This window comes from Nonomuraea monospora, assembly GCF_039531895.1.
Classification (GTDB): Bacteria; Actinomycetota; Actinomycetes; order Streptosporangiales; family Streptosporangiaceae; genus Nonomuraea; species Nonomuraea monospora.
This window is the reverse complement of the sequence record NZ_BAAAQX010000048.1, coordinates 56,224-104,011: the sequence shown is the minus strand read 5'-3', so window position 1 is coordinate 104,011 and position 47,788 is coordinate 56,224. Positions and strand designations below refer to the sequence as shown.

Sequence of the window (47,788 nt, the reverse complement as noted above, 5' to 3'; positions counted from 1 at the left end):
TCGGCGCCTGCACTCGGCGCTCGGCTACCGGCCGCCCCTGGAGGTTCTCAACGAGGCCCTTGCAATCCAGACGGCCGCATAGGCTGCACCCATAACACGGCTGTCCGGAATCATCGTGGCCCCTCACTCGGCGACCTGGATGAGTTCGCTGAGGTTGTCGCGTTCGAGCTGGCGGGCGACGACGGCAGAACGTGGTCTCGTGGGTCGCCGGCGGACGGGACGAGCAGAACGACGGGATCTGTGCGGTGCACGGCAGACTGGACCTGTGCGGCAGTCAGGCGACGATGGCGGGGCGATGGCCAGGGGGCATTGGGGCCTCCTGCGAGAGGCTGTGGAGCATCTTGCGTGGTCAGCCTCCGATCAGATCAAGTGGCTTGGGGCAATGATGCTCCCCGATGAGCTGGCCCTTGATTTCGACAACGTCTATAGGTCGTCCTGGCTGTCGCGGGAAGCTGGATGGATCACTGACGAACTGTCTGGATATCTCGACGAGATCGACCGGCTCCTCACCGACCTCACAGAGGAAGGCCCAGGGCCCTGGAGCGCCGAGGGGTTACAGGGGCACCCCGCTTGGGCGCGGTTGAGAATCCTCGCCCGCCGCGCTCTGGACCTCACGCCTCCAGCCCCTTGGACGGTCAGCTCCGAGACTTGAATCGCCAGCCGGTATCGTGCCATGGCTCTCGGTAACGAAGGGTTAAGCGCGTTTACTCACGACTGAGTTCGACCGCGGGACGATGGCAGACGGGATGATCGGGCAGGGTGTCCAAGGGGCTGCCATCCCCGATCTGGTCGGCCGTGTGGGCGCTGGTTGAGTAGTGAGTTGAGCCGGAAGGCGCATTGGCTGAGACGCGATAATCGGCATCCTTGCGCCGGAGGTCTCACGCTTGGCTCGGACCGCCAGGGGATTCGTCCCGTACACCGTCGAGAAGCGCAGTCCGATGGATGTAAGCAAGACCCGCCCGCCTGACGGCACGTTCTGGAGAGCGTGCTCTCGCACTTGCAGTTGGCCGCCGGAAACTCAGGCGTTCTCGAGTCGTCGGTGATGCACCGTCAGGGGCTCGATTTCAGTGATGTCGTCGTCGACGACGAGTTCGACGCGGAACCGAACCGCCATTGCCGCACCAAGGCGTAGCAGTGTCGCGATATCCGGAATGCCGCCGCCGCCCTCGATGCGAGACAGGGCGGGCTGGGACATCCCCGACCGCTCCGCCACAATCTTCTGCGACAAGCCTCGGCGCATACGGATCGCTCGCAGCTGGTCTCCGAGCTCAAGGTCACGGCCTGCCTGCTCGTATTCGGCGTGGGGCTGCGCATCCGCCTCCATCTCGCGCAGGCGCTTGGCCTTGTAGGTGTCCCACCGACTGTGACTCATCAGGCGCTCCTCTCGAACACGTGTGTGGTGGTCGGGTCGTGCTCTGCCTCACACCGCTTCTTGGCGGCGATCGCCTGGCCGATGTCGGCGGCCTGCGTGCCGTCCTGGGGGTAGAGAGGCGTTGACACCAGTCCTCGTCGGCACATGGGTGACGAGTTTCGAGGTAGCCGTAGATGTCGGTGCCCACGCCGGCAGGGTAAGGGGTGGGCGGATGCGCGGTCGATGTGCAGCCGGGAGGTGTCAGGCCTTCGCTGTATCGATCGCGTTCATCCATTCCCGGCGGCGGTGCACGACGAATCGGAGGCGTTCGTCGTTTCGCAGGGTCAGTTCCATGCCGTTCGGCACGATGGCGAGTGTGTTGACCGGGGCCGTCGAGATGATGTCCTTGAGCGGCCAAGCCCAGACGCCTGCCTGGTAATTCACGGAGTGAGCGTGGAAGACCAGCCAATTGCTGGTGAGCCAGAGCCGGCCGCCCACGGCCTCTTTGCCGCGCCACAGATTGGCGTTGCCTTTGCGGACGACTGCCTCGCCGGGTTCGGCGATGATGTCCGTGCCGTGGAACGCCTTGCCTAAGTCCTGTGCATCCATGCTGTGTTCTGCTCCTGGTCGTAGGGTATCGACGGTGGTAACCGCGACGGCATGCCCGCAGAGGTCAGAGGCGCGAGGAGCTGCAACGTGGGACCGCCACGCTGACACCGGAACCGCGCATGCCGGCCTGGCGCTAATTCTCGTCGAAGAGTTCGATGATCCGCTGCAGGGCGTCCGGGCGGGCGCTGACAGGTAGTGGGTCGACGAGGTGTAGCGGGCAGCCGAGTGCGGTGGCGCCGGTGTCGGCGTGGCGGTCGTCGCCGACCATGAGGACGCTGTCGGGCGGCAGCGTGAGCTTGTCGCAGGCGGCGCGGAAGATGCGGGGGTCGGGTTTCGTCACGCCGAGTTCGTAGGAGAGGACGAAGGCGTCGATGTACTGGGTGAGGTCGTGGAAGGCGAAGACGGTGCGCAGGTCCCAGCCGATGTTGCTGACGACCGCTGTGGGCACTCCGCGACGGTGCAGCTCCTGGAGGACGGGACGGGTGTCCGGGTAGAGCTGCCAGGCGATCGGCTGGAGGGCGCGTTCGTAGAGGGCGTCCGCGAGGGACGGGTGCGGGAGGCGGGCTTCGCGGGCCAGGGCGGTGTAGCAGGCGCGGTGGTGGTCGTCGGTAAGGTCGCGGTCGCGCCAGAGGTCGGCCAGGTGGTGGGGGAGTTCGCGGGGGGTGGGGCCGCCTGGTTGGGCGCCCATGAATTCCAGGCGGTTGGCGCAGGCGGTGATTTCGGGGTCGGTGAGGGGGTGCCGGCCGCCGGTGTCGTGGAGGACGGCTCGTAGCCATTGTTCCGTGGGTTCGATTCGTAGGAGCGTTCCGGAGAAGTCGAACATCACACCCTTGAGCAACGATCGCCCTCGTGCTTTCGCTCGTGTGTCAGTGATGGATCTGGTGGGGTTGCGGCGTTCAAACGGCTTGCCCGCTGCGGTACTGCCAGACGAACTCCAGCCACGGCGGGGCCACCCCCGTGAAGTGGGCCCAGCTGCCTGGCTCCGCGCCGGGGTAGTCGCCGCGTACCTCGGAGAGGTGGGTCAGCGTGAAGCCCTCGCCGATCAGGGTGTTGACGATTCGGCTCAGCGTCTGGCGGTATTCCCTGGGCTCGCGGATGCCGGGAGGGCCGGAGGGGGCGCGGGTATAGACCCAGTCCTGGTCGGGGTAGGAGGTGGCGGCCTCGTCCGTGTAGGGCTGGGTGAGGGTGTAGCCCTCGCCGTTCCAGGAGTGGTGGGTCAGGCCGGAGAAGAACGGGTTCGCGCACATCAGGTAGTAGTGGCCGCCGTTCGCGATGACCTGGGCGACCTCGTGGAAGACGACGCGGGAGTCGGGGACGAAGGTCAGCGAGTACGGGTGCCAGACCAGGTCGAAGGCGGTGTCGCCGAGGGGTGAGAGGTCGCGCATGTCGCCCTGGACGGTGCGGAGGGCGACGCCGTAGTGGTCGGCGGCCGAGCGGTCCCGTTCCAGTTGGCCGGAGGAGATGTCGAAGACCGTCACGTCGGCTCCGAGCAGGGCGAAGGCCGCGGACTGCTGGCCGCCTCCGCTCGCCAGGCAGAGCACCTTGCGGCCCGCGACGTCGCCGGGGACGCCCAGCCGTTCCAGGCCCAGGTAGGCGCGGGCCTTCTCCTCGTCCAGGTCGAGCATGGGACGGGTGAACAGCGCGTCCGCCTCCACCAGGGCTTCCCAGCGTTCCGCGTTGTAGCGGTAGATCTCGTCCTGCACAGCGAACACCCTAGCTTCGCTCAACGGGCGGAACGAGTTGATTTCGGGGCGGTCGGGAAGTCGCGGCTGCGGCGGAGCGGGCTGAGGAGGAGGACGGTGAGTGAGCTGAGCTGGATCGCGGCCATCAGCCACATCGTCTCCCTGACGCCGACCGACTCGCCCAGCAGGCCGCCGAGCAGCCCGCCGAGGGGGATCGCTCCGTAGTTCAGCGCCGAGGTGCTGGCGGTGATGCGGCCGAGGAGGGCGGGTGGGCAGTACTGCTGGCGGAAGGTGCTGGTCAGGATGTTCGAGGCGACGACGCCTGCGGCTGTGCAGAAGCCCGACGTGGTGAACAGGGCCATGCCCGGGTCGCCGCTGGTCGGGCCGAGCAGCATCATCGGGGCTGCGAAGGTCTCGCAGAGGAGGAAGGCGCGGGCTGTGCCGAAGTGGGTGGCGATGCGGGTGGCGAGGGTCGCGCCCAACAGGCCGCCTGCGCCGGACAGTGCCAGTAGGAGGCCGGTCTGGGCGGAGGTCGCGCCGAGGTGGTGAGTGAGGAAGACGATCTGGATCGAGTGGTAGCCCATCAGTGCGATGTTGGACAGTGCGCTGAAGAGGGTCAGGGGGCGGAGGTAGGGGTCGCGGAGGACGAAGCGGATGCCGTCGAGAATTTCCGTGAGCAGTCGCCGCCCGGACGAAGCGTGGGGGACGGGCTCGCGGGTGCGGATGGAGCGTAGGCACAGGGCCGAGATGCCGAAGCTGATCGCGTCGGCCAGCACGCCGCTGACCGCGCCGAACGTGTGCGCGAGGAGGCCGGCCAGGCCGGGGCGTGCGATCTGGGCTGCTGATTCGCTGCCCTGGAGTTTGGTGTTGGCCTCCAGCAGTCGCTCGCCCGCGACCAAGACGGGCAGGTACGCGCGGTAGGCGAGGGTGAAGAAGACCTTGGCCACGCCGCCCGCCACGGCGACCACGAGCAGGTGCGTCGTCGTGAGTGTGCCGAGCCACGCCGCGGCCGGCACGCTGGCGAACGCCGCCATCGAGGTGAGATCGCAGGTCAGCATGATCGGTCGTTTCGGCAGGCGGTCGACCCACGCGCCGGCGGGCAGGCCGATGAGCAGCCATGGCAGCCAGGCGGCTGCGGTGAGCAGTCCGACGGTGAAGGTGTCGGCGTGGAGTGTTGCGACGGCGATCAGTGGGAGGGCCACGCCGGCGATGGAGCTGCCGAGCATGCTGGTCGTCTCGCCGATCCACAGCAGCCGGAAGTCCCGCATCGTCAGCAGCCCGCCAGATGCGGCGCGTCCCGCGAGCGGAGGGGTGGGGTCGGGGTCACGGGCGGCCGGGGACGGCGCGGACGGTGAGGAAGACGAGCTCACGCTCCTGACCGTCATCCGGAACCTCCCGATCAGCCACCGAAGCCAGCAGATCCAGCACCCGCTCCTCCAACTCGGCAAGCTCCCCCACCGACAAGCGAGCCCAGTGATCGGCGGTGAACGCCGCCCGCCGCCACGGCTCCGGGTACCCGTCACGCTCGGCGATCCACTGCCGGACAAGCCCGGCCTGCCGATCGAGCAGCAGCGACTCGGCCGCCGCCGCGACCGGATCGTCGGGAAAGTCGGACGGCGACCAGCTCAGCACGTCAGGAGACCGGCGCCACCACCGCTCGCGACGATCACGGGCCAGCTCGGGAGCCTCCTCGACCAGCTCACAACCAGCGAGAACCTTCAGGTGGTGGCTGATGTTGCCGACGGCCTGACCGGTCGCGGCGGACAGGGCTGAGGCGGTGGCGGGCCCGTCCACCCGAAGCAGGTCGAGCAGGCGGCGCCGCAGCGGGTGGGACATGGCGGCGAGCACCTTGGAGTCACGGATCTCGCGCGTCGGACGGTCGGAGGACATGGAGACGAGCCTAGATACACAAGAGGTCTTGTACAACAGCTCTTGTGTAACTACCCGCGGAGCAAGGCGTTGAGGCGGGCGGCCTGGCGCGTGAGATGGTCGCGTTCGGGCAGGTTGGGGGCGGAGCGGGCGGCCTCGGCGTACAGGCGCGCCGCCGTAGCCAGGTCCCCGTCACGCTCACGCAGGTACGCCTCGGCCGCGGTGTAGCGGGGCAGGGACGGGTCGAGCTCCGCCAGGGCCGCCAGCCCGGCGCGCGGGCCGTCCGCCTCGCCGACGGCCACCGCCCTGTTGAGGCGGGCCACCGGGTTGTCGGTGAGAAGCAGCAGCTCGTCGTACCACTCGACGATCTGCACCCAGTCGGTCTCCCCGGCCGTGCGCGCGTCCGCGTGCAGCGCGGCGATGGCGGCCTGCGCCTGGAACTCGCCCAGCCGGTCGCGGGCGAGGGCGGCCTGGAGCACGTCCACGCCCTCGGCGATCAGGCGGGTGTCCCAGAGGCAGCGGTCCTGCTCGGCGAGGGGGATGAGCCGACCGTCCCGGCCCGTCCTGGCGGGGCGGCGGGCGTGGTGCAGCAGCATGAGCGCGAGCAGGCCCGCCACCTCCTCGTGCTTGGTCCTGGCCGCGAGCTGGCGGGTGAGCCGGATCGCCTCGGCGGCGAGGTCGACGTCCCCCGAGTAGCCCTCGTTGAAGACGAGGTAGAGGACGCGCAGCACCGTGGCGACGTCGCCGGGCTGGTTGAAGCGGACGGACGAGACGGTCCGCTTGGCCCGGCTGATGCGCTGGGCCATGGTCGCCTCCGGCACCAGGTAGGCCTGCGCGATCTGGCGCGTGGTCAGGCCGCCGACCGCGCGCAGCGTCAGCGCGACGGCCGAGGCCGGCGTCAGGGACGGGTGCGCGCACAGGAAGTAGAGCTGCAGCGTGTCGTCCACCGGGTCGCCCGGCTCCGGCGCGGGCTCGGCCTCGACGCGCACCTCGCGGTCGCGGCGGGAGGCGTCGGCGCGGGTGGCGTCCAGGAACTTGCGCCACGACACGGTGACCAGCCAGCCCTTCGGGTCGCGGGGCGGGTCGTCCGGCCACACGCGCACGGCCTCGATCAGGGCCTCCTGTACGGCGTCCTCGGCCGCCGCGAAGCCGGCTCCGCGGCGGACGAGCACGCCGATCACCGTGGGGGTGAGGGCCCGCAGCAGGGTCTCGTCCACCGTTCGTCACTCCGTGACGGTGGAGTGCGCGGACAGGAACGGGCGCACCTCCAGCCACTCGTGGATCGGCTTGCCGCCCGCGCCGGGAGCCGCGGACAGCTCGGCCGCCAGCTCCAGCGCCCGCTCGTACGTCTCGACGTCGATCACCATCCAGCCGGCGATCAGGTCCTTGGTCTCGGCGAACGGCCCGTCGGTGGCCGGCGGCCGGCCCTCGCCGTCGTAGCGGACGAACGTGCCCTCAGGGGAGAGCGCCTGACTGTCGACGAACTCGCCGGTGGCCTCCAGCCGGGCGGCGAAGTCCCGCATGTACTGCATGTGGGCGGAGACCTCCTCCGGCGTCCACTGGTCCATCGGCACGTCGTTGACCGGAGCGGGTGCGCCTCGGTAGTGCTTGAGAAGCAGGTACTTGGCCATCGTATTCTCCTGTCTGCGGTGTTCGTGGAAACGTTCAGGACTGCTGGCGTGCGGCTCGCTCGTGCATGAGCTCCTCGACGGCGCTCGGCAGCGTCGTCTCGAAGTCGATCAGTTTGACCCACGTCGGGGTGACGACGACCCGCACCATGCCGTCGTAGAGCGAGCGCACCTCCGCCTCCCACCCGACCCGCTGCTCGGGGGTCATCTGGTAGCTGCCGTTCATCTGGAGGTACTCGTCGGGGATGCCGTCGACGACGTCCAGCTCGGCCTGGCCGCGGATGAGCAGGATCTTGGGCGGGTGCACCTCGGTGTCGATCGTCAGGGCGACCGCGGGGTTCTCGCGCAGGTGGGCGAGCTTGGGGGCGTTCTTCGTGGTGCACATGACGATCTGCGAGCCGTTCCAGGTGAAACCGATCGGGACGTTGCGCGGGGTGCCGTCCTTGGCGACGTAGGCGAGGCGGGTCAGGTCGCGGGCCAGCAGTTCCTGGCTGTACGGGCGGTTCAGGATCTCGGTGATCTCGTGCTGCCGCATGACTGTTCCTCTTCCTCGTCGTCGCGGGCCCTCGTGGCCGCTTGTGCCCCTGGGACGGAGCCGGCGCGACGTTCTCGACATCCCTGCGGCCATTTATTTTTTGAGGTCGAGCCGGGCGGCGGTGGGGAGGTGGTCGCTGCCGGTGGAGGGGAGGGTCCAGGTGCTGGTGGCGGGCGCGTCGCGGGTCATGATGTGGTCGATGCGGGCGAGTGGGAACGCGGCGGGCCAGGTGAAGGCGAAGCCGTCCAGGGCTGGGGTCAGGCGGGAGGTGAGGGGGGAGAGGCCGCGGTCGTGGACGGTGCCGTTGAGGTCGCCCATCAGGACGATTCGGGCCAGCTTCTCCCCGGCGATCTCGGCGCCCAGGGCGGTGGCGCTCTCGTCGCGCCAGGCCGTGCCGAAGCCGTCCTGGGGGCGGATGCGGACCGAGGGGAGGTGGGCGACATATGCCGCTATGTCGCCTGTCGGGGTTTGTACGGTGGCGCGCAGGCCGCGGTTCCAGTCGGCGGTGATGTCCTTGGGCTTGATGTCGAGGGGGCGGCTGTGGGTGATGGGGTATCGGGACCAGAGGCCGATCGTGCCCACGAAGAGCCGGTGGGGGTGTTCCGGGGTGAGGGCCGCTTCGTAGACGGGCAGGGTCTGGGGGGTCAGTTCCTGGAGGGCGATGAGGTCGGCTCCGGCGCGGGCGAGGGTGTTCGCCGTGGTGGCGGGAGTCGCGTTGTCGTCGGCGACGTTGTGCTGGAGCACTGTGAGGGTGGACGTGCCCGGAGGCGAGGTGCGGGGGAACACCCAAGCGCCGAACATGACCGCCCAGACCAGCGCCGGCACGATCGCTGCCACGATCGCGGCGGGTGAGCGTCGTAACGAGGCCAGGGCAAGCAGGGCCACGGCAGGCAGGCCGAGCCAGGGCAGGAACGTCTCCAGCAGGCTGCCGAGGTTGCCCACGGCGTTGGGGACGGCCGAGTGGAGCGCCAGGAGCGCGGCGACCAGCACGGCGAGCGACCCCAGCACCCACGGCTTCCGACGCCGCGCACCCGCGCCCGGTCCGTCAACGCTTGGCCCGTCCGCGCTCGGTCCGTCAACGCTTGGCCCGTCCGCGCTCGGCCCGTCCAGGCTCAAGGGACCCAGCGGCGGGCCGGGACGGCCGTCTCCCGGCCCGTGCCGTCGCCGTCACGCTCGACGAACCACGCGTTCCTGTCGGGAAGCACGCTCAACGCCTCGTGCAGCCGGGTGCCCACGTAGTGCAGCGCGACACCGTCCTCCGTGGCGTACCCAGGCGGAAGCGTCCCGTCGCCGACCAGCCGCCGGTACGTGTCCCGCCGCGGCTGGTCGCCGAGGTCGTCGTGGACGCCGTTGCTGAACGGCAGGAAGCCGAGACAGTCGTGCACCGGGTCGAGCTGGTCGCCGAAGGAGTCGGTCACCCCGCCCAGGTGCCAGCACAGGCTGCCGGCGCTCTGCCCGGCCAGCACCACGCCCGCCTCCCAGCACTCCCGCAGGATCTCCTCCAGCCGGTGCGCCCGCCAGACCGCCAGCAGGTTCACCACGCTGCCCCCTGACACGAAGACGACGTCCTGGGAGAGCAGGTGCGCGCGCACGTCCTTGACGTTCGGCTGGGTGAAGAGCTGCAGGTGGGAGAGTTCGGCGTCGCCGAGTTTCGGGACGAGTCCGTACCAGCCGTCGATCTGCTCCCGCGCGTCTCCGGTCGCTGTGGCGATCAGGCAGACGCGCGGCCTGGGCACCTCGGCCAGTCGCATCGCCTGCCAGATCTGCACACCCACGTGGGTGAACCCCTCAGGCGGATAGAGCACTCCTGAGCAGGCGAGAATCTGTGGCTCTCGGGTCATGAGCATGATCCTTCACCGGCGGGCGCGCCGCCCGCAAGCCATGCTCGTCACCGTTCGAGGTGGTCGAAGAGCAGCCGCAGCACCGTCTCTGGCGCCTCGACGTGCGGGTCGTGCCCCGTGGGCAGGGACGCCTCCCGTACCAGCGGGCACTCCTCCACCACCGCGCCGAGCTGCCGCCGCGTCCACAGGCAGTACGCCTCCCACGCCGGCGCGAGCCGATCGGGGAAGACGGCGGCGAAGGCCGTCGCGTCGCCGCTGACCACCAGCAGCGGGCAGCGCGCGGCGCGGTACACCTTGAACAGGTCCAGGGCGTCGATCTCCCGCATGACCTGCAAGAACTCCTCCGGCAGCCCCTGGCCCAGCTCCGTCAGGAACGCGGTCATCTCGTCGCAGGCGGCCGACGCCGCGGCCTCGTCCAGGCCGGCGAACTGGCCGGGGCGGGTCGGGTTGCCGTGGCCGTCGAGGTTCACGGCGAGCGGGCAGTCCGGGTGCTCGGACGCCCACAGCGCGGCGACCATGCCGCCGAGTGAGTGGCCGACGACCACCGGCCGGTGCAGCCCGTACGTCTCGGCGACGGCGGCGACGTCGCCGAGTGCCGCCTGCCACGACCACGGCGCGGCCCCGGACTCGCCGTGGCCGCGCAGATCCATGGACACCGGCCGGAACCCGGCGGCCACGAGGAGCCCGGCGAAGACGTCCCAGTCGTGGCGGGTGCGACCGCCGCCGTGCAGGAGCAGGACGTCCTGGCCGGAGCCGCCGTGGTCGTGAGCGGCGATGGGCACGCCGCCGCTCACGACGGGCACGGTCATCGAGGTTCGGGGCATGGCTCAGAACAGGACGACGGGGTTGGTGAGGGCGGCCATGCGTCCGTCCGGGTGGCGGATCTCGGCGCGGACGAACGCCGACTCCGCCGCGCTCGTCCGCCACTCCACCAGGCCGGGCCCGTCCACGGGCAGAGGTTCGCGCAGTATCGTGCCGCGTTCGGTGTGCAGGGTGATGGAGCCGGAGGGGACGCCGCGCACCTCCAGCCGGACGGCGGCGGGCTCGCCGCCGGTGCGCAGGCGCTCGCCGACGCCCGCGCGGCCGTCGGCGGCGGTCGCCTCGAAGGCGACCTCGATCGCGGCCGACTCGGCGATCCAGCTCCGCCCGGCGCGGACGGCGGCGAGGAGGGCGGCGGCGTCGCGCCCCTCGGACAGGACGACGGTGTGCGGGGTGCCGAGCTGGCCCGTCAGGTGGGCGTCGCTGTTGCCCATCGCGGGCCGCCACGAGCCCCGGTGCAGGTCATGGGCCAGGCCGCGGCCCCACTCGGCCAGCGCGGCCTCGTTGTCCGCGTTCCACGGCAGGTCGGAGGCCCACAGGCCGTTCCACACCTCGACCGTGTCGAAGCCGTGGAACGGGTACGTGAACACGCCCGACGGGTACGGGGCGTGCGGGTGGGCCGCCACGCACAGGCCGCCGGAGCGGCGGACCTGGGCCAGGTGCCGGTCCACGGCGTCGTCCCGCACGCCGTAGCGCCACTCGACCACCTCGCCAGGGGAGACGCCGAGGGCCAGCCAGTGGCCGGTGTAGGTCGTCACCTCCTGGCCAGGGATGACCAGCAGGTCGTCGCCCGCGAGCGCGGCCCAGTCGTCCCAGGCAGAGGGGGTGTTGTGCTCGGTGACGGCGATGAAGTCGAGCCCGGCGGCGCGGGCCTCGGCCGCGAGCTGCGCAGGCGTCAGGTCCGCGCCCTTCGACAGGTACGAGTGCACGTGGCAGTCGCCCCGGTACCAGGCCCTGGCATGATCGATCGCCATCCCGGCAGGGTACTAGGCGGGCGGCGCGGCGTCGTCGGTGGTGATGCGGGTGCCGATGTCCTCGCCCTCGCAGATGGCCCGCATGACGCCCCTGGCGGCCACGTCGAAGACGTGCATGCGCAGGCCCTGCTCGTTGGCCAGCACGAACGCGCTCTCGTCCATGACCCGCACCTTGGCCTCCAGCGCCTCACGGTAGGTGAGGTTCGTGAAGCGCTTGGCGTCCGGGTTGAGGTTCGGGTCGCTGTCGTACACGCCGTCCACGCCGCGCTTGGCCACCAGCAGCGCGTCGGCGTCCAGCTCCAGGGCGCGCTGCACGGCGGGGTAGTCGGTGGTGACGTACGGCTGGCCGATGCCGCCGGCGAGCAGCACGATGAGGTCGCGGCGCAGGTGCCGGTCGGCGCGCAGCCTGATGAACGGCTCCGCCACGCTCTGCATGGGCATCGCCGTCATGACCCGGACGTCGGTGTCGGAGCGGGCGGTCAGCACGCCGCGCAGCATCAGCGCGTTCATGACGGTGCCCAGCATGCCGATGTTGTCGGCCTCGGCCCTGCCGATGCCCCAGCCGTCCGCCATGCGCCCGCGGAAGTAGTTGCCGCCGCCGATCACCACGGCGATCTGCACGCCGAGGTCGTGGACCGACAGGATCTCGTCCGCGAGCTGGGCCAGGCTCGCCGGGTCGGTGCCCCAGCCGGACTCTCCCGACAGGGCCTCGCCGCTGAGCTTGACCACGACTCGTGAGTAACGACGCATGCCCGCATCCCTTCGCGGTCGCGCGGTCGGCGACCCGACCAAGGATACGGCGCGCGCCGTCACCAGGCCGGGACGCCGGACGATCAGGGGGCTGGTGCGGGGCGAGTGCGGGGGCCAGTGCGGGGTCAGCGCGGGGGCCAGCGCGGGGGGTCAGTGCGGAGCCAGTGCGGGGTCAGCGCGGGGGCCAATGCGGGGGGCGGTCACGGGGCGAGCGCTGGGGTGTCGTGAGGGGGAGGGCGCGCGGGCGTGGCGGGGCGGCGGGCGCGCCTGTCACAGGGTCAGTACGCCGACCGTCTGATCGCCGCTGACCTCGCCCGTCAGCTCGAACCCGAGCCTGCGGTAGAACCCCTCGGGCCCGCCGTCCCCCGGATGCCAGGTGACGTACATCCGCGTGGCGCCGCGCCGCCTGAGCTCGGCGGCCACGGACGCGACGGCGAACCGCCCGACCCCGCGCCCCTGCGCGTCGGGCACCACGTTGAGCCGCCACAGCCCGGAGCGGAAGTCCACGCCCTTGCCGTCCCAGTCGATGTCGAGGAACGCCATGAGGAAGCCCACGGCGACGTTCCCGTCGAGGATGAGGCGCGGCCAGGCCGTGCGCGGATGGACGTAGGCCTCGGCCAGCGACTTCACCACCGACGAGACGAGGTGCTCCTGGTCGGGCCGGACCCGTACGGCGACGGCCGTCTCGAAGTTGGCCGGGGTGACGGGCGCGAGGCGCAGGCCGGGTGTCATCGGGCAGGTCCTTCCGCGAGGAGGCGGGCGACGACGGTCTCCTGGACGCCCGCCGGAGCGCGTACCGGATCGCGGACCACCGCCACCACCTCCGTCCGCGTGCGCAACCGGTCGATGACGAGGCGGCCGAGCGCGCCGGAGGCGGCCGAGACGGCGATCACTGTGAGCGGGCTCCTTCGGGAAACGGTCGCTCCAGTGGACCCCCGGCGACCGCTCCCGCGCCACTCATTTTCAGCGAGCCGGCCTTCACGACTTCTCCAGGGCGAGCTTCACGCCGAGGCCGACGAAGATGCCGCCCGTGGCGACGTCGATGCGGCGCCGCGCGGCCCGCCGGTGCCGCAGCCAGGCGCCGATGCGGCCCGCGAGCACGCCGACCGCCCCGTCCACGACGAACTCCAGCGCGATGAGGATCACCCCGAGGATCGCGAACTGGAGCCACACCTGACCCAGGCTCGGATTGATGAACTGCGGCAGGAAGGCGATGGTGAAGGTGACCATCTTCGGGTTGAGCAGGTTGGTCATCAGCCCGCTCAGGTACGCCTTGCGTCCCGGCATGCCGCCGCCGCCCATGGCCACGTCCATGGGGCTGTCGTCACGCTTGCGGATGGCCTGGACGCCGAGGTAGATCAGGTACGCGGCGCCGACGACCCGCACCACGGTGAACGCGACCGGCACCGCCTCGAACAGCGCCGCCAGGCCCGCCGCCGCCACGGCGACGTGGACGGCCTCGCTGGTGGCCACGCCGGCGGTGGCGAGCAGGCCGGCCTTCGGGCCGCCGCGCATCCCGCACCCCAGCACGAAAAGCATGTCCGGCCCCGGCGTGATCATTGCGATGATCGTGGTGACGGTGAAGAGGGCGAGAAGATGGGGGTCGATAGGCATGGCCGAATTATCCCATGCTGTCCATCCAGGGGGCGGGGATGACGTCCACTTGGGATGAGGCGTTCGCGCACCGGTACGGGGAGTGGTCGGCGCACATGGCGGCCGACGTCGCCTTCTACGCCGGCCTCGCCAGGGAGGCGGACGGGCCGCTGGTGGAGCTGGCAATCGGCAACGGGCGGGTCGCCGTCCCGGTCGCGCGGGCCACAGGCCGGCGCTGGTCTACTGCCCGTTCCGGTCGCTGCAGCACGTGCCGACGTGGGCCGACCGCCGCCGCGTCTTCGAGCGGGTGGCGGCGTCGCTGCGCCCCGGAGGGCGTTTCGCCTGGAACGCCCTCGCCTTCGACCACCACGTCGCCGCCCGCTTCGACGGGACGCGGCAGCAGGAGCCGGTGCCGCACACGACGCGCTTCGCCGTCGGCGACAACCGGATCGACATCGTGCTGGACGACGGGGCGACCAGCTCGTCCTGGTGGGCGACGAAGAACGAGTGGCTCGGGCTGATCGACGTCGCGGGGCTGGAGCTGGAGGCCCTGTACGGGGGGTTCGACGGGGAGCCCTTCACCGAGGACAGCCGCGAGTACGTGTTCGTGACCCGCAGGCCCGGCCCGTAGGGCTCACACCCAGTGCAGCCGGCCGCCGTGCAGCGCGGAGAACGCCACCGGCCGGCCGTCCAGGGACAGCACGTACATGAGAGGCCCGTCCGGGTGCGGCCGGGGGAGGCGCGCGGTGATCTGCGGCAGGATGCCCTCGGTCTCCTGCCCGATCCAGTGGCAGCCGAGCCGGGCGAGCTGGTCGGCGAAGGCGGCCCTGCCCTCGTCGTTGACGTAGTAGAGCACCGCCGTGTGGTAGACGACGAGCGTGGCGTGCGGTGGCGCCTGGGCCGCGACCTCGGTGAGCCGGTCGTTGAGGTCGCCGCGCACGACGGGCGGCGGGTTCTCGCGGGCCAGGCCGATCGCGGTCTCCAGGCGGTGCAGCCGCTCCTGCTGCTCCGGCCAGACCAGGGTGCGCAGCCAGCGCACGTCGTCGGGGTCGGTGACGTCGAGGGGGTTGAGGTCGATGCCCGCCCGCCAGGCGACGGTGATCGGGCCGGGGTGGGTGAGGTGCGGGGGCGGGGCGCCCTCGACGACGCAACGCAGCCGCAACGGGCTGTCCACCGCACCGAACAAGTGGCCGTCACGGGCGGGGCCGTTGTGGGTGGAGGAGTTGGGGGCGGGGCTGTCGTGGGTGGGGGTGTAGGTGTAGGCGTACCGGTCGGGCATCAGGCACAGCCCGGCCGACGCGCCCACCTCCAGCAACGCCAGCGGCTGAGGCAGCGAGGCGAGCAGCGGGTAGAGGGCGGCGCACCTGGCCGGCTCGTTGGTCTGGGTGCGGCGCGCGAGCATGGTCGCGACGACGGTGTCGCGGTGCTCGAAGAGGGCGTCGCGGAAGCCGTCGTACCCGGACGGGGTTCCGGTGACGTACCGGACGGCGGCGAAGAGCAGGTTCGGCTGCCGCTTGGCCGGGGGCAGCCCGTCCAGCAGGGCGAGCAGTTCGCGGTCGGAGGCCACGCCGGAGGCGAGCCGTTCGTAGAGCGGCGAGGCGCCGGGCGCCTCCAGGGTCGCGAAGCGCCGGTACATCGCCGCCGTCGTCCCCGTCTCGTCCGCCACGCATGACCTCCCGCGTCCGATCACCTCATACGTCGATCATGACTTCTCGGAGCAGCTTGAAGAAGGCGTCGCCCCGGACGATCTCGAACGGGTCACCGAGCAGCTCGCCCAGCGAGGCGATGTCGCTGGGCGCCCAGTTCCAGGCGTTGACCGCTCCGGCGATGAACAGCGGACGCCCGCCGTCCCACCCCTCGATGTGCCTGACCAGCGTGTCCCGGTACTCCTGCGTCCTGCCCTGCGGCGAGAAGTTGCCGATCACCGGCAGCCCGGCGGGGGCGGCCTGGAGGTCGCCGGTCTCCCACGACTGGATGACGCCGCGCAGCGGCGTGTTCTTCCGGTACGAGGCCGCGATCCGCTCGTCGAAGGCCACCCAGCCGTCGCCCGCCGCGTTGCGATGGTTGTAGGCGTAGACCAGGTCCAGGCCCGTGCGGCGCAGGAACCGCCCGGTCAGCGCGGTGTACGCGTCGAGGTCGCCCTGCGGCCACGACCCCGGGTAGGTGTAGCCCGCGCCGGACGGCCCCGCGATCAGCAGGTCGTTGTCGGTGGCGGTGCGCTGGTAGTAGGCCAGCAGGGCGGGCCCGATGTCGGCCAGCAGCGGGCTGACCGTCCAGTTGGTGGGCACCCGGCCGCGGGCGGGGTCGTCCCAGATCTGCCGCATCCTGCGCTGGCAGTACTGGATGTTGTCGCCCTCGCCGACGGTGAGCGTGAGGTAGACCCGGTTGCGCGGAGAAGTGCGCGGCACCGGGCGTACGCGGTCGGAGATTTTGGCCTGGACGCCCGCGTGCACGGTGGCGTTCATGTAGTAGTCGGCGGGCACCACCTCGACCGCGTGCTGCGAGGCCCGGTCCACGCCGCCCCACTCGCCTGCCACGTCGTTGGAGAACCAGCCCGCGTACGGCGTCGTCGGCTTCACCTCGCTCAGGATCTCGTCCAGCAGCGCGCCCGTCTCGCCGCTGGGCGGCAGCCAGAACACCATGGCCCGCGTCGCCACCGTGTAGTCGCGGAAGTACGGGAAGGGCTCCACCCGGGTGGGCGCCGTGGTGGTGGCGGTGACCAGGAACTGGTTCCACAGGTCCACCTCGACGAGCAACTGCCGGGTGCCGGCGGGGGCGGTGAAGCGGTAGACGAAGTAGTTGCCGCCGTCGGCGAAGCGGTTGGCGTCCCCTCCGAGGGCGGAGTTGAGGCCGTCGAAGAGGTACGGGGCCTCGGCGTCCGTGCCGGGCGTGAAGGAGGCGATCTGCGTGCCGTCGGCCCTGACCACGACCGAGCCGACGGAGGCGCCCCAGCCGTCGTCGCCCAGCGAGTCCTGGAAGCGCAGGTAGACGCCGTCCTGGCCGGACAGCTCCGGGCTGAGGTCGAACGTGCGGACCTGCCTGTTGGAGGAGTCCCTGATCCGCTCGCTCTCCCTGGCGACCTCGCGCCAGCGCACGTCGTCCACCTTGACGGTCCTGGTCGGTGGCAGGCCGCTGAGCAGGGCCTTGGTGCAGCGGGGGAACAGGTTGTCGAGCTGCCAGCGGTAGGTGGCGAGCACGTCGCCGGGGTCGAAGCGCCCGCGCAGGTCGGTGATGACCTTGAAGCCGTACGCGGCGGCCTGCTCGGCGGTGGCGGCGACGGCGTTCTCCAGGCCGGCCAGGGTGGTGGCGACGTTCACCGAGTCGGGGACGGCCGGGTCGTGCAGGATCGCGCCGCGGGCCTCGCCCCGGTAGCGGGTGATGAGGTCGTGCGGGCGGTCGTGGCGGGTGATCTTCGCGCCCGTGCTGTCGAGCCAGGCGGCGTCGTAGTTCTCGGCGTTGTAGTTGAAGTAGAGGCGGGGGCCGCGGCGGTTGACGACGCCCTGGAGGGTGGTCAGGAGTAACTGGTCGTCGCCGTGCAGGGTGCTGAGGTCGGCGTAGTCGAGGCGGGCCGGCCGGCCGAAGCCGGGCAGGAGGGGGGTCGCGGCGGTGGCGGCCTGGGCGGGGAGGGTGATGCCGAAGCCGGCGGCGGCGAGGACCGCGCCGTTCGCCCGCAGGAAGGTACGTCGGGACACCATCGATGTTCACTGCTCCTCGTCGGGGGGAAGACCAGGAATGACAGCGTTGTCATCTTCCGGGTCGAACGTAACAACGTGACGGAATGTTGTCCATGGTGTAAAACGCCCCTGGAGTTCATACTTTCGGCCGGTACTGCGCCCGCGCCCCGGCTCCTAGCGTGGAGGCATGCGGGAGCGGTGGGAGGCCGCCGGACTCGGCGTCGCGTGCGCGGTGGTGCTCGCCGTCTGGAGCCACCGGATCGTGGACAGCTGGGGCGGCGGCTACTGGGTGTTCGGCTGCGCGGCGGGCGCGGTGGTGTGCCTGCTCGCCTTGGTACGCCGCCGCGCCCCGCTGTGGACGGCCGTCGCCGGGATGGCGGTCGCGGCGGTGGCCATCGCGGTCGTCCGGCTGGCCGACCTGCCCGCCGAGCCGGGGCCTGGGCTGGCACTCGGGCTGTCCGTGCTGGTGGGCTCCGCACTCAGGAGGCTCCCGGTGCCGCAGGCCGCCGGTGCCGGGGCAGGCGGGCTCGCGGTCGCCCTCGGCAGCCAGCTCTCCGGCTCGCCGCACCTCGGCGTCCTGATACTGAACCTCGCCGCCTGGCTGGCCGCCGTCGCGGGCGGGCTGGGGCCCCGGCTGCTCGCCGCCCGCCGGGCCGCCGTCGCCGATCGCGTACGCCACGCCGAACGGCTGGAGCTGGCCAGGGAGCTGCACGACGTCGTCGCCCACCACGTCACCTGCGTCGTGCTCCAGGCGCAGGCCGCGCGGCTCGTCGCCCGCAAGGACCCCGAACGGGTCGCCGGGTCGCTCGCCGACATCGAGGCCGCCGGGTCCGACGCGCTGGCCGCCACCCGGCGGGTGGTCGGGCTGTTGCGTGAGCGCGGCAGGCCGGCGGCGTTCGGGCCCGCCGAGCGGCTGGGGGAGCTGGTCGGGCAGTTTAGCGGGCCTCCCGTGTCGTTGCGGCTGCCCGATGGGGAGCCGGCGTGGCCGTCCGAGGTGGCCGGGACCGTCTACCGGGTGGTCCAGGAGTCGCTGACCAACGTGTCCCGTCACGCGCCCGGCGCTGGGGAGATCGTCGTCAGCGTCACGCAGGGGGAAGGGCAGGTGGTCGTGGAGGTGACGGACGACGCGCCGCCGCCTCCGCACGGCGAGCGGAAGCTCTGGGCGCGGTCGGGGGGCGGCTTCGGGCTGGTCGGGATGTGGGAGCGGGCCGAGGCGCTCGGCGGCGCCCTGTCGGCGGGCCCGCGCGCCGGGGGCGGATGGACGGTGCGCGCCACGCTGCCCTTGCCCGAGCGAGCCGCCGCGCGGAGGACGCGGCCGGAGACGGGCGTCGCGCCGAGGACGCGGCCGGAGACGGGCGTCGCGCCGAGGACGCGGCCGGAGGCGGGCGGCGCGAGGGAGACGCCGCATGACGGCACCCTGGGCGGGCGGCGGTGAGCATCAGCGTGCTGCTGGCCGACGACCAGCCCATGATCCGGAGCTGCCTGCGCCTCATCCTGGAGGACCAGCCCGACATCCGGGTGATCGCCGAGGCCGCCGACGGCGCGGAGGCGGTCGCCGTGGCCCGCAGGCTGCGCCCCGACGTCTGCCTGGTGGACGTGCAGATGCCCCGCCTCGACGGCATCGAGGTCACCGCCGCCCTGGCCGGACCGGACGTCCGCGACCCGCTCCGGGTGATCGTGGTCACCACGTTCGACCTCGACGAGTACGTCTACGGCGCCCTCAGGGGCGGCGCGGCCGGCTTCGTACTGAAGGACGCGGGCCCCGAGCTGCTCGTCGAGGCGGTCAGGGCCGCGCACGCCGGCGACGCGCTGATCTCACCGTCGATCACACTCCGCCTCCTGCGCCACCTCACGGCCACCACGCGGCGAACCGCCCGCGCCCCCTCCCCGGCGCTGTCGGAGCGCGAGACCGAGGTCGTCCGGGCCGTCGCCAGGGGGCGCACCAATCAGGAGATCGCCGCGGAGCTGCGCATCTCGCTGAGCACGGTGAAGGGCCACGTGTCGGCCGTGATGACCAAGCTGGGGATCCGCAACCGGGTCGAGATCGTCGCCTGGGCCTGGGAGAGCCGCCTACTGCCCTAGACGAGAGGAAGCGCCTTCCGGGGATATCGGGGGACGCTTCCGCCGTTTCAGCGGCGATCACCCTGGGTAAGGGTCACGTTAATTCTGAGCTGCCTGATCTTCAGGAGCCCCGGATGTCCCGTATCACGCTCACTCCCGCGGCCCGTGAAGCCCTCCGCGACGGAGAAGTGGTCTTCTTCGACTGGCACGTCACCGGCCTCTGCTGCGCGGACGCGGGGGAGTTCTCGGTCAGGGCGTTGAGCCGAGCCAGGCTGCCCAGGCGGGCCCGCCCGCTGAGCCAGTCCGAGCCGGTGTACGCCCATCCCATCGCCTGGCTGCACCTCACCGGCCTCCCCGTGACGATCGACTGCCGCCCGCTGTGGCGCTGGCGGCGCTTCACCTCCGATCTGCCGCCGGACGCCGGTCTGCGCTGCTGCCTGGGGCGCCCTCTATATGGCCCTCTTCACAGGAGGTAACCGGTGAAGCTGCGTTCCATCATCATCTGGACGGCGGTGGCGCTCGTCGGCGCCGTGGGGTGGGCGGTGCTCGCCCTGTCCAGGGGCGAGAACGTCAACGCGGTGTGGCTGCTGTGCGCCGCGCTCGGCTCGTACGCCATCGCCTACCGGTTCTATGCCCGCTTCATCGTGCGCAAGGTGCTGCGTGCCGACGACCGCAGAGCCACCCCGGCGGAGCGGCTCGACAACGGCATCGACTACCAGCCGACCGACCGCCGAATTCTGTTCGGCCACCACTTCGCCGCGATCGCCGGGGCGGGGCCGCTGGTCGGGCCTGTGCTGGCGGCCCAGATGGGCTACCTGCCGGGCACCATCTGGATCATCGCCGGCGTGATCTTCGCCGGCGCGGTGCAGGACATGGTGATCCTGTTCTTCTCCATGCGCCGCAACGGCAGGAGCCTCGGGCAGATGGCCCGCGAGGAGATCGGCCCGGTCGGCGGGGCGGCGGCGCTCATCGCGGTCTTCGCCATTATGATCATCCTGCTGGCCGTGCTGGCGCTGGTCGTGGTGAACGCGCTGGCGCAGTCGCCGTGGGGCGTCTTCTCCATCGCGATGACGATCCCGATCGCCCTGTTCATGGGCTTCTACCTGCGGGTGCTGCGGCCCGGCCGGGTCGTCGAGGTCACGGTCATCGGGGTCGCGCTGCTGATCCTGTCGATCGTGGCGGGCGGCTGGGTGCAGGAGTCGAGCTGGGCGCCGTTCTTCACGCTGAGCCCGTCGGCGCTGGCGCTGTGGCTGATCGCGTACGGGTTCGTCGCGGCCGTGCTGCCCGTGTGGATGCTGCTCGCGCCGCGCGACTACCTGTCGACGTTCATGAAGATCGGCACCATCGTGCTGATCGCCATCGGCATCGCGATCACCGCGCCGCCGCTGCAGACCACGGCCTTCACCGAGTTCGCCTTCACCGGCAAGGGGCCGGTCTTCGCCGGGTCGCTGTTCCCGTTCGTGTTCATCATCATCGCCTGCGGGGCGCTGTCCGGGTTCCACTCGCTGATCTCGTCCGGCACGACGCCCAAGATGATCCAGAAGGAGACCCAGGTCCGCATGATCGGCTACGGCTCCATGCTGATGGAGTCGTTCGTGGCGGTCATGGCGATCACCGCGGCCTGCGTGCTGACCCCCGGGCTCTACTTCGCGATGAACTCCCCGGCGGGGGTGCTCGGCCCGACCGTCCAGACCGCCGCCGAGGCGGTCACCAACATGGGCTTCGTCATCACGCCGCAGGATCTGCAGGCCGCCGCGGCGGCCGTGCAGGAGGAGACGCTGATCGCCAGGACGGGCGGCGCGCCCACGCTGGCCGTGGGCATCTCGCAGATCTTCTCCGGCTTCCTCGGCGGCGCGGGGCTGCAGGCGTTCTGGTACCACTTCGCGATCATGTTCGAGGCGCTGTTCATCCTCACCACCGTGGACGCCGGCACGCGGGTGGGCCGGTTCATGCTCCAGGACACGCTGGGCAACCTGTGGAAGCCGATCTCGCGGGTGAGCTGGTGGCCAGGGCTGGTGGTGACCAGCGCCGTGGTCGTGGCCGCCTGGGGATACTTCCTCTACCAGGGCGTCAACGACCCGCTCGGCGGCATCAACCAGCTCTTCCCGCTGTTCGGCATCGCCAATCAGCTCCTGGCCGCCGTGGCGCTCACCGTGGCCACGACCCTGCTGATCAAGAGCGGGCGGCTCAAATGGGCCTGGGTGACGGGCGTGCCGCTGGCCTGGGACGCGGCTGTCACGCTGACCGCCAGCTACCAGAAGGTGTTCTCGCCCGACCCGACGCTCGGCTTCTTCGCCCAGCGCGACCGCTACCAGGCCGCGCTCGACCAGGGGCGGATCCTCCCTCCCGCCAAGTCGACCGGCGCGATGCAGCAGATCGTGGTCAACTCCACCGTGGACGGCATCCTGGCGGCGCTGTTCGCGGTCCTGATCATCGTGGTGATCCTCGACGCCGCCCGCGTCTGGTTCAAGGCGATCAGGGTGCGGGAGCCGCTGCCGAGCACGGAGGCGCCGTTCGAGGAGTCCAAGATCTACGCCCCGGCCGGGCTCATCGCCACCAAGGAGGAGAAGGAGGCGATGGCGAAGGCGTCCTCATCGAGCGGTTAGCCACCGCTCCGTCGGCCAGGTCTCGCGCCGCCACGCGCTGTCCCAGAACATCCACTCGTACGCCGCCGCCCGGCAGTACGCCCGCGCCATCGCCTCGCGGGTGTCCGGCCCCGCGGCGGCGGCGAGCCGGTCGGCGATGGCCTTGGCCTGCTCGACGGAGGCCGCGAAGCCGGGGTCGGCGTAGGTGGAGATCCACTTGCCGTACGGGTGGCCGCCGGTGTCGCCGGCCCGCTTCAGCAGGGCGGCGCCGACGTCCTGGTAGATCCAGAAGCACGGCAGCACCGCCGCCACGATCTCCGGGTAGGGCGCGCTCAGCGCGGTGGCCTGCAGATACGACGCGTACGCCAGGCAGGTCGGCGAGGTCGGCCCCGAGGCGTCGAGCTCCTCGATGTACCCGGCGTGCAGCAGGCGCTCGGCCGCCAGCGCCGTGTGCGCGCTCCGCGCCCAGAACGCCGCGTCGTCCGGGGCGGCGGCCCGCACCGAGGCGGTGGCCAGCACCTTGGCGAACGCCTCCAGGTAGCGGGCGTCCTGCACCATGTAGAACCCGAACCGGTCGCGGTCGAGGGTGCCGTCGCCGAGTGCGGTGATGAAGGGGTGCTCGTGGATGGCGCGCATCAGCTCGGCCGTGCGCTGCCAGACGTCGTCGCAGAACATGCCGCCCCTACCAGATCGCGTGGAAGTGGTGGACGGGGCCGTGGCCCGAGCCGACGTGCAGGCTGTCGGCCGCGCGCAGCGCCTCGGTCAGGTAGGTCTTGGCCGCCCGCACCGCGCCCGCCCAGTCGTCGTGCCGGGGGCGCAGCGCCGCGATGGCCGACGACAGCGTGCAGCCCGTGCCGTGCGTGTTCTTCGTGTTCACGCGGGGCGCGGCCAGCTCGATCGTGCCCTCCGGCGTCGCCAGCACGTCCACGCAGGTGTCGCCGTCGAGGTGGCCGCCCTTGAGCAGCACCTGCCGCGCGCCCAGCGCCCGCAGCCGCGCCGCCTGCCCGTGCATCGCGGCCAGGCTCCCGGCCGGCTCCTCGCCGAGCAGGTCGGCCGCCTCCGGCAGGTTGGGGGTGATCAGGTCGACGCGGGGCAGCAGCGTCTCGCGCAGCGCCGCCACCGCGTCGGCGGGCAGCAGCCGGTCGCCGCTCTTGGCCACCATGACCGGGTCGAGCACGACGTAGGCGGGCCGGTAGGTGTCGAGCGCCGCCGCCACCGCCTTGATCAGCGCCGCGTTGCCGAGCATGCCGATCTTCACGGCGTCGGCGGGCACGTCGGTCAGCAGGGTGTCGAGCTGCTCGGCCACGAACGCGGCCGGCACCTCGTGGATGCCGGTGACGCCGGTGGTGGTCTGCGCGACCAGCGCGGTGACGACGGTCATGCCGTACGCGCCGAGCGCCGAGAAGGTCTTCAGGTCAGCCTGGATCCCGGCGCCGCCGCTGGGATCGGTGCCCGCGATGGACAGGACTTTGGGAACAGCGCTCACGGCCGTGACGTCCCTTCGCTAGTCCGAACTAGATCAGGTTCGACGGGTGTGATCTCAGCCCGGCCCTCCGGGCACCCCGCGTCATCGGCCACAATAACAGGCGCTCAGACCTCGACGGCGTGGGCCTCCCGGGTGGTGGCGGCGCGGGTGGCCAGATAGGTGGCGACGATGGTGATCAGCCCGGCCGCGATCATGTAGGGCGGGATGCCGGCGATGGCGCTGCCCGCCGCCGCCTGCAGCGAGGTCAGGATCACCGGCGCGAAGCCGCCGCCGAGCATGCCGCCGATCTGGTAGCCGAGCGAGGCGCCGCTGTAGCGGACGCGGGCGCTGAACATGTCGGCGAACAGGGCGGCGAGCGGCCCGTACATGGCGGGGTGGATGACCGACAGGCCGAGGATCGTGGCCAGGCCCAGCACGAGCGGCGAGCCCGTGTCGATGAGCAGGAAGAACGGGTAGGCGTACAGGATGAAGGCGATGGTGCCGCCCAGGAACACCTTGCGGCGGCCGATCCGGTCCGACAGCGCCGCGAACGCCGGGATCGTGATCACCTCCAGGGCGGCGGCGATGGAGACGATGAGCAGCACCGTGCCGCGCTCCATCTTCAGCTCGGTGGTGGCGTAGGTGAGGATGTACGTGCCGAACAGGTAGAACTGCAGGAAGGGCGCGATGCAGGCGCCGAAGGCCAGCAGCAGGTTCTTCGGGTGGCGGCGGATGGCCTCGACGACCGGCAGCCGCGCCGGCCCGCCCGACTGCTTGACCTTCTCGAAGTCGGGCGTCTCCGCCAGCCGCAGCCGGATCACCAGGCCGACCAGCAGCAGCGCCACGCTGCACAGGAACGGCACCCGCCAGCCCCAGCTCAGGAAGTCGTCCTTGGGCAGCAGCGAGACCAGCGCGAACGCGGCCGAGGCGAGCACCAGCCCGGCGGGCGCGCCGGACTGCGGCCAGCTCCCGTGGTAGCCGCGCCGGTTCTCGGGCGAGTGCTCGACCGCCATCAGCACGGCCCCGCCCCACTCGCCGCCGACCGCGAAGCCCTGCAGCAGCCGCAGCACGACCAGCAGGACGGGCGCGAGCACGCCGAGTGAGTCGTAGGTGGGCAGCAGGCCGATCAGGAACGTGGCCGCGCCCATGATGAACAGGCTCAGGACCAGCATCGACTTGCGGCCGAGCCGGTCGCCGAAGTGGCCGAAGACGATCCCGCCCAGCGGGCGGACCACGAAGCCGGCGCCGAAGACCGCGAAGGCGGCGAGCGTGCCGGCGACGTCGGAGAACGTCGGGAAGAAGAGTTGGTTGAAGATCAGTGCGGCGGCCGTGCCGTAGATGAAGAAGTCGTACCACTCGATGGTGGTGCCGATGAAGCTGGCGAGCACGACCTGCCTGATCGGTTGCTGGTTCTGGGGGGTCACAGGCGCTGCCTCTCTGCCTTGCACCCGGCCGCACGGTGGGGTGCCGGAGCGTGTGAGGAGCGAGTGTATGCAACGGTATCCCGATATTGTCAATGGTTGGCCGCTGTGGTTGACACGAACCCCGAAGAGTGGATATCTCCGTATTCAACGGTATACATCGCACTTGAGGAGGTGACCGTGAGGCTGGCGGAGCGGGCCGACGACTGGCACGCGGCCTGCGCGGCCGACACCGCGCTGGCGGCACTGGGCTGCCGCGGCGAGGTCGGTTTCGGCATCAGGGCCGGGGACGAGGCGGTGACGTTCGGCTTCCACGACGGAAGGCCGGTCGGCGCCGCCCGGCGGACCGACTTCGAGGTGGCCGCCGACCCCGAGGCGTGGCGGGAGTTCTTCTCGGCCGAGCCCCGGCCGCCGCACCACCACCTCTTCGGGATGCTCATGCGCGTCCCCGGCACCGCCGTCACCGGCGACGAGGTGTGCTTCGCCCAGCACGCCCACCTGGTGCGGCGGGTGCTGGAGATCGGCCGCGCGGTCATCGCGGGCCCACCACCCGCGCCGCCCGCGCCGACCGCGCCGCCCGCAGCTTCGGCGGCGGCGCGGGTGGATCGCATCGAGGGGCGTTACCTGTGGGCCGAGGTGGGCCAGGAGCCCGTGCGGCTGTTCTACGAGCACGCGGGCACCGGCCGCGACGTGCTCCTCCTGCACACCGCGGGCGCCGACGCCCGCCAGTTCCACCACCTCATGAACGACGACCGCCTGACGGAGCGCTGCCACCTGGTCGCCTTCGACCTGCCCTGGCACGGACGCTCCGGCGGCCCGCCGAGCGAGCACCCCGGCGCGTACGCGCTGGACACCGACCGCTACGTGGCCACGATCATGGCCGTGATCGAGGCACTGAACCTCGACGACCCGATCGTGGTCGGCTGCTCGATGGGCGGCGAGATCTGCCTGGAGCTGGCCCTGCGCCACCCTGACAGGCTCGGCGGCGTCGTGGCCTGCGAGGCCGCCGACCACGTGCCGGGCAGGCAGGTCGGCTGGGCCCGCGACCCGAGGGTGAACCAGACGCTGTTCGTGCCGGAATGGGTGGAGGGGCTGATGGCCCCGCAGAGCCCGCCGGAGCACCGGCGCGAGGTGTGGTGGGGCTACTCCCAGGGCGGCTTCGGCACGTTCGCCGGGGACATCCTGTTCTACAGCGGCGACTGGGACGCCCGCGACCGGGTCGGCCGCATCGACACGGCCCGCTGCCCGGTGGTGATGCTGACCGGCGAGTACGACTACTCGTGCACGCCGGAGATGTCCCGGCGGACGGCCGGGCGCATCCCGGGCGCGGTCTTCAGGACCATGCCGGGGCTCGGCCACTTCCCGATGGCCGAGAACCCGGCGGAGTTCGCCGGGCACCTGCTCAGGGCGCTGGACGAGATCGACGGCAAGACGAGGGAGACGGCCGGATGAGATATCGCATGCTGATCGGCGGCGAGCGGGTGGACGCCACCGGCGACCGCAGGCTCGCGGCGGTCAGCCCGTACACGGGGGCGGAGTTCGCCACGGTGCCCGACGCCACGGCCGCCGACGTGACCGCGGCGGTCAGTGCGGCGGCGGAGGCGTTCGAGAGCACCTGGGCGGCGACGCCGGGCGTGGCGCGGGCGCGGCTGATGCACCGGCTGGCCGACCTGATCGAGGAGCGCGCCGACGAGCTGGGCCGCCTGGAGAGCACCGACAACGGCAAGCTGCTGAAGGAGACCGCCGGGCAGGCCAGGTTCGCCGCGCGCAACTACCGGTTCTTCGCCGGGTACGCGGACAAGCTGTACGGCCGCACGATCCCGCTGGACAACCCGGACACCCTGGACTACACGCTGCGCGAGCCCGTGGGCGTGGCGGCGCTCGTTACGGCCTGGAACTCCCCGATGCAGCTCCTGGCCAACAAGCTCGCCCCCGCGCTGGCCACCGGCAACTGCGTGGTGATCAAACCGTCGGAGCACGCCTCCGCCACCACGCTGGAGCTGGCCGACTTGGTGGACCGCGCCGGCTTCCCGCCCGGCGTGATCAACATCGTGACCGGCGGCGCCGAGGCGGGCACCGCCCTGGTCGCGGATCCGCGCCTGGGCCGCATCAGCTTCACCGGCAGCGTCGCCACCGGCCAGGCCATCGCCGCCACGGCGGCCCGCACGCTCGTCCCCGTCACCCTGGAGCTGGGCGGCAAGTCGCCGAACCTCGTCTTCGCCGACGCCGACCTCGACGCCGCGATCGCCGGCGCGATGGCCGGGATCTTCGCCGCGGGCGGCCAGACCTGCATCGCGGGCAGCCGCCTGCTCGTCGAGCGGCCCGTCTACCAGCGGGTCGTGGACGAGCTGGCGCGGCGCGCGGACGCCATCAAACTGGGCGACCCGCTGCTGCCGGACACCCAGATGGGCCCGGTGGCCAACGCGCCGCAGCACGAGCGCATCCAGCGGATGATCGCGGCAGGGGACGAGGCGGGCGCGCGCCGGGTCACCACCGAGCGGGAGGTGCCGGACCAGGGGCTGTTCGTCCGGCCGACCGTCTTCGCCGACGTGCACAACGGCATGCCGATCGCCAGGGAGGAGATCTTCGGCCCGGTGCTGAGCGTCATCCCGTTCGGCGACGAGGAGGAGGCCGTCGCGATCGCCAACGACAGCGACTTCGGGCTGGCCTCCGGCATCTGGACCACCAGCCTGGCCCGCGCCCACCGGGTCGCCAAGCGGCTGGTCGCGGGCACCGTCTGGGTCAACACCTACCGGGCGAGCGCGGCGCAGGCGCCGTTCGGCGGCACCCGCATGTCCGGGTACGGCCGCGAGCGCGGCGAGGAGGCCATGGAGGAGTACCTGCGCACCAAGAACGTCATGATCGACCTGTCCGGCCGGGCCGCCGACCCGTTCGCCATGCGGACCTGAAGGGAACGCCACATGAGATCACCAGTGGGGCTGTGCGGCCTCGGCAACATGGGGTCCGCGATCGCGCGGCGGCTGCGCGAGACGTACCCCGTGCTCGCCTACGACCTCGACCCGGCCCGCACCGCGACCGCCGCCGAGCTGGACGGGGTCACCGCGGCCGAGTCCGCCGCGGCCCTCGCCGAGGCGGAGACGGTCGTGCTGTCGCTGCCGACCCCGGCCGCCTCGGCGCAGGCCGCCGCCGCGATCGCGCCCGGCATGCGCCCGGGGTCGCTGATCGTCGAGACCAGCACGGTCAACCCGGCCGACATGCACCGGCTGCGCGAGCTGTGCGCGCCGCACGGGGTCCGCGTGCTCGACGCCGCCATCCTGTCCGGCGTGGCGCAGATGGCGGCGGGCACGTCCACGCTGCTCATCGGCGGCGACGAGGAGGACGTCGCGCGCGCCCGCCCGCTGCTCGACGCGCTCGCGCCCCGGCAGCTCGTGCTCGGCGGGATCGGCGCGGGCATGGCCGCCAAGGTCATCAACAACGCCGTCGCGCACGCCGTCATGGTCGTGCTGGCCGAGGCCGGCGCGATGGCGGCGGCCACCGGCGTGTCCGAGCGGCGGCTCGCCGAGCTGCTGGCCGACCCCGAGGCCGGGCTCACCCGCCCGCTCACCCACCGCTTCCTGGAGCGCGTCCTGCCCGGCGACTACGAGGGCGGCATGCCGACCGCCGCCGCCCGCAAGGACTCCACGCTCGCGCTGGCCCTGGCCCAGGACGCCGGCATCCCGCTGTTCGCCATCCAGGCCTGCCACAGCGTGTACGAGATCGCCGTCGGCGGCGGGCTGGGCCGCCAGGACTACGCCTCGATCGCCACCCTGTGGGAGCACTGGACCGGCCGCCCCATCTCGGAGAAGGAGTGAGCATGACCTCGTACGACGTGATCGTGGTGGGCGGCGGCAACGCCGGGTTCTCCGCCGCCCACGCCGCGCGCGAGCGCGGCGCCCGCGTGCTGCTCCTGGAGAAGGGCGCGGCCGGCGAGGCGGGCGGCAACTCCTTCTACACGGCGGGCGCCTTCCGCTTCCCCTTCTCCGGGCTGGACGAGCTGCGGCCGCTGATCGAGCAGGACCCCAGGCACGCCACGACCGACGTGCCGCCCTACACGGCCGAGGACTTCCTGGCCGACATGAAGCGTGTGACCGACGGCCGTTGCGACCCCGTGCTCACCGATGTGCTGGTGGGCGACGCGGCGGAGGCGGTCAGGTGGCTGGCGGGCAAGGGGATCCGGTGGCGGCTGATGTACGAGCGGCAGGCGTACGAGTCGGACGGGCACTGGCGCTTCTTCGGCGGCCTGGTCGTCGGCACGTCCGGCGGCGGGAAGGGGCTGATCGCCGGGCACACCGAGGCGGCGCTCGCGTCGGGCGTCGAGATCCGGTACGGCGCGGCGGTCACCGCGCTGCCGCGTGACGGGCAGCGGGTGACGGGCGTCGAGTACCGCGACGCGTCCGGCGCCGTCCACGAGGTCAGCGCGTCGGCGGTCGTGCTGGCGGCGGGCGGCTTCGAGGCCGACCCCGACCGGCGGGCCAGGCATCTGGGGCCGGAGTGGCGGCGGGCCAAGATCCGCGGCAACCCGTTGAACACCGGCGAGGTGCTCGACCTGGCGATCGCGGCGGGCGCGCAGCCGTACGGCGACTGGACCTCCTGCCACAGCACCGCCTGGGACGCCAACGCCCCCGACGGCGGCGGCAACCGCACTCTCACCAACCAGCTCACCCGTCAGAGCTATCCGGTCGGCATCGTGGTCAACCGCGAGGGCCGCCGCTTCGTGGACGAGGGCGCCGACTACCGCAACTACACCTACGCCAAGTACGGCAGGGAGATTCTCCGCCAGCCGGGCGGCGTCGCCTTCCAGCTCTTCGACGCCACGAGCAGGCCGCTGCTGCGCAGCGAGGAGTACGACTCGCACCCGATCACCGCCGCTCAGGCGGACACCCTGGCGGAGCTGGCCGCCGCGCTGGGCATCGACCCGGCCGGGCTGGAGGAGACGGTGGCGCGCTTCAACGCCTCGATCGACGACGGCGTGCCGTTCGACCCGTCGGTCAAGGACGGCAGGGCGGCGGCCGTCCAGCCGCCCAAGTCGAACTGGGCGCTCGCGCTCGACGCGCCGCCCTACTACGGGTACGCGGTGACGTGCGGCATCACGTTCACGTTCGGCGGGGTGCGGGTGGACACCGACGCCCGCGTCCTCGACGGCGGCGGCGCGCCCATCCCCGGCCTGTACGCGGCGGGCGAGCTGGTCGGCGGCCTGTTCTCCGGCAACTACCCGGGCGGCTCCGGGCTCACCTCCGGCACCGTCTTCGGCCGCCGCGCGGGCACTCACGCGGCCGGAGCCGCCCGTGTATGAGCTGTACGCCATCCGGTACGCGCACCGCGACGCCTCGGTGCGCGGCGAGCACTTCTACGGCCACGACCCGTGCGCCCTCGATCCCTACCCGATCGACTACTACGTCTGGGCGGCCGTCGGGGAGCACGGCGTGGTGCTGGTGGACGCGGGCTTCACCGCGGAGACCGCCGCCCGCCGCGGCAACCGTCACTACCTGCGCTCGCCCGTGGACACCCTGGCCGCCCTGGGCGTGGAAGCCGCAGGGGTGGGCCACGTGGTGCTCACCCACCTGCACTACGACCACACCGGCCACCTGCGTGACTTCCCCGACGCCAGGATCGTGCTGCAGCGGGCCGAGCTGGCGTTCTGGACCGGCCCGCACGCGCACCGCGGCGACCACCCGCACCTGGCCGAGCCCGGCGACATCGCCTACCTGGTGCGGGAGAACTTCACCGGCCGCGTCCGGCAGCTCGACGGCGACCACGAGCTGCTGCCGGGCCTGAGCGTGCACCACGTGGGCGGTCACACGCCGGGCATGCAGGTCGTCCGGGTGCGCACCGCCCGGGGGTACGCGGTCGTCGCCTCGGACGCCAGCCACTTCTACGCCAACATCGAGGCCGACCGGCCGTACGGCATCGTCAACGACCTGCCGGCCATGTACGACGCCTTCGACCGGGTCCGTGAGCTGGCCGGCTCGCCGGAGCTGGTCGTGGCCGGGCACGACCCGCTCGTGCTGGAGCGCTATCCGGCCGTGCCGGGCCTGGAGGGTTACGCGGTGCGGGTGGCGTAGGGGTTGTTGACCACACGTTCGAGTGTCGGCATCGTAGGGCGGGTGGCCGCTGATGAGACGCGTGACGGGGTCGAGCTGACCAACCTGGACCAGCCGCTGTTCGACGGCGCCGACGCGACCAAGCGCGACCTGGTCGACTACCTCGACGCCGTCAGCGACCGCATCGTCCCGGTGCTGCGCGACCGGCCGCTGTCGGTCGTCAGGGTGCGGCCGGGGCAGGCGCCGTTCATGCAGAAGAACCTGCCGAAGTACGCCCCGGAGTGGGTGCGTTCGGTGTCGATGTGGGCGGAGGCGTCGCGCAGGCAGGTGACGTACGCGCTGTGCGACGACCGGCGGACGCTGCTGTGGTTCGCCAACCAGCGGGCGGTGGAGTACCACCCGGCGCTGTTCGCCGGTGAGCACGCCACGCACCTGGTGCTCGACCTCGACCCGCCCGAGCACGACGACTCCTTCTCGCTGGCCGTGCGCGGCGCGCTGCTGGTCCGGCAGGCCCTGGACGACCTGGGGCTGGCGGGCGCGGTCAAGACGAGCGGCGCCAAGGGGGTGCACGTGTTCGTGCCCGTGGTGCCGGGCACCGCCATGGACGACCTGGCGGCGGCCACCCGGGCGCTGGCGGCGCGGGCCGAGCGGCTCGACCCGGCGCTGGCGACCACCGCGTTCATCAGGGAGGACCGCGAGGGCAAGGTGTTCCTCGACTCCACCAGGGCGGGCGGGGCCACCGTCGTCGCCGCCTACAGCCCGCGCATCAGGCCGGGCGTGCCCGTCTCCTTCCCGCTGGCGTGGTCGGAGCTCGGCTCGGTGTCGCCGCGGGACTTCACGGTGCGGACCGCGCCGGGGCTGCTGAAGGACGCCGACCCGTGGGCCGGGCAGATGCCCGCGCCGCAGCGGCTGCCCGATGACCTCGTGGAGGAGGGGCACACGATTCCGGTCGCCCGCGTACAGGCGATGCACGAGGGCAAGCGGCGGGCCCGCGCCCGTCGAGCGGAGTAATGTCCGCAAATTGCCACATTAGTGGGTCTTCACGCTAGTTCGTCGGCGGGTTAAGTTCGGGCAGCGGTCGATCGGGGGGAAGGGCCGCGTTCCCGTTCAGCCCATGGGGGGACACCCGCATGCGAAAGATCGCCATCGTCCTGCTCACCGTACTCGCCTTACCCCTGGCCATGACCACGCCCGCCACCGCGGGCGGGCTCGACGACGCCTTCGCCAAGGTGCTCGTCAAGAAGGTCAAGGGGGCCAACGTCAAGAAGCACCTCGAAGCGCTCCAGGCCATCGCCGACGCCAACGGCGGCAACCGCGCCGCCGGCACGCCCGGCTACGACGCCTCCGTCGCCTACGTCGTGGGCAAGCTGCGCAAGGCCGGTTACAAGGTCACCCGCCAGCCGATCAACTTCGTCGAGAGCTGGAGCGAGGACAGCCCGCCCGTGCTCGACCTCACCGCGCCCACCGCCAAGTCGTACGTGCCGGGCACCGACTTCGTCACCTTCGAGCCCTCGCCGTCCGGCGACGTGACCGCGCAGGTCCAGGGTGTGGACCTGACGCTGCCGCCGACGCCGACCCCCAGCTCGACCAGCGGCTGCGAGGCCGCCGACTTCGCCGGCTTCGTCCCCGGCCGGATCGCGCTCGTCCAGCGCGGCACCTGCCCGTTCGTCAACAAGGTGATGAACGCCGCCGCCGCCGGAGCGTCCGGGCTCATCGTCTTCAACGAGGGCCAGCCGGGCCGCACCGACCCGTTCCCGCTGGACATCGGCGAGTGGCGGGGCGGCATCCCCATGGTGTTCGCCAGCTTCGCCGTGGGCAACGAGCTGGCCGCCACCCCCGGCGCCACCGTCCGGCTCAAGGTCGACGCCAACCTCGTGCTCGGCACCAACGACAACGTGATCGCCGAAAGCCCCTTCGGCGACCCGCGCAACGTCGTCATGGTCGGCGCCCACCTCGACAGCGTCACCGCCGGGCCCGGCATCAACGACAACGGCTCCGGCAGCGCGGCGCTCCTGGAGGTCGCCGAGGAGATGGCGTACGTCCCGGTCAAGAACAAGGTGCGCTTCGCGTTCTGGGCGGCCGAGGAGATCGGGCTGCTCGGCTCCGACCAGTACGTGGACGCCCTGTCCGAGGCGCAGCGCGACCGGATCAGGGTGTACCTGAACTTCGACATGATCGCCTCGCCGAACTACGCGTACAAGCTGTACGACGGTGACGACTCCGACGGCGTCGGCTCGCCCGCCGGCCCGCCCGGATCGGCCCAGATCGAGGCGCAGCTCGCGGCGTTCTTCGGCTCCCGCTCGCTGCCGACCGTGGGCACCGACTTCGACGGCCGCTCCGACTACGGGGCGTTCATCGCCGTCGGCATCCCGTCCGGTGGCATCTTCACCGGCGCGGAGGGCATCAAGACGCCCGAGGAGGCGGCGCTGTTCGGCGGCACGGCAGGGGTGGCGTACGACGCCTGCTACCACCAGGCGTGCGACACCATCGCCAACATCAACGACACCGCGCTCGACGTGGACTCGGACGCGATCGCGGACTCGGTCGCCAGGTACGCCTACAACCTGCGCGCCATCCCGCCCAGGACGGCGCCGCAGGCCGCCGCCCTGTCGGCCTCGGCCGAATAGCGGTCCTGACCGGGTGGGCGGCGCGTCCGCCCACCCGGCCTTGTTCTAGCTGGTCGCGGGTGTGGGGTGGCTGACCGGGCTGCGGTGCCCCTGCTCGTCCACCGCCCGCACGCCGAACTGGAAGTTGTCCTTCGACAACCCCTCCACCGTGTACGAGGTCACGTTCCCCACGAACCGCGAGTGCGTCCACAACGGCTCGGTCGTGTCCCGCCAGACCACCTCATACCCCGAGATGTCGGGCTCGGGGTTGGCGTCCCACCGCAGGTCCGTGTCGTTGGTGAGCCGGCTCGTCACGATCGCCGCCCGCCCCGGGGAGCGCGGCGCGCGGGCCAGCGCCGCCAGCGCGGCCAGGTTCACCTGCGTCACCCGCGCCACGTAGTCGGTCTCCACGAACCGCAGCAGGTCCCCGTACTGCACGCCGTCCTCCACGCGCACGTCCTGGTGCTGGTGCCGGTAGTCCTCGTGCACCTCCGTGAAGCGCACCGCCGCGTACCCCTGTTGCAGGAACGGGATTTGGTCGCCGCCGCGCAGGTAGCGGTCCCTGCGGTAGTACAGGCGGGCGTCGAAGCGCGGCACGTACTGAGTGGCCGTCTCGTGGACGAAGCGGGCGAGCTGCCGCGAAACCCCGTCGTTCTCGCCGCCGACCGACTGGCGGACGGCGGCCTGCGCCGGGGTCTCCGAGGTGGGCACCCCTTCGGAGAAGACCCGCACGGCCTTGGCGTCCCGGCCGTTCTCGCCGTCGGCGCTGCCCACGATGTCGTTGGTGAACATGCCCTGGATATCGACGTTGTTCTGCTTGGCCTGCTGAGCGAAGTGCGCGGCCCCGTACAGGCCCTGCTCCTCGCCCGCCACCGCCATGAACACCACCGTCGCGTCGAACGTGCGGGTCGCCATGACGCGGGCGGCCTCGATGGCGACCGCCACCCCCGAGGCATCGTCGTCCGCGCCGGGGGCGTCGCAGGTGGCGTTCATCACGTCGGAGCAGCGGGAGTCGTAGTGGCCGCTGACCACGTACGTGCGGCCGGCGGAGGCGTCCTGGGTGCCGCGCAGCGTGGCGACCACGTTCGTGATCACCGTGGGGGCGGGGACGCGCGGCGAGACGGGCTGGACGAACGACTGCTTCTCCACCGTCATGCGCCCGCCGGAGGTGGCGGCGATCCTGGAGAACTCGTCGTAGATCCAGTCGCGGGCGGCGCCGATGCCGCGCACCGGGTCGTCCTGGCTGGACAGCGTGTGGCGGGTGCCGAAGGAGGCCAGCTCGGTGATGATACGGCCCAGGTTGCGCGCGTCCACCTGCCGGACCATCTTCTCGATCTCCGCGTCGCGCGGCGCGCCCGCCTCGGCGGCGGGCGTCAGCACCCCGGCCAGCAGGACGGCGGCGCAGAAGGGCAGGGCCGATTTACGGATGAGCGGTGTCAGTGCCATGACATGGCTCCACGAGGGATGGCGGGCCGGACCTGCCGGAGGTCCGACCCGCGATGGTGAGGGGAGCTAGCGGGTGATCCGCACGTCGTCCACGCCCGCCTCGACCAGCGAGGCGCCTGAGGCGTCGGCGGCATCGACGAGGATGCGGACGGTCTGCCCGGCGAACGCGTTCAGGCTCGCCGAGGCCGTGGCCCACGCGCCGTTGCGGTTCGTGGCCGCGCCCGCCTGGTTGAACACCGTGGCGGTGGTGCTGCCGACCACGCGCACGCGCAGGTAGTCGGCGGTGGAGGCGTTCGAGCCGTGCGCCAGGTACCACGAGAACGACAGGGTCAGCGCGCCCGTGGCGGGCAGCGTGATCGCTGGTGACTGGATCGAGGTGACGCCGCCGTCGATGTCGTACGCGCCCGCGGACGCGCCCGCCAACCGGCCGGTCACCAGGTCGTTGGTGCCGCTGACCGTGGTGCCGAGCTGCTTGGCGCCGCTGGACGTGGTCGCCTCGGGGTCACCGCGCTCCCACTGCCCCAGTGTGGCGGTGTCGGTGGCGGACGGGTTGGTGGTCCAGCCGGTGGCCGTCTCGAACGTGTCCGACCAGACCGTCACCGGCGGGACGGCGGTGGCGGTCGTCCACACCGCGTACGCGATGGCGTCGGCGTTCCTGTCCAGCGCGGTGTCGTTGATGTTGGCGGTCGTGTCGCAGGCGCGGTGGTAGCAGACGTCGAACGCCTGCCCCGAGGTGCCGCCCCACAGCGTCGCCTGGGCGGCCGTCTTGATGCCCTCGGCGCCGGTGAACGTGCCGCCCGCCGGGATGCCGACGGCGATGAACGGCCCGTAGTCGGAGCGCCCGTCGAAGTCGGTGCCCCGGGTGGGCACGCCGATGGAGGTGAAGTAGTCCTGGATCGTCCGCTCCAGTTGCGCCGAGCCGGCCGGTCCGGGCCCCGACCCCGTCCCGTCGGAGTTGTCGCCGTCGTAGACGAAGTATCCGGCGTTCGGGGAGCCGACCATGTCGAAGTTCAGATACCCCTTGATCCGCGCGCGGTCGGCGGCCGGCAGGTTGTTCACGTAGAACTGCGAGCCGCGCAGCCCCAGCTCCTCCGCGCCCCACCAGGCGAAACGCAGATGCTTGGTCGGCTGCAGCGCCTGGCGGGACACCGCCAGCGCGGTCTCCAGGATGGCCGCGCTGCCCGAGCCGTTGTCGTTGATGCCAGGCCCGGCCGTCACGCTGTCGAGATGCGCGCCGACCATCAGGATGTCGTTCGGGTCGCCGCCGGGCCAGTCGGCGATGACGTTGTAGCCGGTGGCGCCGTTGTAGGTGAACGACTGCAGGGCGGTGGTGTAACCGGCGGCGTCGAGCTGGGACCTGACGTAGTTCGCCGAGGCCAGGTACCCGGGCCGGCCGTGCGCCCGGGTGCCGCCGTTGGCGGTGGCGATGGACTGGAGCTGCGACAGGTGCGCCTTGACGTTGGCCAGCGGGATGTCCGGTGGCGCCGCGGCCAGGGCGGGGGTGGGGGCCGGGGTCAGGGTGAGGGTGACGATCGCCGCGACGATGAGTGATCTCATGCCGTTTTTCCAGGTGCGACGGCTGGATAAGAGCATGGCGGCGCCTCCATCCGAGGTCGAGGGTGGAAGATCCCGAGATGGTGCTTCTCTGGAACGTAACGCCCCAAAAGCCCTTCGCCTAGGCCCGCTCACACCCCGTCCACCCGCCACCCGCCCGCGCCGTCCACCCGCCCGCGCCGTCCGCCCTGGACGCCCGCCCGCCCCGGAGGCCGGTTAGGAGTGGGTGGCCTCCTCGGCCCGCAGCGCCGCCAGCACCACCTCGGGCGAGTCGGCGAAGAACCGGATCGAGCTCACCTCGGCCCGCCGCCCGAGCGGCCGCACCACGGTGACGGGCCCGTCCAGCTCGACCGTCACGTTCGTCCGCGACGACACCGCCACCGCCAGCCGCCCGTCCTTGACCGACACCATGCTGTCCTCGTTGAGGCTCCGGCTGCTCCGCACCGCGACGATGCGTTCCCGGGGCACCCGCAGCTCGAAGTAGACCCCGTACCGGATGTGCAGCTCCTCCCGGGTGACGACGTGCGGCCGGGTCGCGCACCCGGCGGCCATCACGGCCACGAACAGCAGCCCGTACAGGTCGGCGATCAGCACCCCGAACCGCAGCCACGCGGGCACGCCGAGCGCGACCAGCAGCAGGTCGATCACCACGGTCTCCACGGCCATCGCGAAGGCGAACAAGGTCAGCACGAACGCCTGCTCCTTGGCGTACGAGACGGCGGTCGCCCCCTCGGGCACCCCCTGCCTGCGCCGCAGAACCCACAGCCCGATGGCGACCAGACCCTTGAGCTCGAACCCCACGACCCGCAGCACCAACCTGACCATCGGCCCTCCCTCGACACGTTCACCACCTCTCATGAGACACGTTGACGTCGCGTCAAGGTCAAGCCCGGAGGATCCGGTCTTCATGACTGGTCAGGGGAAGCGCAGAAAGTCCTGTCGATCTTTGGGAGCCAGACGGGGAGCCAGTGCTCTACCCGGTCTTCGACTTGAAGATCTTGTCCATCACGACCGCGCCCTCTGTGAGCGCTGGCCGGATCTCGTGTCGGTAGACGGTCTCGGTCACGTGCGTTGACGAATGGCCAACGAGGCGTGCGATCTCCTCCTCCTCAAGGGCCACGTTGTGCGCGGACAGCAGGGACACGAAGCTGTGCCGCAACTCGCGCGGGCACCAGTTCGTGCCGTTGCCGGCCGCCTCGGTGATGAGCTAGAACTCACGCCAGACGTACCAGCGGTTCATCGGGATGCCGTCTTCGCGCCGGAACACATGCGCGATGTCCCCTCCCCGCTCGCCGGACGCGAGGCGTTCCGCTTGCCGGGCCGTGTGCAGTTCCTTCAGAACGCGAAGACCCTGCTAGAAGACCTTGAGGACGCGGCAGGATCTTCGTGTTGAAGGCACAGGATCACGTATTCCTTGAGGGGACTGGATAGCGCGGTGCGGATGACCGCCTTCGCCTGTTCCCATTTGAGGGCCTTCGACGGGCGGCCCTCCTGTCCCTCAGGGGCATCAACCAGGCTCGCGACGTTTCGCCGTACCTTGTCCCTGTGTTCGGCGTGCCTGATGGCCCGTCCCACGATTTGGTGGATCAGAGGGAGCGATCGAGTGGAGAGGACTTCTACCTAGTCTTCCAGCCAGTCGTCCAGATCACCGGCGGTCAGCGTCTTCGACTTCCTCATGCCGATGTAGGGGTAGATGTGATGGACGGCCATCGACCGGTAATTGCGTACCGTGCCCTGCTGGTCGCGTCCCTTGAGCCCTTTCTTAAGCCATTCATTGACGCAGTCTTCGACGGTGTAGCTCTCGTCCGACTTGATGCCCGACTCCAGCTCTTCGACTGCCTTGATGAGCTTGTCCTTGACCTCGGTCTTGGTCCTCCCTATGCGCTTGATCCGTGCCGCTTATCCTGTGCGTCGAACCGGAGCGACAGGGCTCCTGTGTACCCCTTGCCCTCCGGGGTAGACGCTCGCTTAGCGTTTGCCGATGTAGAGGGTGGCGACCAGCACTCGGCTCGCCGCCATTGAGAAGCACATCCAGCAAGCTCACGGCGATGTCGTGCCGCCGATCTTCACTTATGCAGTGACTGGGGGCAGTGAGAGCTACCTCGACTGGCTGCGGAACGGCATAGATCCTGCTCAGTTGACGTTTTTCTTGGCCCGTGCTCCGAGGATCGGGATAGCGGCGATCTTGTCAGCGGGCAGGCTGGACCAGATCAGCCCACTTGGGCGCGGCGAGCGCGGACACGTAATGATTTCCCTCTCCGTGATGATCATATCCACCCGGAAATCGTGCCCCCCTTCCGGCAGCGGCTCGTCAATCACCTGGAGCGAGTGAACGGTGGTGACGATCACGGTGTCGTCGGTGACAAGGCCGTCCTCGATGAGGAGGGCCACTTCGATGTCGGAGTAGCCGGCACCCTTGCCCAGGCGTACACCCTCACGGTTGACCGCGACGGTTCCGCATACGACTAGGTCAATCGGGCGCATCTGCTCTGTGCCCACCCGCGGGCTGGCCTTCTCCGCGGCGCTGCTCAGGGCCGCCTGGCCCGGCGGGAGCGCGGAGTGCGCGGGGTCGATAAAGTAGAACGGCTCGATGGTCGCGATCTTCGGCACGGCCATGTAGAGGATCTTGCCTTCGGCAAGGGCGCGCGTCCGGACCGGAAGCTGAGCGGTGTCAGGATTGGCCTTCACGGTGTGCGCCCGTCGCCAGGCGTTCGTGGTGACGAGCAGTTCGGCAGCCTTGTCAAAGCCAACGAACTGAGGGATGTAGTTGCGCGCGTCCGGAGTGGACACCTCAGCGTCGATCAGGGCCGACCAGACACGTTCCCGGACCGCGTTCTTGTCGTCGTCAAGACTCATGCCGCCAGTTCATCACGTTGCCATCAACGCGAAGAGACGATCACTGATCTCCTGCACCCACGGCTCATGCCGCCACGGCGCCAACTCCCGGCCGCCCGTGAACGCGATGTTGAGGCCACCGCCACCACGCGTCTCCTCGATGAGGTCGATGGCCTCATGCAGGGTGCCGCACGCCTCTTCCAGCTTGCCTTGCCGGATGTAGGCGAGAGTGAGGTTGCCCAGCACGATGGACTGAGACTTCCTCCAGCGAACCAGACTGCGCGCCGACCTGGTCAAGATCTGTTCTGCCCTGTGGTTCACGCCGAGGAACAGGTAGCAGGAGCCTGCCAGGCGATCGAACTGGGTCGGCGAGAACATGTGGAAGGCTTCGTCGTCCTTGTGGATGCGGGCGAAGCTCTCCTCAGCCGCACCGAGCGCCCCTTCGCACGCGCGCCTTTCTCCAAGCATCGCGTACGCCTCGCCGACGTGCAGGAACCCTAGGCCGGTGAGCACGCTGCTGGCGGGCCTGCCGACCATCGCCGTCTCGTTGCAGAGACGCAAACCTTCCCTGGTGTTCTTCGTGCCGTACAGGGCAACGAAGCCTTTACGGAGTTGGGCATGCGCTTCGAGGATGGGATCCCTGACCTCCCGAGCAGCGCTGATCGCCTGGTCGAAATACTGCACAGACACGGCGTGATCCCGCCTCTGCGACGCGTCCCAGACGAGTTGCCCCATGAGAGTCGCGGACTCGGCGGTCGAGATGCACAGCTCACGGCGGATGCGTCCGGCGGGGGCGAAGTTGTGCAGGAGTGTCACTTGGCTGTGACAGTGGCCGGCGTCCGCCAGGAGGGAGGCCGAGGGCGCCGTGTCGTACTCGGCAGTCAGGTGCTGAACACGCTCCGCCAGATGCGCCACGGTCACCAGGTCCACCGCCGCCGGATTACGAAGCGCGAAGACGAGTCGTTCCGCGTCCGGCTCCTCATTCACCTGGGATGCGAGGTATTCGTCCAACTCGTCAAGGGACACCTCAAGAACACGGGCCAGCTTGGGGCGCTGCCAAGGGCGCGGCTCTCTCTCACCGCCTTCCCACCGCACCACGGTGGAGCGTTCGACACCAACCGCGAAGGCCAGCTTCTCCTGTGAGAAGCCGAGCGTCTTGCGGCGCTGGATCAGCCTTTGCCGCCGTCGTGACACGGTCCGGTTCCTCCCGCGAGGCTGACAGGAGCCTTTACTGGAGTATTCCTCTTGAACGCCCTGGTCCGCAGGGGCAATGCCACATTGGTGCGTCATCTCTGCACGGTTGTGCTGTGGAGTGAAGGAGCGCTGAGGTGTTGGCTACGGCACTATGACAAGCCACTTGACCAGCCCGACCTGCGGAGCCTTGTCACGGGCTTTCACCCTGTCGCCGACCCCACAGTCCGTTCCCGGGGGTCGCAAGTGGGTGCGGCAACTACTCGACAGATGGGATCTCGGGGAGATCAAATGGCGGGCCGAACTGCTGGTTACCGAACTCATCGCGAACGCGATCAAGCACGCACAGACCGGCGGGGCTCCTGTCACAGTTCTGGTGATGTACGCAGCAGGCACGCTCAGGATCGAGGTCCGTGATCGGGACACGGACAACCTTCCTGTACGTCGGCGGTCCACACCCGAGGACGAGAACGGACACGGACTGCTGCTCGTCGAGACGTACTCCGACCGCTGGAACGTCCGGTTGAACGAGCGCAACAAGACGGTCTGGGCTGACTTGGATACCCCTTCACGGCTGAAGGCGGGGGCGCGATGAGACCTGAAGGCCGCACACTGCTCGAAGGCGATCCGGCACTCATCCTCGAAGAGGGCATCGGCTACGTACGGGCCTGGTCGGAGGCACAGCACGCGGTCAGCGGTTTGCGCAGTGCGCTGGAAGCCGTTGGCCACGGAGATGCACTGCCGTTCCTGCATGCCGACGTCACCGAGTTCGGTACCGGCGTTGTCGAGCTGGGTCGCGTCACCCCTCAGACGGCGGAACTACTAATGAGGGCTCTCAAACTGCTGGCCGCCCAATCCGACCTGTCCGGCGACGAGTTCGCCGCCTGAGTGCGAGAGCCGAGTCTCATGAGCGACCACAACGGCACGAACCCGTACATCGACACCAACACGCCCAACGTGGCGCGCATCTATAACTACCTGCTGGGAGGCAGGGACAACTTCGCTTCAGACCGCGCGGCAGCGGAACAGATCATCAAGGTTGTTCCGCATGTCCGCAGGACTGCCCGCGAGAATCGCTCCTTCCTACGACGCGCGGTCACCCAGCTCACCGCCAAGGCCGGCATCCGGCAGTTCATCGATATCGGCACCGGTCTGCCGTCCAAGGGCAACGTTCACGAGATCGCGCAAGCGATCAATCCGGACGCGCGGGTGACCTACATCGACAACGACCCCACCGCGATCGTCCACGCCCGCGCCATGCTGGCACGTGGCGAAGGAGTCATCGCAATTCTCGACGACCTACGCGACCCCGATTCGATCCTCTCGCAACCGCGCCTGAACGCCCTTATCGACCTTGACCGGCCGGTGGCGTTGCTGCTGGTAGCCGTCCTGCACTTTATAGAGGACAAAGAGGATCCGTACGCGATCGTCTCACGCCTGCTCGCCGCGCTCGCTCCAGGAAGCTACCTGGTCGTCTCGCACGCGACAGCGGACCATCTTCCCTCGGAACGTACAGATCAAGCGCTCCAGGTCTACGAAGCATCCTCCACACGTGCCACACCCCGCACGTACCGGCAGATCCTCCGATTCTTCGAAGGTCTTCGACTAGTTGAACCCGGTCTCGTTGACGTGCGCGATTGGCGACCCGACAGAGACGAGCCCAGCGCCGATGTGATCACCACTTGCTATGGCGGATCGGCTCAGAAGCCCCTGCCCTGGGAAGGGACAGCGTGATGCGCGACGAAGAGGGACGCGCGCTGGCCGCCACCATTCAACAGCGGCATCCAGGCTGGTTGATCATGTGGTCGCCATGGCGTCGCCGCTTGTCCGCGTTCGCCTGCTGGCACCCCACCCGACCAGTTGTGATCGATGCACAATGTCTCGACGACCTACTTAACCTCATGTTCTCGGAAGAGATGACTGCCCACTATGGGGACGAGCGATGAAGTTTGATGACTTCTGTATCGCTTTGGGTGACGCTGCGCTGTGCCCTAAATGGATAGCCCAATCAACTGCGAGATGTAGCTGTTGGGACGTGTTCAATCGGTTAGGTTAGGCGCCTATGTGCATTCCAAAGGAACTCGTATGCGACTCAGGATGAACTATGCTTGGGATGATATCTTGTGTTCGATATTTCGCAGAAGGTTGATTACTTCGGCGGCCGATTCGGCGAAAGCAATCCTTGCCTGACTGTCGTTCTTGTCGCACCACTTCTTCACTTTCCTGACAAGCGCGTGCTTCGCATCGCGCTTCGTGTCATGCGGTAAGGCTAGAACATGCTGAACTTCGGCTGCGAATATGGCTGGATAGTAGAGCTCGAAGTCACGGGCACTGAATGTCCGAAAATGTTCTTCAGGCCACGTCGCGCCATAAGTGGTCTGTAGTTCTTCGATCACCCTTTTCCCTGCCTCGTCACCGTCTACGATGACCCAGGCCCGATGTCGGTATGTAGCTTCTAGATGAGTGAAGAGGAAGAGCCGGCGGAAATCCTCAAAAGTGGGTTCGACTTTGCTTGTCCCACCTGCTGCCAATGTGCGGATTCGGGAAAGTCGTGGCGCGAACCATGGAATTAGATAATCCTTAACGATCACCTCAGCGGTTGATTCCTCCAGAATAAGCCAGCCCTCCCAAAGGTCGAAATCGTACAACTCATAGCCGAGCTGCCGAAGGACATCTATCCGCGCCTCGGCGGATGGCTCTATTTCCCGAATTGACGAAGTGGGAATTTGGAATGGCTGAAAATCCGATTCAACGGCGAAGATTTTGCTGTGTGGAGCTGCTCCAAGGTATTTCACAACGATGTTCGAGTGCGTAGATATCACGAACTGATTGCTTGTGGACTTCTGTATGATCGCGTGTAAGATGGCTTTTAGGCCCTCGGGATGGATATCGTTCTCAAGTTCCTCGATTAGAAATAGATTTCCGTCCGCCATGCATAGATCAGTGATGAGGCCAAGTAGGCTAGATACGCCTTCCCCCATGGACTCGATGGGAATGTAATCGTGATTACCTATGGCCACTCCCGATTGCTGTCCTCCAGCGGACCCATGGGTGCTCACACGGAATCCCAATACTTCTCGACAGAGATGGGTGTACTCTTCAGATTTTGGATGATCAATATTGGCGAGGCGCATGACTTTCGATGTGAGATAGCGAAGATCGTTGGCAACGGCTGTCGTTCGAGCTCGATCGACCATCTCGTCGAAAGCGATGACTTTTCTTTTCGACAGATAGGTGTAGATGAAGTTGTAGGGCTCTGCTTGAGGAATGTGATCGACCCCTCGCGCATCCTGACCGCCAACACTAAGCCCAGGTTTTGTGCTTACTAGCTGATCGCGATCACGCAGCGAATATTCCACATGCAGTGTGCCCGCTGCTCCTTCGCTCCGAATATTGTCGAAGTGTCGAGAGTCTATACTGTCTAGCCGAACCTCTAATTCGCTGCGTGTTGCGCCGAGTCGAACATCCCGATGCGTGATGTCGGCACCAGCTTGCATCAGATGCAGGGCTTTGATGAAGGCCGATTTTCCGGAATTATTCCTACCGGTGATCACATTGATTTGATCAAGATTCACATAACCCGTATCAGGGAAGCATTTGAAGTTGGCTATTCTTGCCGCAGTGACTCGCATTGGCCGACCATAGCATCACCTGTCATTGCTGAGTATCTTCTCTATCTTCCCATTTCCGTCCAAGTAGTAATAAATCGCCCAGCGCTCCCATCAGGTGTGCATCCGGTGGTGCGGCCGGAATCCATGCCCTGGTTGCTGCGCTTGCCCGTTCGCCCCCGTCAGGGTCAACGACGACCTCACGCTCGACTTCGACGACCGCCACCACCCCCAGCCCGGCCACTACGCGTTCCTGGTGGACGACGACACCTTCGACGCGGCACTCGACCGGCTCCGCGCCGACGCCGCGATCGACTACGGCTCAGGCCCCATGAACGGGTGGGACCGGCGGATCAACCACCTCGGCGGCGGCCGGGGCGTGTACGTCCGCGACCCCGACGGCCACAGCTACGAGCTCTTCACAGCCGAACCCATGCCGATCCCGGCGACCTGGAAGGATTCTCGCGAATTCGATTGAACCCACCCCCGCCCCGCCGCGTACAACCTGTCGGACAACAGCACGCACCCACACCGAAAAACGCCACCTGACCTGCGCGAAGGCGTATTTCGAGCGTGCCTTCGCCGCGCTGACCGGCTGCCACGGGGATGGCGATGGAATTTCAGGGATGGAGCGACGGCCTGGCCCTGCGGCCGCGCGATTACCTGGGAAAGGGCCACACGCTGGCCGCCGCCGTCGGCACGGCGGGGCCCCTGCGGGACGAGGCGCTCTACCTGTTCGCGCTCGGCAGCGCCACCACCATGGCCAGGCTGCACCTGGGCGGCATCGCGGGGCTGCGGCTCACGCCCGGCAACGTCGTGGTCGGGCCGCGCGGCCAGGTGTCGTTCGCGCCGGGGCCGCGCGACAGCGTGTTCTCCGCGCACGACGTCAAGGACTGGGCCGGCGTGGTGGTGTTCGCGGCGACGGGCCGCGAGCCCGACCAGGGCGCCGACCTCGACAAGCTGCTCCCCGCGCTGCGCGCGGTGATCGACGAGTGCCGCCGCGCCGACGCCGCCTCCCGCCCGTCGGCCGTCGATCTGGTACGCGTCCTGCTCGGCCACTCCGGCGCGGCCCAGGGCGCCACGGTGCACGAACTGCTGCTGGAGGCCGAGCGGCGGACCAGGCCCGAGGAGCCCGCGCCGTACGAGGAGCACCTCGTGCCCACGCCGTTCTGGCGCAGGCCCGCGTACCTCACGGGCGTCGCCATCGGCATCGCGCTCGTCGCGGGGGCGGCCGGCGCGGTCATCCTGATCTCGGGCCAGGGGCGCGCGCCGGAGGCGAGCGACGTGGTCACCGCGGTCGGCCGGCGCACGGCCACGTTCAGCCAGGTGTCCGACGGCGTGGGGGCGGGGGGCCGGGTGGAGTCCGAGGGGCGGCTGAGCTTCGACCCGGGCGCGCCCGCCACTTCGTACGACATGAAACTCGCCTGCGGGAACGATCCACAGCCTGTCTCCGTGTCCCTCGTCGGCACCAGGGGGACGGCCGCGGGGGCGGTGTTCGACACCGACCATCCGCCGGGGGAGCCGTGCGTCCAGAGGACGGCGCCCACCGTCCGTGAGCTCAGCTCGCCGCGTACCGTCCAGGGCCTGATCGACGCCGCCGGCGTCAATGTGACCAGCACGCCGGCGGCCGGGAACGGCCGCACGCTCACCGGATCGGTCCCCGCGCACCGGGTCAGGGGCGAGGAGGGCGAGGCCACCTACGCGGGCCTGCCCGCCGAGGGCCCGGTGCGGTTCACGCTCCAGGTGGACGGCCGGGGCCTGCCGGTACGGCTGCGCCTGCGCATGGAGAGCCGCGGCGGCGCGGCCCAGAGCGTCGAGACCGTCTACCGGGATTGGCGCGCGTTCGAGGCCATCAAGGGGGAGAGGACCAATGGCTGAGGAATTCGCCGCGAACCGTCAGGAGGCCGCGAACGTCGCGCGGGACCTCAAGGCCATCCGCGCGGCACTGGACGGCGGGCAGTCCGGCGCGCTCGACGCGCGGACCGGCTCGGAGAAGGTCGACGACGCCGTACGGAGGTTCTTCGAGGAGTCCTCCGACAACCGGGAGCGGATGAACCAGCTCCTGGAGCGCGCGGCGGGCCTGCTGGACGCCCTCGTCGAGGGCACGGGCACGCTCGACGGCTCGCTGGCCGACTCGCTCTCGACCAGCTCAGGGGGCTCGGGATGAAGGCGCTCGGCCTGGGCGTGCTCACCGGCGTCCTGGTCGCGACGGTCGCGGCGTCGCTGGTGTTCGCGCTGACGGACCAGCCGGGGGCGCCGGCCGGGGCGCGGGCCGTGTACGTCGATTCGCCGTCCGGACAGGCAGCCGCACCCCGGAAGACGCGGACGACCGAGGACCCCGCGCAGGAGACCCCCGACCCCGCGCGGGAGAGCCCTGACCCTGCGCAGGAGACCCCCGACCCCTCGCGGGAGAGCACCGACCCCACCCCGGACAGGGCCGACTTCGCCGGGCGGGTGGCAGGCGGCGGCGGGCTCGTCGCGCTCTCGATCCGCGACGGCAAGGCCGTCGGCTACTTCTGCGACGGCCGCCGCGAGGTGTGGATGTCCGGCGACGCCCGCGACAACCGCGCCACGCTCACCGGCCAACAGGGCGGCGACACCGTGATGACCGCCGCCCTCGGCGACGACGGCGCGACAGGCGACCTGGTGCTCGGCGAGGACGCCTTCCGCTTCACCGCCCCCGCGGTCAAGCGGCCGTCCGGCCTCTACAGGGCGACGGAGCAGGTGCGCGGCGCGTCGGTCGTCGGCGGCTGGATCGTCCTGCCGGGCGGGCGTCAGGTCGGCGCCGTGCGCTTCGGCGACGTCGAGCGGCCCGCACCCCCGCTCGTGCCCGGCCGGGACGTCCGGATCGCCGGCGTCACGCTCGAACCCGAGCCCGTGGACGACTTCATCGAGGAGCTGACCCATGGCTGACCTACCCTTCGGATTCACCGTGCGGGTCCCCGACTCGTGGTACGAGTTCGACGTCTGGCGCGCGGGACGCACCGCCGACCTGGCCCGCCTCGTGGACGCCCGGGTGGCGGCCACGCCCGAGCTGGCCCCGCACCGCGCGGTGCTGCTGAAGGTGCTGCGCGAGGTCGCCGAGCTGGCGACGCGGCACGGGGCGGTGTTCGGCGCCGCGATGACCGACCACCTGGAGGACGCCGGCACCGTGCTGGCCACCCTCATGGTCCTGCACACGCGGGGCCGCTCCGACCCCGAGGGCAACACGGTCGAGGCGATCGCCTCGGGCGTCGTCGCCGTCCCGCCCACCCCCGGCACGCCGGGCTGGCGCGCCGTCGAGATCGTCGAGCTGGACGCGGGCCGCGCCGTACGCGTGGCCGGCGTCGAGACGGGCGAGCTGGACTCGGTGGTCATGCAGACGCTCATCCCCGTGCCCGGCGGGCACGGCGTGCTGGACCTGGTGCTCACCAGCCCGCACCTCAGCCTGGCCGAGCCCATGCTCGACCTGTTCGACGCGATCAGCGCCACCCTGGCCTGGTCCGGCCCCCAAGGAGAGTGAACCGTCATGGCAGGTGGGACCCATCACCTCAGCTTCCCGCAGGTGGAGAACAGCGCCACCCGGCTGAACAAGGAGAAAGAGGACATCGAGAGCCGGCTGACCCAGCTCAAGGCGATGATCGACCAGCTCGTCAGCAGCGACTTCGTCA

General features: G+C 70.2%; 52 protein-coding genes, 1 pseudogene and 1 riboswitch (1 of these 54 cut by a window edge). Of the genes and pseudogenes, 23 read left to right on the top strand and 30 right to left on the bottom strand.

Annotated elements, in window-relative coordinates:
- Positions 1 to 1,018: 1,018 nt before the first annotated feature.
- The 18 genes from ABD331_RS53210 to ABD331_RS53125 all read right to left on the bottom strand — a co-directional run bounded on the left by ABD331_RS53210 (position 1,019) and on the right by ABD331_RS53125 (position 13,672).
- On the bottom strand, positions 1,019 to 1,372 hold the full coding sequence (locus ABD331_RS53210; RefSeq protein WP_344493907.1) for a helix-turn-helix domain-containing protein: 354 nt from the start codon (positions 1,370 to 1,372) through the stop codon (positions 1,019 to 1,021).
- A complete protein-coding gene (locus ABD331_RS53205; RefSeq protein ID WP_344493905.1) occupies positions 1,372 to 1,500 on the bottom strand; it encodes a hypothetical protein in 129 nt (42 codons plus the stop codon). Before ABD331_RS53205 ends, ABD331_RS53210 begins: the two co-directional genes overlap by 1 nt.
- A 112-nt stretch (positions 1,501 to 1,612) precedes the next feature.
- Complete coding sequence (locus ABD331_RS53200; protein ID WP_344493903.1) at positions 1,613 to 1,960, bottom strand: GRAM domain-containing protein; 348 nt, start codon at positions 1,958 to 1,960, stop codon at positions 1,613 to 1,615.
- 133 nt (positions 1,961 to 2,093) lie between these two features.
- Complete coding sequence (locus tag ABD331_RS53195) at positions 2,094 to 2,798, bottom strand: HAD family hydrolase (RefSeq protein WP_344493901.1); 705 nt, start codon at positions 2,796 to 2,798, stop codon at positions 2,094 to 2,096.
- 58 nt (positions 2,799 to 2,856) lie between these two features.
- Positions 2,857 to 3,663 carry a class I SAM-dependent methyltransferase gene (locus tag ABD331_RS53190; RefSeq protein ID WP_344493899.1) on the bottom strand — a complete coding sequence of 269 codons (807 nt, stop codon included), beginning with the start codon at positions 3,661 to 3,663 and terminating at the stop codon, positions 2,857 to 2,859.
- Between the two features lie 20 nt (positions 3,664 to 3,683).
- The gene (locus ABD331_RS53185) at positions 3,684 to 5,012 is read right to left on the bottom strand and encodes an MFS transporter (RefSeq protein ID WP_344493896.1); all 1,329 of its coding nucleotides are present in this window, start codon (positions 5,010 to 5,012) and stop codon (positions 3,684 to 3,686) included.
- Positions 4,966 to 5,532 (bottom strand): helix-turn-helix domain-containing protein, encoded by a 567-nt coding sequence (locus ABD331_RS53180; protein ID WP_344493894.1) that lies wholly within the window; start codon positions 5,530 to 5,532, stop codon positions 4,966 to 4,968. Before ABD331_RS53180 ends, ABD331_RS53185 begins: the two co-directional genes overlap by 47 nt.
- Positions 5,533 to 5,582: 50 nt before the next feature.
- The gene (locus ABD331_RS53175; RefSeq protein ID WP_344493892.1) at positions 5,583 to 6,728 is read right to left on the bottom strand and encodes an RNA polymerase sigma factor; all 1,146 of its coding nucleotides are present in this window, start codon (positions 6,726 to 6,728) and stop codon (positions 5,583 to 5,585) included.
- Between the two features lie 6 nt (positions 6,729 to 6,734).
- Positions 6,735 to 7,142, bottom strand: coding sequence for a YciI family protein (locus ABD331_RS53170; protein ID WP_344493890.1), 408 nt, complete (start codon positions 7,140 to 7,142; stop codon positions 6,735 to 6,737).
- 34 nt (positions 7,143 to 7,176) lie between these two features.
- Positions 7,177 to 7,674, bottom strand: coding sequence for a pyridoxamine 5'-phosphate oxidase family protein (locus tag ABD331_RS53165; protein WP_344493888.1), 498 nt, complete (start codon positions 7,672 to 7,674; stop codon positions 7,177 to 7,179).
- A gap of 93 nt (positions 7,675 to 7,767) precedes the next feature.
- Positions 7,768 to 8,682 (bottom strand): endonuclease/exonuclease/phosphatase family protein, encoded by a 915-nt coding sequence (locus ABD331_RS53160; RefSeq protein WP_344493886.1) that lies wholly within the window; start codon positions 8,680 to 8,682, stop codon positions 7,768 to 7,770.
- 104 nt (positions 8,683 to 8,786) lie between these two features.
- Positions 8,787 to 9,515, bottom strand: coding sequence for a Type 1 glutamine amidotransferase-like domain-containing protein (locus ABD331_RS53155; RefSeq protein ID WP_344493884.1), 729 nt, complete (start codon positions 9,513 to 9,515; stop codon positions 8,787 to 8,789).
- Positions 9,516 to 9,562: 47 nt separating this feature from the next.
- Positions 9,563 to 10,339 (bottom strand): alpha/beta fold hydrolase, encoded by a 777-nt coding sequence (locus ABD331_RS53150; protein WP_344493882.1) that lies wholly within the window; start codon positions 10,337 to 10,339, stop codon positions 9,563 to 9,565.
- A 3-nt stretch (positions 10,340 to 10,342) separates the two neighbouring features.
- A complete protein-coding gene (locus ABD331_RS53145) occupies positions 10,343 to 11,308 on the bottom strand; it encodes a CehA/McbA family metallohydrolase (RefSeq protein ID WP_344493880.1) in 966 nt (321 codons plus the stop codon).
- A 12-nt stretch (positions 11,309 to 11,320) separates the two neighbouring features.
- Positions 11,321 to 12,058: a UMP kinase gene (gene pyrH / locus ABD331_RS53140; protein WP_344493878.1), complete on the bottom strand. Its 738-nt coding sequence runs from the start codon at positions 12,056 to 12,058 to the stop codon at positions 11,321 to 11,323.
- 270 nt (positions 12,059 to 12,328) lie between these two features.
- Positions 12,329 to 12,790 carry a GNAT family N-acetyltransferase gene (locus ABD331_RS53135; RefSeq protein ID WP_344493876.1) on the bottom strand — a complete coding sequence of 154 codons (462 nt, stop codon included), beginning with the start codon at positions 12,788 to 12,790 and terminating at the stop codon, positions 12,329 to 12,331.
- Positions 12,787 to 12,951, bottom strand: coding sequence for a hypothetical protein (locus tag ABD331_RS53130; RefSeq protein WP_344493874.1), 165 nt, complete (start codon positions 12,949 to 12,951; stop codon positions 12,787 to 12,789). The genes ABD331_RS53135 and ABD331_RS53130 overlap by 4 nt, the downstream gene beginning before the upstream one ends.
- An 85-nt stretch (positions 12,952 to 13,036) precedes the next feature.
- Complete coding sequence (locus tag ABD331_RS53125; protein WP_344493872.1) at positions 13,037 to 13,672, bottom strand: LysE family translocator; 636 nt, start codon at positions 13,670 to 13,672, stop codon at positions 13,037 to 13,039.
- Between the two features lie 247 nt (positions 13,673 to 13,919).
- Here ABD331_RS53125 and ABD331_RS53120 point away from each other — a divergent pair, with 247 nt between their 5' ends.
- Positions 13,920 to 14,282, top strand: coding sequence for a hypothetical protein (locus tag ABD331_RS53120; protein WP_344493869.1), 363 nt, complete (start codon positions 13,920 to 13,922; stop codon positions 14,280 to 14,282).
- 3 nt (positions 14,283 to 14,285) lie between these two features.
- Here the strand turns inward: ABD331_RS53120 and ABD331_RS53115 are convergent, their stop codons facing one another.
- Positions 14,286 to 15,317 carry a DUF2332 domain-containing protein gene (locus tag ABD331_RS53115; RefSeq protein WP_344493867.1) on the bottom strand — a complete coding sequence of 344 codons (1,032 nt, stop codon included), beginning with the start codon at positions 15,315 to 15,317 and terminating at the stop codon, positions 14,286 to 14,288.
- A 25-nt stretch (positions 15,318 to 15,342) separates the two neighbouring features.
- Entirely contained in the window at positions 15,343 to 17,346 is a 2,004-nt protein-coding gene (locus ABD331_RS53110) for a GxGYxYP domain-containing protein (protein WP_344493865.1), read from the bottom strand.
- A 166-nt stretch (positions 17,347 to 17,512) separates the two neighbouring features.
- Here ABD331_RS53110 and ABD331_RS53105 point away from each other — a divergent pair, with 166 nt between their 5' ends.
- The 4 genes from ABD331_RS53105 (at position 17,513) to ABD331_RS53090 (ending at position 21,992) form a co-directional block, all read left to right on the top strand.
- A complete protein-coding gene (locus ABD331_RS53105) occupies positions 17,513 to 18,760 on the top strand; it encodes a sensor histidine kinase (protein ID WP_344493863.1) in 1,248 nt (415 codons plus the stop codon).
- Positions 18,757 to 19,407: a response regulator gene (locus tag ABD331_RS53100; RefSeq protein ID WP_344493862.1), complete on the top strand. Its 651-nt coding sequence runs from the start codon at positions 18,757 to 18,759 to the stop codon at positions 19,405 to 19,407. The genes ABD331_RS53105 and ABD331_RS53100 overlap by 4 nt, the downstream gene beginning before the upstream one ends.
- Positions 19,408 to 19,520: 113 nt before the next feature.
- Complete coding sequence (locus ABD331_RS53095) at positions 19,521 to 19,862, top strand: hypothetical protein (RefSeq protein WP_344493861.1); 342 nt, start codon at positions 19,521 to 19,523, stop codon at positions 19,860 to 19,862.
- A gap of 3 nt (positions 19,863 to 19,865) precedes the next feature.
- Positions 19,866 to 21,992, top strand: coding sequence for a carbon starvation CstA family protein (locus ABD331_RS53090; protein ID WP_344493859.1), 2,127 nt, complete (start codon positions 19,866 to 19,868; stop codon positions 21,990 to 21,992).
- Here ABD331_RS53090 and tenA read toward each other — a convergent pair.
- From tenA to ABD331_RS53075, 3 genes are all read right to left on the bottom strand, one after another.
- A complete protein-coding gene (tenA, locus tag ABD331_RS53085; protein ID WP_344493857.1) occupies positions 21,978 to 22,646 on the bottom strand; it encodes a thiaminase II in 669 nt (222 codons plus the stop codon). The genes ABD331_RS53090 and tenA overlap by 15 nt on opposite strands.
- 7 nt (positions 22,647 to 22,653) lie before the next feature.
- Complete coding sequence (thiD, locus tag ABD331_RS53080; protein ID WP_344493855.1) at positions 22,654 to 23,457, bottom strand: bifunctional hydroxymethylpyrimidine kinase/phosphomethylpyrimidine kinase; 804 nt, start codon at positions 23,455 to 23,457, stop codon at positions 22,654 to 22,656.
- Positions 23,451 to 23,546, bottom strand: a riboswitch (TPP riboswitch). Its footprint overlaps the gene before it by 7 nt.
- A 15-nt stretch (positions 23,547 to 23,561) precedes the next feature.
- Complete coding sequence (locus ABD331_RS53075; RefSeq protein WP_344493853.1) at positions 23,562 to 24,860, bottom strand: MFS transporter; 1,299 nt, start codon at positions 24,858 to 24,860, stop codon at positions 23,562 to 23,564.
- Between the two features lie 177 nt (positions 24,861 to 25,037).
- Between ABD331_RS53075 and ABD331_RS53070 the strand changes: the two genes are divergently transcribed.
- The 7 genes from ABD331_RS53070 to ABD331_RS53040 all read left to right on the top strand — a co-directional run bounded on the left by ABD331_RS53070 (position 25,038) and on the right by ABD331_RS53040 (position 33,525).
- Positions 25,038 to 26,309 (top strand): alpha/beta fold hydrolase, encoded by a 1,272-nt coding sequence (locus ABD331_RS53070; RefSeq protein ID WP_344493851.1) that lies wholly within the window; start codon positions 25,038 to 25,040, stop codon positions 26,307 to 26,309.
- Positions 26,306 to 27,766: an aldehyde dehydrogenase family protein gene (locus ABD331_RS53065; protein ID WP_344493849.1), complete on the top strand. Its 1,461-nt coding sequence runs from the start codon at positions 26,306 to 26,308 to the stop codon at positions 27,764 to 27,766. The genes ABD331_RS53070 and ABD331_RS53065 overlap by 4 nt, the downstream gene beginning before the upstream one ends.
- Positions 27,767 to 27,778: 12 nt before the next feature.
- Positions 27,779 to 28,669: an NAD(P)-dependent oxidoreductase gene (locus tag ABD331_RS53060; RefSeq protein WP_344493847.1), complete on the top strand. Its 891-nt coding sequence runs from the start codon at positions 27,779 to 27,781 to the stop codon at positions 28,667 to 28,669.
- Between the two features lie 2 nt (positions 28,670 to 28,671).
- Entirely contained in the window at positions 28,672 to 30,150 is a 1,479-nt protein-coding gene (tcuA, locus tag ABD331_RS53055) for an FAD-dependent tricarballylate dehydrogenase TcuA (protein ID WP_344493845.1), read from the top strand.
- Complete coding sequence (locus tag ABD331_RS53050) at positions 30,143 to 30,919, top strand: N-acyl homoserine lactonase family protein (RefSeq protein WP_344493843.1); 777 nt, start codon at positions 30,143 to 30,145, stop codon at positions 30,917 to 30,919. Before tcuA ends, ABD331_RS53050 begins: the two co-directional genes overlap by 8 nt.
- 42 nt (positions 30,920 to 30,961) lie before the next feature.
- Entirely contained in the window at positions 30,962 to 31,909 is a 948-nt protein-coding gene (locus ABD331_RS53045) for a DNA polymerase domain-containing protein (protein ID WP_344493841.1), read from the top strand.
- Between the two features lie 119 nt (positions 31,910 to 32,028).
- Positions 32,029 to 33,525, top strand: a complete 1,497-nt coding sequence (locus ABD331_RS53040; RefSeq protein ID WP_344493839.1) for a M20/M25/M40 family metallo-hydrolase — start codon at positions 32,029 to 32,031, stop codon at positions 33,523 to 33,525.
- Positions 33,526 to 33,570: 45 nt separating this feature from the next.
- Here ABD331_RS53040 and ABD331_RS53035 read toward each other — a convergent pair whose 3' ends face one another.
- The 4 genes from ABD331_RS53035 to ABD331_RS53020 form a co-directional block, all read right to left on the bottom strand.
- Entirely contained in the window at positions 33,571 to 34,950 is a 1,380-nt protein-coding gene (locus ABD331_RS53035; RefSeq protein WP_344493837.1) for a M28 family metallopeptidase, read from the bottom strand.
- Between the two features lie 66 nt (positions 34,951 to 35,016).
- Positions 35,017 to 36,507: a M28 family peptidase gene (locus tag ABD331_RS53030; protein WP_344493835.1), complete on the bottom strand. Its 1,491-nt coding sequence runs from the start codon at positions 36,505 to 36,507 to the stop codon at positions 35,017 to 35,019.
- 213 nt (positions 36,508 to 36,720) lie between these two features.
- Positions 36,721 to 37,329, bottom strand: a complete 609-nt coding sequence (locus ABD331_RS53025; protein ID WP_344493834.1) for a hypothetical protein — start codon at positions 37,327 to 37,329, stop codon at positions 36,721 to 36,723.
- A 795-nt stretch (positions 37,330 to 38,124) separates the two neighbouring features.
- Positions 38,125 to 38,319, bottom strand: coding sequence for a tyrosine-type recombinase/integrase (locus ABD331_RS53020; RefSeq protein WP_344493913.1), 195 nt, complete (start codon positions 38,317 to 38,319; stop codon positions 38,125 to 38,127).
- A gap of 175 nt (positions 38,320 to 38,494) precedes the next feature.
- Between ABD331_RS53020 and ABD331_RS61195 the strand changes: the two are divergent.
- Positions 38,495 to 38,608, top strand: a pseudogene (locus ABD331_RS61195) (hypothetical protein); the annotation flags it as partial.
- A 29-nt stretch (positions 38,609 to 38,637) separates the two neighbouring features.
- On the opposite strand, the gene ABD331_RS53015 reads toward ABD331_RS61195, so the two are convergent.
- Both ABD331_RS53015 and ABD331_RS53010 read right to left on the bottom strand, forming a co-directional pair.
- Positions 38,638 to 39,360: a 5-formyltetrahydrofolate cyclo-ligase gene (locus tag ABD331_RS53015; RefSeq protein WP_344493833.1), complete on the bottom strand. Its 723-nt coding sequence runs from the start codon at positions 39,358 to 39,360 to the stop codon at positions 38,638 to 38,640.
- Positions 39,361 to 39,372: 12 nt separating this feature from the next.
- The gene (locus tag ABD331_RS53010; protein ID WP_344493831.1) at positions 39,373 to 40,533 is read right to left on the bottom strand and encodes a helix-turn-helix transcriptional regulator; all 1,161 of its coding nucleotides are present in this window, start codon (positions 40,531 to 40,533) and stop codon (positions 39,373 to 39,375) included.
- Between the two features lie 163 nt (positions 40,534 to 40,696).
- Here ABD331_RS53010 and ABD331_RS53005 point away from each other — a divergent pair, with 163 nt between their 5' ends.
- Genes ABD331_RS53005 through ABD331_RS52990 form a run of 4 tightly spaced genes read left to right on the top strand, consistent with a single transcriptional unit; the run spans position 40,697 to position 42,476 of the window.
- Positions 40,697 to 41,125 carry an ATP-binding protein gene (locus tag ABD331_RS53005; protein WP_344493829.1) on the top strand — a complete coding sequence of 143 codons (429 nt, stop codon included), beginning with the start codon at positions 40,697 to 40,699 and terminating at the stop codon, positions 41,123 to 41,125.
- Entirely contained in the window at positions 41,122 to 41,418 is a 297-nt protein-coding gene (locus ABD331_RS53000; RefSeq protein ID WP_344493827.1) for a hypothetical protein, read from the top strand. The genes ABD331_RS53005 and ABD331_RS53000 overlap by 4 nt, the downstream gene beginning before the upstream one ends.
- Before the next feature lie 18 nt (positions 41,419 to 41,436).
- Positions 41,437 to 42,264, top strand: coding sequence for an SAM-dependent methyltransferase (locus tag ABD331_RS52995; protein ID WP_344493825.1), 828 nt, complete (start codon positions 41,437 to 41,439; stop codon positions 42,262 to 42,264).
- Positions 42,264 to 42,476: a hypothetical protein gene (locus tag ABD331_RS52990; protein ID WP_344493823.1), complete on the top strand. Its 213-nt coding sequence runs from the start codon at positions 42,264 to 42,266 to the stop codon at positions 42,474 to 42,476. Before ABD331_RS52995 ends, ABD331_RS52990 begins: the two co-directional genes overlap by 1 nt.
- A gap of 156 nt (positions 42,477 to 42,632) precedes the next feature.
- On the opposite strand, the gene ABD331_RS52985 is transcribed toward ABD331_RS52990, so the two are convergent.
- Positions 42,633 to 44,162, bottom strand: coding sequence for an ATP-dependent nuclease (locus ABD331_RS52985; protein WP_344493821.1), 1,530 nt, complete (start codon positions 44,160 to 44,162; stop codon positions 42,633 to 42,635).
- A gap of 94 nt (positions 44,163 to 44,256) precedes the next feature.
- Here ABD331_RS52985 and ABD331_RS52980 point away from each other — a divergent pair, with 94 nt between their 5' ends.
- From ABD331_RS52980 to ABD331_RS52955, 6 genes are all read left to right on the top strand, one after another.
- Positions 44,257 to 44,616 (top strand): VOC family protein, encoded by a 360-nt coding sequence (locus ABD331_RS52980; protein ID WP_344493819.1) that lies wholly within the window; start codon positions 44,257 to 44,259, stop codon positions 44,614 to 44,616.
- A gap of 134 nt (positions 44,617 to 44,750) precedes the next feature.
- Positions 44,751 to 46,016: a serine/threonine-protein kinase gene (locus ABD331_RS52975; RefSeq protein ID WP_344493817.1), complete on the top strand. Its 1,266-nt coding sequence runs from the start codon at positions 44,751 to 44,753 to the stop codon at positions 46,014 to 46,016.
- Positions 46,009 to 46,305, top strand: a complete 297-nt coding sequence (locus ABD331_RS52970) for a hypothetical protein (RefSeq protein ID WP_344493815.1) — start codon at positions 46,009 to 46,011, stop codon at positions 46,303 to 46,305. Before ABD331_RS52975 ends, ABD331_RS52970 begins: the two co-directional genes overlap by 8 nt.
- Positions 46,302 to 47,051, top strand: a complete 750-nt coding sequence (locus ABD331_RS52965) for a hypothetical protein (RefSeq protein ID WP_344493813.1) — start codon at positions 46,302 to 46,304, stop codon at positions 47,049 to 47,051. Before ABD331_RS52970 ends, ABD331_RS52965 begins: the two co-directional genes overlap by 4 nt.
- Positions 47,044 to 47,640, top strand: coding sequence for a hypothetical protein (locus ABD331_RS52960; RefSeq protein ID WP_344493811.1), 597 nt, complete (start codon positions 47,044 to 47,046; stop codon positions 47,638 to 47,640). Before ABD331_RS52965 ends, ABD331_RS52960 begins: the two co-directional genes overlap by 8 nt.
- A 6-nt stretch (positions 47,641 to 47,646) precedes the next feature.
- Positions 47,647 to 47,788 carry the 5' end (the start) of a WXG100 family type VII secretion target gene (locus tag ABD331_RS52955; RefSeq protein WP_148433426.1) on the top strand. It continues 161 nt past the right edge of the window, so 142 of the gene's 303 nt are visible here — the first part of the coding sequence; the start codon lies at positions 47,647 to 47,649; its stop codon lies off the right edge, out of view.

Coding starts and splice junctions, on each gene's coding strand:
- ABD331_RS53210 (WP_344493907.1), bottom strand. CDS start 1,372: ATGAGTCACAGTCGGTGGGACACCTACAAGGCCAAGCGCCTGCGCGAG.
- ABD331_RS53200 (WP_344493903.1), bottom strand. CDS start 1,960: ATGGATGCACAGGACTTAGGCAAGGCGTTCCACGGCACGGACATCATC.
- ABD331_RS53180 (WP_344493894.1), bottom strand. CDS start 5,532: ATGTCCTCCGACCGTCCGACGCGCGAGATCCGTGACTCCAAGGTGCTC.
- ABD331_RS53170 (WP_344493890.1), bottom strand. CDS start 7,142: ATGGCCAAGTACCTGCTTCTCAAGCACTACCGAGGCGCACCCGCTCCG.
- ABD331_RS53165 (WP_344493888.1), bottom strand. CDS start 7,674: ATGCGGCAGCACGAGATCACCGAGATCCTGAACCGCCCGTACAGCCAG.
- ABD331_RS53155 (WP_344493884.1), bottom strand. CDS start 9,515: ATGACCCGAGAGCCACAGATTCTCGCCTGCTCAGGAGTGCTCTATCCG.
- ABD331_RS53150 (WP_344493882.1), bottom strand. CDS start 10,339: ATGCCCCGAACCTCGATGACCGTGCCCGTCGTGAGCGGCGGCGTGCCC.
- ABD331_RS53145 (WP_344493880.1), bottom strand. CDS start 11,308: ATGGCGATCGATCATGCCAGGGCCTGGTACCGGGGCGACTGCCACGTG.
- pyrH (WP_344493878.1), bottom strand. CDS start 12,058: ATGCGTCGTTACTCACGAGTCGTGGTCAAGCTCAGCGGCGAGGCCCTG.
- ABD331_RS53135 (WP_344493876.1), bottom strand. CDS start 12,790: ATGACACCCGGCCTGCGCCTCGCGCCCGTCACCCCGGCCAACTTCGAG.
- ABD331_RS53125 (WP_344493872.1), bottom strand. CDS start 13,672: ATGCCTATCGACCCCCATCTTCTCGCCCTCTTCACCGTCACCACGATC.
- ABD331_RS53110 (WP_344493865.1), bottom strand. CDS start 17,346: ATGGTGTCCCGACGTACCTTCCTGCGGGCGAACGGCGCGGTCCTCGCC.
- ABD331_RS53105 (WP_344493863.1), top strand. CDS start 17,513: ATGCGGGAGCGGTGGGAGGCCGCCGGACTCGGCGTCGCGTGCGCGGTG.
- ABD331_RS53095 (WP_344493861.1), top strand. CDS start 19,521: ATGTCCCGTATCACGCTCACTCCCGCGGCCCGTGAAGCCCTCCGCGAC.
- tenA (WP_344493857.1), bottom strand. CDS start 22,646: ATGTTCTGCGACGACGTCTGGCAGCGCACGGCCGAGCTGATGCGCGCC.
- ABD331_RS53065 (WP_344493849.1), top strand. CDS start 26,306: ATGAGATATCGCATGCTGATCGGCGGCGAGCGGGTGGACGCCACCGGC.
- ABD331_RS53060 (WP_344493847.1), top strand. CDS start 27,779: ATGAGATCACCAGTGGGGCTGTGCGGCCTCGGCAACATGGGGTCCGCG.
- tcuA (WP_344493845.1), top strand. CDS start 28,672: ATGACCTCGTACGACGTGATCGTGGTGGGCGGCGGCAACGCCGGGTTC.
- ABD331_RS53040 (WP_344493839.1), top strand. CDS start 32,029: ATGCGAAAGATCGCCATCGTCCTGCTCACCGTACTCGCCTTACCCCTG.
- ABD331_RS53035 (WP_344493837.1), bottom strand. CDS start 34,950: ATGGCACTGACACCGCTCATCCGTAAATCGGCCCTGCCCTTCTGCGCC.
- ABD331_RS53030 (WP_344493835.1), bottom strand. CDS start 36,507: ATGAGATCACTCATCGTCGCGGCGATCGTCACCCTCACCCTGACCCCG.
- ABD331_RS53025 (WP_344493834.1), bottom strand. CDS start 37,329: ATGGTCAGGTTGGTGCTGCGGGTCGTGGGGTTCGAGCTCAAGGGTCTG.
- ABD331_RS53015 (WP_344493833.1), bottom strand. CDS start 39,360: ATGAGTCTTGACGACGACAAGAACGCGGTCCGGGAACGTGTCTGGTCG.
- ABD331_RS53000 (WP_344493827.1), top strand. CDS start 41,122: ATGAGACCTGAAGGCCGCACACTGCTCGAAGGCGATCCGGCACTCATC.
- ABD331_RS52995 (WP_344493825.1), top strand. CDS start 41,437: ATGAGCGACCACAACGGCACGAACCCGTACATCGACACCAACACGCCC.
- ABD331_RS52990 (WP_344493823.1), top strand. CDS start 42,264: ATGCGCGACGAAGAGGGACGCGCGCTGGCCGCCACCATTCAACAGCGG.
- ABD331_RS52985 (WP_344493821.1), bottom strand. CDS start 44,162: ATGCGAGTCACTGCGGCAAGAATAGCCAACTTCAAATGCTTCCCTGAT.
- ABD331_RS52975 (WP_344493817.1), top strand. CDS start 44,751: ATGGAATTTCAGGGATGGAGCGACGGCCTGGCCCTGCGGCCGCGCGAT.
- ABD331_RS52970 (WP_344493815.1), top strand. CDS start 46,009: ATGGCTGAGGAATTCGCCGCGAACCGTCAGGAGGCCGCGAACGTCGCG.
- ABD331_RS52965 (WP_344493813.1), top strand. CDS start 46,302: ATGAAGGCGCTCGGCCTGGGCGTGCTCACCGGCGTCCTGGTCGCGACG.
- ABD331_RS52960 (WP_344493811.1), top strand. CDS start 47,044: ATGGCTGACCTACCCTTCGGATTCACCGTGCGGGTCCCCGACTCGTGG.